49 protein-coding genes and 3 pseudogenes (2 of these 52 running past the window's edge) are annotated in these 56932 nt (G+C 60.2%); 13 read left to right on the top strand and 39 right to left on the bottom strand.

Annotation, left to right across the window (positions count from 1 at the left end; genetic code table 11):
• The 24 genes and pseudogenes from KBP52_RS19145 to KBP52_RS19030 all read right to left on the bottom strand — a co-directional run.
• A pseudogene (locus tag KBP52_RS19145) lies at positions 1-1887 on the bottom strand (type VI secretion system tip protein VgrG) (its annotated part extends 114 nt beyond the left edge of the window); the annotation flags it as partial.
• Positions 1888-1915: 28 nt separating this feature from the next.
• Positions 1916-2917, bottom strand: a complete 1002-nt coding sequence (locus KBP52_RS19140; RefSeq protein ID WP_212620769.1) for a serine/threonine-protein kinase — start codon at positions 2915-2917, stop codon at positions 1916-1918.
• Positions 2914-3642, bottom strand: coding sequence for a PP2C family serine/threonine-protein phosphatase (locus KBP52_RS19135; RefSeq protein ID WP_007920303.1), 729 nt, complete (start codon positions 3640-3642; stop codon positions 2914-2916). The genes KBP52_RS19140 and KBP52_RS19135 overlap by 4 nt, the downstream gene beginning before the upstream one ends.
• Entirely contained in the window at positions 3642-7181 is a 3540-nt protein-coding gene (gene tssM / locus KBP52_RS19130; protein WP_212620768.1) for a type VI secretion system membrane subunit TssM, read from the bottom strand. The genes KBP52_RS19135 and tssM overlap by 1 nt, the downstream gene beginning before the upstream one ends.
• 13 nt (positions 7182-7194) lie before the next feature.
• On the bottom strand, positions 7195-8070 hold the full coding sequence (icmH, locus tag KBP52_RS19125; protein WP_108224962.1) for a type IVB secretion system protein IcmH/DotU: 876 nt from the start codon (positions 8068-8070) through the stop codon (positions 7195-7197).
• Between the two features lie 5 nt (positions 8071-8075).
• A complete protein-coding gene (gene tssK, locus KBP52_RS19120; RefSeq protein WP_077575067.1) occupies positions 8076-9407 on the bottom strand; it encodes a type VI secretion system baseplate subunit TssK in 1332 nt (443 codons plus the stop codon).
• Positions 9408-9409: 2 nt separating this feature from the next.
• Positions 9410-9910, bottom strand: coding sequence for a type VI secretion system lipoprotein TssJ (gene tssJ / locus KBP52_RS19115; RefSeq protein WP_007920299.1), 501 nt, complete (start codon positions 9908-9910; stop codon positions 9410-9412).
• Positions 9911-9915: 5 nt separating this feature from the next.
• Positions 9916-11112: a type VI secretion system-associated FHA domain protein TagH gene (gene tagH / locus KBP52_RS19110; protein ID WP_034152083.1), complete on the bottom strand. Its 1197-nt coding sequence runs from the start codon at positions 11110-11112 to the stop codon at positions 9916-9918.
• Positions 11113-11130: 18 nt separating this feature from the next.
• The gene (locus KBP52_RS19105; protein WP_003229566.1) at positions 11131-11271 is read right to left on the bottom strand and encodes a hypothetical protein; all 141 of its coding nucleotides are present in this window, start codon (positions 11269-11271) and stop codon (positions 11131-11133) included.
• 93 nt (positions 11272-11364) lie between these two features.
• A complete protein-coding gene (locus KBP52_RS19100; protein WP_212620767.1) occupies positions 11365-12885 on the bottom strand; it encodes a sigma 54-interacting transcriptional regulator in 1521 nt (506 codons plus the stop codon).
• A 10-nt stretch (positions 12886-12895) separates the two neighbouring features.
• Positions 12896-15553, bottom strand: a complete 2658-nt coding sequence (tssH, locus tag KBP52_RS19095) for a type VI secretion system ATPase TssH (protein WP_212620766.1) — start codon at positions 15551-15553, stop codon at positions 12896-12898.
• 11 nt (positions 15554-15564) lie between these two features.
• A complete protein-coding gene (gene tssG / locus KBP52_RS19090) occupies positions 15565-16572 on the bottom strand; it encodes a type VI secretion system baseplate subunit TssG (RefSeq protein ID WP_034152087.1) in 1008 nt (335 codons plus the stop codon).
• Positions 16536-18323, bottom strand: a complete 1788-nt coding sequence (gene tssF / locus KBP52_RS19085; protein WP_007920286.1) for a type VI secretion system baseplate subunit TssF — start codon at positions 18321-18323, stop codon at positions 16536-16538. The genes tssG and tssF overlap by 37 nt, the downstream gene beginning before the upstream one ends.
• A 27-nt stretch (positions 18324-18350) precedes the next feature.
• On the bottom strand, positions 18351-18803 hold the full coding sequence (locus tag KBP52_RS19080) for a hypothetical protein (protein WP_077575071.1): 453 nt from the start codon (positions 18801-18803) through the stop codon (positions 18351-18353).
• Between the two features lie 40 nt (positions 18804-18843).
• On the bottom strand, positions 18844-19221 hold the full coding sequence (locus tag KBP52_RS19075) for a hypothetical protein (RefSeq protein ID WP_123593503.1): 378 nt from the start codon (positions 19219-19221) through the stop codon (positions 18844-18846).
• Positions 19222-19243: 22 nt separating this feature from the next.
• Positions 19244-19627 (bottom strand): hypothetical protein, encoded by a 384-nt coding sequence (locus KBP52_RS19070; RefSeq protein ID WP_249122196.1) that lies wholly within the window; start codon positions 19625-19627, stop codon positions 19244-19246.
• 1239 nt (positions 19628-20866) lie between these two features.
• Positions 20867-21160: pseudogene (locus KBP52_RS30765) on the bottom strand (PAAR domain-containing protein); the annotation flags it as partial.
• Between the two features lie 11 nt (positions 21161-21171).
• On the bottom strand, positions 21172-21579 hold the full coding sequence (gene tssE / locus KBP52_RS19060) for a type VI secretion system baseplate subunit TssE (RefSeq protein WP_007920274.1): 408 nt from the start codon (positions 21577-21579) through the stop codon (positions 21172-21174).
• A 9-nt stretch (positions 21580-21588) separates the two neighbouring features.
• Positions 21589-23064 carry a type VI secretion system contractile sheath large subunit gene (gene tssC, locus KBP52_RS19055; protein ID WP_007920272.1) on the bottom strand — a complete coding sequence of 492 codons (1476 nt, stop codon included), beginning with the start codon at positions 23062-23064 and terminating at the stop codon, positions 21589-21591.
• A 25-nt stretch (positions 23065-23089) separates the two neighbouring features.
• Complete coding sequence (tssB, locus tag KBP52_RS19050) at positions 23090-23593, bottom strand: type VI secretion system contractile sheath small subunit (RefSeq protein WP_003229587.1); 504 nt, start codon at positions 23591-23593, stop codon at positions 23090-23092.
• 32 nt (positions 23594-23625) lie between these two features.
• On the bottom strand, positions 23626-25188 hold the full coding sequence (gene tssA / locus KBP52_RS19045; RefSeq protein WP_137218270.1) for a type VI secretion system protein TssA: 1563 nt from the start codon (positions 25186-25188) through the stop codon (positions 23626-23628).
• A 639-nt stretch (positions 25189-25827) separates the two neighbouring features.
• The gene (locus KBP52_RS19040) at positions 25828-26103 is read right to left on the bottom strand and encodes an HU family DNA-binding protein (RefSeq protein ID WP_003213368.1); all 276 of its coding nucleotides are present in this window, start codon (positions 26101-26103) and stop codon (positions 25828-25830) included.
• Positions 26104-26293: 190 nt separating this feature from the next.
• Positions 26294-27442 (bottom strand): FAD-dependent oxidoreductase, encoded by a 1149-nt coding sequence (locus KBP52_RS19035; RefSeq protein WP_212620764.1) that lies wholly within the window; start codon positions 27440-27442, stop codon positions 26294-26296.
• Between the two features lie 20 nt (positions 27443-27462).
• Positions 27463-27630 (bottom strand): rubredoxin, encoded by a 168-nt coding sequence (locus KBP52_RS19030; protein WP_003437744.1) that lies wholly within the window; start codon positions 27628-27630, stop codon positions 27463-27465.
• A gap of 201 nt (positions 27631-27831) precedes the next feature.
• Here KBP52_RS19030 and KBP52_RS19025 point away from each other — a divergent pair, with 201 nt between their 5' ends.
• Entirely contained in the window at positions 27832-28392 is a 561-nt protein-coding gene (locus KBP52_RS19025) for a chorismate lyase (RefSeq protein WP_212620763.1), read from the top strand.
• Complete coding sequence (ubiA, locus tag KBP52_RS19020; protein ID WP_212620762.1) at positions 28392-29282, top strand: 4-hydroxybenzoate octaprenyltransferase; 891 nt, start codon at positions 28392-28394, stop codon at positions 29280-29282. The genes KBP52_RS19025 and ubiA overlap by 1 nt, the downstream gene beginning before the upstream one ends.
• A 5-nt stretch (positions 29283-29287) precedes the next feature.
• Here the strand turns inward: ubiA and KBP52_RS30575 are convergent.
• Together KBP52_RS30575 and KBP52_RS19015 are read right to left on the bottom strand one after the other, a co-directional pair.
• Positions 29288-29380, bottom strand: a pseudogene (locus KBP52_RS30575) (metal ABC transporter ATP-binding protein); the annotation flags it as partial.
• Between the two features lie 13 nt (positions 29381-29393).
• Complete coding sequence (locus tag KBP52_RS19015) at positions 29394-29777, bottom strand: hypothetical protein (RefSeq protein WP_212620761.1); 384 nt, start codon at positions 29775-29777, stop codon at positions 29394-29396.
• A 151-nt stretch (positions 29778-29928) separates the two neighbouring features.
• Here KBP52_RS19015 and phoB point away from each other — a divergent pair, with 151 nt between their 5' ends.
• The 3 genes from phoB to KBP52_RS19000 all read left to right on the top strand — a co-directional run bounded on the left by phoB (position 29929) and on the right by KBP52_RS19000 (position 33506).
• Positions 29929-30618, top strand: coding sequence for a phosphate regulon transcriptional regulator PhoB (phoB, locus tag KBP52_RS19010; RefSeq protein WP_007896474.1), 690 nt, complete (start codon positions 29929-29931; stop codon positions 30616-30618).
• Between the two features lie 138 nt (positions 30619-30756).
• Positions 30757-32043: a phosphate regulon sensor histidine kinase PhoR gene (gene phoR, locus KBP52_RS19005; protein WP_249122289.1), complete on the top strand. Its 1287-nt coding sequence runs from the start codon at positions 30757-30759 to the stop codon at positions 32041-32043.
• Between the two features lie 122 nt (positions 32044-32165).
• Positions 32166-33506 carry a hemolysin family protein gene (locus KBP52_RS19000; protein WP_116028549.1) on the top strand — a complete coding sequence of 447 codons (1341 nt, stop codon included), beginning with the start codon at positions 32166-32168 and terminating at the stop codon, positions 33504-33506.
• A gap of 128 nt (positions 33507-33634) precedes the next feature.
• Here the strand turns inward: KBP52_RS19000 and KBP52_RS18995 are convergent, their stop codons facing one another.
• The 7 genes from KBP52_RS18995 to KBP52_RS18965 form a co-directional block, all read right to left on the bottom strand.
• Complete coding sequence (locus KBP52_RS18995) at positions 33635-34531, bottom strand: M23 family metallopeptidase (RefSeq protein WP_077575087.1); 897 nt, start codon at positions 34529-34531, stop codon at positions 33635-33637.
• Positions 34532-34739: 208 nt separating this feature from the next.
• Positions 34740-35696: a response regulator gene (locus tag KBP52_RS18990; protein ID WP_077575088.1), complete on the bottom strand. Its 957-nt coding sequence runs from the start codon at positions 35694-35696 to the stop codon at positions 34740-34742.
• A gap of 176 nt (positions 35697-35872) precedes the next feature.
• Positions 35873-36634 (bottom strand): phosphate signaling complex protein PhoU, encoded by a 762-nt coding sequence (gene phoU, locus KBP52_RS18985; protein WP_016985766.1) that lies wholly within the window; start codon positions 36632-36634, stop codon positions 35873-35875.
• Positions 36635-36759: 125 nt separating this feature from the next.
• Positions 36760-37593: a phosphate ABC transporter ATP-binding protein PstB gene (gene pstB / locus KBP52_RS18980; RefSeq protein ID WP_034152104.1), complete on the bottom strand. Its 834-nt coding sequence runs from the start codon at positions 37591-37593 to the stop codon at positions 36760-36762.
• A gap of 170 nt (positions 37594-37763) precedes the next feature.
• The gene (gene pstA / locus KBP52_RS18975) at positions 37764-39434 is read right to left on the bottom strand and encodes a phosphate ABC transporter permease PstA (RefSeq protein ID WP_077575089.1); all 1671 of its coding nucleotides are present in this window, start codon (positions 39432-39434) and stop codon (positions 37764-37766) included.
• A gap of 16 nt (positions 39435-39450) precedes the next feature.
• Complete coding sequence (locus KBP52_RS18970; protein WP_175555629.1) at positions 39451-41484, bottom strand: ABC transporter permease subunit; 2034 nt, start codon at positions 41482-41484, stop codon at positions 39451-39453.
• 422 nt (positions 41485-41906) lie between these two features.
• Entirely contained in the window at positions 41907-42908 is a 1002-nt protein-coding gene (locus tag KBP52_RS18965; protein ID WP_034152107.1) for a phosphate ABC transporter substrate-binding protein PstS, read from the bottom strand.
• 188 nt (positions 42909-43096) lie between these two features.
• Between KBP52_RS18965 and KBP52_RS18960 the strand changes: the two genes are divergently transcribed.
• Complete coding sequence (locus KBP52_RS18960; RefSeq protein ID WP_212620760.1) at positions 43097-44155, top strand: XRE family transcriptional regulator; 1059 nt, start codon at positions 43097-43099, stop codon at positions 44153-44155.
• Positions 44152-44643 carry a type II toxin-antitoxin system VapC family toxin gene (locus KBP52_RS18955; RefSeq protein WP_077575092.1) on the top strand — a complete coding sequence of 164 codons (492 nt, stop codon included), beginning with the start codon at positions 44152-44154 and terminating at the stop codon, positions 44641-44643. The genes KBP52_RS18960 and KBP52_RS18955 overlap by 4 nt, the downstream gene beginning before the upstream one ends.
• A 16-nt stretch (positions 44644-44659) precedes the next feature.
• Here the strand turns inward: KBP52_RS18955 and KBP52_RS18950 are convergent, their stop codons facing one another.
• The gene (locus tag KBP52_RS18950) at positions 44660-45958 is read right to left on the bottom strand and encodes an MFS transporter (RefSeq protein ID WP_212620759.1); all 1299 of its coding nucleotides are present in this window, start codon (positions 45956-45958) and stop codon (positions 44660-44662) included.
• A gap of 500 nt (positions 45959-46458) precedes the next feature.
• Here KBP52_RS18950 and KBP52_RS18945 point away from each other — a divergent pair, with 500 nt between their 5' ends.
• Together KBP52_RS18945 and KBP52_RS18940 are read left to right on the top strand one after the other, a co-directional pair.
• The gene (locus KBP52_RS18945) at positions 46459-46863 is read left to right on the top strand and encodes an acyl-CoA thioesterase (RefSeq protein ID WP_003229628.1); all 405 of its coding nucleotides are present in this window, start codon (positions 46459-46461) and stop codon (positions 46861-46863) included.
• A gap of 58 nt (positions 46864-46921) precedes the next feature.
• A complete protein-coding gene (locus tag KBP52_RS18940) occupies positions 46922-47821 on the top strand; it encodes a D-hexose-6-phosphate mutarotase (RefSeq protein ID WP_077575093.1) in 900 nt (299 codons plus the stop codon).
• 124 nt (positions 47822-47945) lie between these two features.
• Here the strand turns inward: KBP52_RS18940 and KBP52_RS18935 are convergent, their stop codons facing one another.
• From KBP52_RS18935 to KBP52_RS18915, 5 genes are all read right to left on the bottom strand, one after another.
• Positions 47946-48482, bottom strand: coding sequence for a DUF3299 domain-containing protein (locus tag KBP52_RS18935; RefSeq protein WP_007920225.1), 537 nt, complete (start codon positions 48480-48482; stop codon positions 47946-47948).
• Between the two features lie 93 nt (positions 48483-48575).
• Positions 48576-48821, bottom strand: a complete 246-nt coding sequence (locus KBP52_RS18930) for a GlsB/YeaQ/YmgE family stress response membrane protein (protein WP_007920223.1) — start codon at positions 48819-48821, stop codon at positions 48576-48578.
• Between the two features lie 110 nt (positions 48822-48931).
• Entirely contained in the window at positions 48932-50014 is a 1083-nt protein-coding gene (locus tag KBP52_RS18925) for a 5-(carboxyamino)imidazole ribonucleotide synthase (protein ID WP_077575094.1), read from the bottom strand.
• Between the two features lie 10 nt (positions 50015-50024).
• Positions 50025-50516: a 5-(carboxyamino)imidazole ribonucleotide mutase gene (gene purE / locus KBP52_RS18920; RefSeq protein ID WP_007920220.1), complete on the bottom strand. Its 492-nt coding sequence runs from the start codon at positions 50514-50516 to the stop codon at positions 50025-50027.
• Between the two features lie 332 nt (positions 50517-50848).
• The gene (locus tag KBP52_RS18915) at positions 50849-51757 is read right to left on the bottom strand and encodes a LysR substrate-binding domain-containing protein (protein ID WP_007962273.1); all 909 of its coding nucleotides are present in this window, start codon (positions 51755-51757) and stop codon (positions 50849-50851) included.
• 180 nt (positions 51758-51937) lie between these two features.
• Between KBP52_RS18915 and aspA the strand changes: the two genes are divergently transcribed.
• From aspA to KBP52_RS18895, 4 genes are all read left to right on the top strand, one after another.
• On the top strand, positions 51938-53362 hold the full coding sequence (aspA, locus tag KBP52_RS18910; RefSeq protein WP_064389610.1) for an aspartate ammonia-lyase: 1425 nt from the start codon (positions 51938-51940) through the stop codon (positions 53360-53362).
• A gap of 531 nt (positions 53363-53893) precedes the next feature.
• Positions 53894-55342 carry an alanine/glycine:cation symporter family protein gene (locus KBP52_RS18905; RefSeq protein WP_123593489.1) on the top strand — a complete coding sequence of 483 codons (1449 nt, stop codon included), beginning with the start codon at positions 53894-53896 and terminating at the stop codon, positions 55340-55342.
• A 172-nt stretch (positions 55343-55514) separates the two neighbouring features.
• Positions 55515-56519, top strand: coding sequence for an asparaginase (locus tag KBP52_RS18900; RefSeq protein WP_212620758.1), 1005 nt, complete (start codon positions 55515-55517; stop codon positions 56517-56519).
• A 248-nt stretch (positions 56520-56767) separates the two neighbouring features.
• On the top strand, positions 56768-56932 hold the 5' portion of the coding sequence (locus KBP52_RS18895) for an AraC family transcriptional regulator (RefSeq protein WP_212620757.1). 831 nt of this gene lie beyond the right edge of the window; only the first 165 of its 996 coding nucleotides appear in the window; it begins with the start codon at positions 56768-56770; its stop codon lies off the right edge, out of view.

Raw genomic sequence — 56932 nt, 5'->3', positions numbered from 1 at the left:
ATTAATCTTCACCACCGGCCCAACCACCGTAACCCCACCGCCATCCAGCTTGATAAAGCTCCCACCCCCAAGAATGGTCAGCTCCGTCCCCGCCTCAATAACAATCTTGTCCCCAGCCTTGAGGTGAATCTCTTTCCCCACGCTCGTGAGCTGCGCCGTGCCGAGTTTGACGTGTTGGTTCTGCCCAACCGTGAGGTGATCATCCAGCTTCACTTCAACCTTGCGGTCGGAGATCGTGGTGCGGTGTTCTTCAGCCTTCAGCTCTGTGTAGGTGTTCTTCACCACCGTGTCGTGACGTTCATTGCCGACCCGAATCTTCTGGTCATGCTCAACGTTCTCATCCCAATCCCGCTGGGCATGAATATAGATCTGCTCCGCACCTTTCTTGTCTTCAATGCGCAGTTCGTTATACCCACCGCCACCCGGCGAGCTGAGCGTTTTGAACACACTGCGAGTCTTGTTCGCCGGCAGTGCATACGGCACCGGGTTTTCCTTGTGGTACAGGCAACCGGTCACCAGCGGTTGGTCGGGGTCGCCTTCGAGGAAGGTGACGAGGACTTCCATGCCGATGCGCGGGATGCTGATGGCGCCGTAGCGGTCGCCGGCCCAGGAGCTGGAGACGCGCAGCCAGCAGCTGGTTTTGTCGTCGGCGAGGCCTTCGCGATCCCAGTGGAACTGGACTTTGATGCGGCCGTATTGGTCGCAGTGGATTTCTTCGCCTTTGGGGCCGGTGACCATGGCGGTCTGGCTGCCGAGCACGCGTGGTTTCGGGTGTTCGAGGGCCGGGCGGTAGAACACGTCCCACGGGGTGGCGAGGAAGGTGTTGCGGTAGCCCTGGTGGAAATCATCCTTGTTGTCAGTGGTGTCGCTGGTCACGCCTTCTTCGAGGACTTGCGGCTGTTTGCCTTCGTGGAGGATTTCGGTGAGCAGCCACAGGTCGTTCCACTCGCTGCGCGGGTGGTCGGACATGGCCATGAAGTGGCCGCTGACCAGTTTGGTCTGGTCGCCGCGACCTTCGGCCTGGCGGTAGTCGGCGCGGTGGCGTTCGAGGGCGCGCTGGCTGAGGAACTTGCCACGGGCGCGGTCGATGAAGCGGCCGGGGTAGTCGTAGTCTTCGAGATCTGGTTCGGCGTCTTTGCTATCGAGAGCGCCTTCGGGTTTGTACGCCGCCTCCATTTGCAGGCGCGGTTTTTCGAAGTCGTAGTCACGGCGCGTGATGCGGCTGGTGCGGGTTTCCAGGCGCAGCTTGAAGCCTTTGATCACCGGTTCTTCGGCGACCATGCCGCTGCCTTGCACGTACGCGGTCGGCTGGCCGAGGTCGGGGAACACGGTCTGGTCGTCGCCGAATACCAGCAGGTGGCCTTTGTCGCTGTGCTGGAAGTGGTAGTGAATGCCTTCCTCTTCGCACAGGCGCTGGACGAAGTGCAGGTCGGTTTCGTCGTATTGCACGCAGTAGTCGCGATCCGGGCACGGTTGGCTGAGCTGGAAGCTGTAGGCGTTGCCCTTGATGCCGTGTTCTTCGAGGATCAGCGCGATGATTTTCGGCGCCGACATCTGCTGGTAGATGCGCTGGTTGGTGCGGTGATGCAGGTATTGCAGTTGCGGCACCATCGACACTTTGTAGCGGGTCAGGCGCTTGCCGGCATCGCCTTGGGCAACGCGGTAGATCTGGCCGTGGATGCCCGAGCCTTGTGGATCGAATGCGAGAAACGCCTGCTTGTGCAGCAGTTGTTCGAGGTCCAGATCAGGGTTTTCGCTGACCAGTTCGAGGTCGAAACGATACGGCTGGCTGATGCCTTCAGTGCCGGTGAACGACAGCACTTGCAGGTCGCCGACGTAGTCTTCGACCTTGAGGCTGAAGTGGGTTTCGTTAGCTGGGTTGAACATAAAGTGCTCCCTGTTCGAATGTCATCCGTTACGCCCGAAGTCGCAGACGTTGCAGCCAGGACGAAGTGGCGCCCAAGGCGTCACGCAATTGTTGGGCAGTGATGCTGCGTTCTGCCGGGTCGAAGCTCAGCGCGCTTCGCAGCGCTGGCCAGCCGTGTTTCGGTAAATTCGCCGGTGCTTGCAGTTCGCGCTCCAGGTGCTCGTCGCGCGCCTGAGTCGAGGGCAAGCGGCGGAACGGGTGTTTGCCGCCCGCCAGTTCGTAGATCACGCAGGCCACGCCGTACACGTCCGCGCTGGCCGACAATGGTTGGCCCTCAAGCAGTTCGGGGGCGGCGTAGCCCGGGGTCCAAGCGTTGAAGCGTTCGCGGCTTAGATGCGGCAGGCCGGGCAACACGCCCTCCTCTGCCTGACCGAGGCCGAAGTCAAAGAGACGCAAGCCGTCTTCGCTGAGCATGACGTTGCTCGGTTTCATGTCACCGTGCAGCACGCCGCGACCGTGGGCGTAGGCCAGCGTGTCGAGCAGCGGCAGGACGATGTCGCGCAGTTCTTGCCACGGCAGGCCGAGGGGCCGCTCGCAGAGCAATTTGTCCAAGGTCAGGCCACGCATGTATTCCATGGTGATGAAGGCCCGCTGGCAGTCGGTGTCGACTTCAAAGGTGTGCGCACGCACGACGTTGTCGTGGCGCAGGCGTCGGGTCAGGGCAAACTCGCTGTAGAGCAAGGCACTGGCGTCCGGCGATTCGGCAAATTCTTCGCTGAGGATTTTCAGCGCAATGTAAGGATCGGGATCACCGAACTGTTCGTGCAGCAGATCCCGCGCCCGGTAAACGGCGCCCATGCCACCGGCCCCGAGCAGACGCTCGAGGTGGTAGCGACCGGCGAGTACATCCGGCAGTGCACCGATGCTGGCCTTGGTCGGCGCCAGCAAAGGCTCTGCCTTGTTTTCCTTGGCGAAGGCGAAGTAGGTCAGGTTGTTGGCCTGCTCTTCGCTCATCAGCAAGTCATCGACTGAGGATTCGATTTCAGTCATTGGCGGATCACCACGGCCGTCAGGTTGTCGCGCGCGGCGCCACGCAGGGCGCCGTCGAACAAACGTTCCAGCGCCACGTGCGGCGCGCTGAGGCTGAGGGCGTTGCCGAGGGCATCGCTGCTCAGGCCCTGATACAAACCATCGCTGCAGAGCAAAAACGCATCGCCCGGATAGACCTCAAGTTCGAGGACATCCAGTGTCAGTGTTTCGGCGGCGCCGACGGCTCGGGTCAACGCCTGAGCCGCCGGGTGCGCCGCCGCTTGTTCGACGCTCATTTGTTGCTCGTCGATCAATTGCTGTTGCAGCGAATGATCCTTGGACAGCTGATACAGCCGCTGCCCACGCCACATGTAGCAACGGCTGTCGCCGGCCCAGATGCAGGCCGCGCGATTGCCTTCCACCAGCAGCGCCACGACGGTGCTGCCCATGATGCTGTCGTGACGTCCGGCGGTGACCGTCAACTCCTGCCCCAAACGCCGGTTCAACCAGTGCAGGCACTGGCGGATGGCTTTGAGGCGTTCGTCGAAGTCCTCGTGTTGCGGCAGTTCAGCCAGGCTGGCGACGATCAACTGGCTGGCGATGTCGCCACCCTGATGACCGCCCATGCCGTCCGCGACCACCCACAGCCCCTGCTGTGGCGAGTCGAGGAAAGCATCTTCGTTGCGCGCCCGCACCTTGCCCGGGTCGGTCCGCGCCGCGCTGCGCCAGGCACTGGCCACCAGCATCAGAGCTGCACCGGCATACGGAAGGTGCGCAGTACGCCCATGTCGAACGGGTTCGGCGTGCGCTGGCTGGTCAGCAGGTAGTTGGCGCGCAGGCCACCTACATCGGCTTTCAGCACCAGCACGTCGCGACCGCTCAGGTACTCGGTCTGCATCAGGTCGAACAGACGGAACAGCGACCATGGGCCGGAGTTCTTCTCGATGCCGATCGGGCGCCCGGCCATTTTGTCCATGACCAGACTGGTACGACCGTCTTCAGCATCGGTCGGCCATTTGAACGACATTGGCAGGATCGGACCGTGGCGGTATTCCATGGTCTTGTCGCCGAACTTGAACTCGGAACGGCTGACCGCCGGGTCGAGGGTGTACGGCTCCAGTTTGAACTGCACGGTCGGCTCGGCCGGGTTGATCGAGAAGAAGCTCTGACGAATCGTCAGCGCCGCCGCCATCTGGTCCAGATACATTTTCGACACCGGCAGGCTGTGGCCGTCGACGCTGCGCATGCGGTAGTTGCCCGGATCGCCGCTGACGAATGGACGCATGTAGCTGTCGAAGAAACGGTCGACGGTGCCTTGAGCGCGGAAGAACTCGCGGAAATCGCTGATCGCCACGTCACTGGTGCTGCTGGCGCTGAACGGATAACGCTTGCTGATGGTTTTGCCATACACGCTGTACAGCTCGTTCTGATAACGACCGTTCAGGTATTGGTAAGCATCGTTAAGCACCAGACGCCACGAGTCTTCAGCCAGCACGTTGAACCACACGCTGAGCGGACGCGGCAGACGGCTGGACGCATTGCGCAGGTTGGTCAGCGCATCACGCTGGCCGCTCATGCGGGTTTTCGCCATTTCGAACGCGGCTTGTTCCGGCGTGCTGGAACGGGCCAGACCGGCCAGTTGCAGTTGCAGGTCGTTGAGCGCGCTCAGTGCCGGGGTCAGGTCCGCCGCTGGGCCGTTGTTGTCATCGAGCAAACGATGCAGCGGTTCGAAGCGGCGTTGCAGCGATTTCTTCGCGGTGTCCGGCAGGGTCTTCGCCACGTTCAGGGCCGAAGCCTTGTCCGCTGCGGCGGCGGCAAGTTTGCCAACCTTACCCAGTTTGCCTTTCTGCCCGGCCAGCGCATCAGCAGCGTCGCCAGCTTCTTCGACAGGATCTGCAGCCGCCTGGAAGCGCGTGTTCTCGCGCACTTCGGTCAACAGCGCCAGCACCGGTGAGTTGGCCGAGGTCAGGCCCGCCAGTTGCTCAGCGCCTTCACCGGCATCGCTGATCGGCGGCAGGGCCACCTGGCCAACGGCTTCGCTCCAGTAGTTGGCGTAGTCGCGGAAGTACAGCTGCTCCAGCTCGACCATCAGGCGACGCAAGTCCATGTCGCTGATGCCCGCGCCTTCGCCCAGCACCCAGTTGTCACGCAGGATGTCGGTAACCAGCGCCGAACCCTGTACCGAGAAATACTGCTGATAACCGGTTTGCGTGTAGAAACCCGGGATCACGTATTCGGTGCCGATAAACAGCGAGCCTTGTGGGCCGAGGTGTTGGCTGAAACGGTAGTCCGGCAGGTTGCGCGCCTGCTCGCGGAGCATGCGGTAAACCACGGTGGCCAGCGATTCGCTGCGCAATACCTGACGCGCCTGAGTGACCAGCTGATCGTTCAGCGGGTAGATAAACGGCTGCTTCAGCAAGCGATCGAGGTGCGCACTCAAACCGTTCTGTACGGCGGTGTTGCCGGTGTAGCGTGTCGACCAGTCAGTGGCGACCCAGTCCTTGAGCCACGCGGCGTCGCGACGGTCTTTCATGTTCAGCATCAGGTACGCGCGCAGGCTGTTGAGCAGGCGATCGCGGTCCTTCATGTTGGCGCGGATCTGCCCTTCGAGCATCGTCGCAACCCGTGGCAGCAGCTGCTTTTCAAGCTCGCGCTCGTAAGCCTCTTTGACCACTGGATTGACGTCTTCACCCTGATACAGACCACCACGTTCGTGATACGAAACGTCGCCCTTCTTCGGGAACACCTGGGTCGCAGCGTAGCTGGTGTCGAGGGTTTTCAGCACGCCCATGGCGTCATCACGCGGCGACAATGCCGTGCGTTGCTGCGTCCAGTTCTGCGCCAGATTGCGCAGGTTTTCCAGACGCTCGTAGTTGGCCGAGAAACCGCCCGCCCAGAGCATGCCGAACAGTGCCAGTGCCGCCAGTGCGCCGACGTACAACGCACGTTGGCCCCAATGAATACGGCTGCGTTCGCGCTTGTCCAGACCGGCCAGGTCGGATTCCGGGAAAATCACCTGGCTGAACAAGTGATGGATAAACCGCGAACGACCGCTGCGCAGGGTCGGCAGCACACCGGCATTCAAGCCGAGGCTGGCACCGATGCCGGCGGTGGTCGAGTCCATCTCTTGAGTCAGGTGCGGTGCGCTGGTCAGGTAGAAACCGCGCAGCTGCGTGGCACGCTGATAACGGTTGCCGGTGAACGCCATGTCGACGAACAGGCACAGACGCTCGCCGATCTGCCCGAGTTGATGCGGGAAGTCGAGGATGCGGCCACGGCGCTGAGTGTCGCGCTCGGAGTGCATGCGCATGATCACTTGGCTGTTGAGGCGGCGCAGCAGTTCTTCGAACTCGTTGCGCAGCACGGCCACGTCGGTGCCGACCTGATCCTTGCGGAAACTGGTGCCGAGCACCTGATCGCTTTCTTCGCGGGTCAGTTGATCGAAGAACTCGTCGAAGCCGAGCAGCTTGTCAGCCTTGCTCAGGACCAGATAGACCGGCACGTCGACGTGCAGTTTCTGATGCACGTCTTGCAGACGGCCGCGAACCTGGCGCGCCAAAGTATCGATGTCCTGTTCACTCCCGCCGAGCAGGGTTTCCACCGGAATGGTCACCAGCACGCCGTTCAACGGACGCCCGCGACGGCGCTTGCGCAACAGCTCCAGCAACGTCGTCCAGGCACCGCCGTCGACTTCCACATCCGGTTGCGTGGTGTAACGCCCGGCGGTGTCGATCAGCACACCGTGGTCGGCGAAGTACCAGTCGCAATGACGGGTGCCGAGGGTGTCGCGGGTCAGCTTGCGGTCGATCTTGTTGATCGGGAATTCCAGACCGGAAAAGTCCAGCAGACTAGTCTTACCCGAGGCCTGTGGGCCGATCAACAGGTACCACGGCAAGTCACTACGCCAGCGCTCGCTGCGGCCGCGATACAGGCTGGAAGTTTTCAGGGTTTTCAGCGCGTCTTTGAAGCGCGCCTTCAACTCTTTCTGCTCTTCGTCGATCAGCTCTTCGCGGCGGATGCGATCCTGGCCGTCTTCGCTTTCTTCCTCGGCTTTCTTGCGGATACCCGAGCGCCAGCTGACGAAGACCATGGTCAGGCCCCAGATCAGGAACAGCACAGCGATGGTCAGCAAGCGCGCGGTTGCGCTCTCCCAGAACTTGTAGTCGTCAACCGCCAACAACGGGCCGACGAACCACACCAGCAGCGCCACGAACAGCACCAACAGCAAGGTCCAGACCCAGGTCTGGCGCAGGAAGGCGCCGACTTTCTTGAAAAACTTTTTCATCACACGTCCCTGTTTACGGCTGCGACTGCGGTTGCACCGCGGCCGGATCAAGCGGCTGATATGGTTGCAGAACGGTGTCGCGCTGCTCGCCCAAGACCCAGGCGAAGCCCGAATACATCACCACCAGGCAGACGAAAGTGAACAACACCACCATCCACGCCGGCACGATGCGTACCAGGTTACGACGCTGATCGTTCAAGCCTTCCCAGTGCGGCGACAACTCGCGCGGCACGTCGCCACGCAATTGACGAATCTGCCGATACAGAGCATCGCGGATGCCTTCAAGCTCAAGCATGCCGCGTGCCTGTACGCGGTACTTGCCTTCGAAACCGAGGGACAGGCACAGGTACATCAGCTCGAGCATCGGCAGGTGCTTGACCGGGTTCTTCGACAGTCGATCGAGCAACTGGAAGAACTTCTCGCCACCGAAGGTTTCGTTGTGGAAGCTGCTCAGCAGGCTCATCTGCGACCATTCGCTTTCGTTGCCCCACGGTGTGGTCACGACAGCTTCGTCGACCACGGTGCAGAGCACGTAACGCGCGGCCATCACCTGGCTGCTTTCGGCGCCGTTGTGCAGGGCGCGTACTTCAAACAATTTCAGCCCGGCAGTCAGGCGCTCGTTGAGTGCGTACAAGTCTTCGCGGGTTTCGCTGTGCTTGAGGCGCACCACTTCCGAAAGCAGCTCGGACGAGGCCGCGACCAGCGAATTGAGGCTGATGTTGAACGCTTCTGCCGGGCGCAGGCGCGCGGCGTAGATCATGCGTTCTTCCAGTTGCTCGAAACGCGGCGGCGCAGCGAAGTCGGTCAGCGGACTCGTTGCCGGTCCGTGGCCCTGACGATCGAGCAGGACGGTTTTGTCGTCCTGGTTGTAATCCGTTTCCTTGATCATGTCGGTCAGTTCCTGATGGCCCAGAATTTCAGTTCAAGCTCGGCAAATTCGCCGGACACATGGAACGCGAAACCGCCGGAGCGCTCGAGTTGTGCCAGGTCTTCGGAACTGAGTTCGAGGATGAAATAGGTTTTGTTCGAGTGGAACGCGATCTGCCGCGGGGCCACCGGCAACGGTTTGACCTTGATCCCCGGCAAGTGCAGGTTGACCAGTTGGCGGATGCGCTCCACCGGGCCGACCTTGAGGTGCGCCGGCAAGCGCTGGCGCAGTTCTTCGGAGTCGCAGTTGGCACTGGCTGCCAGCACGAACGACGCCGAGCCGAGCAGTTTGTGGTCGTGCAACGGCGAGACGATGATGCCGTACTGACGTGCTTGCAGGATCAGTTCGATGGCGTGCTGTTCGAGCACCATCGACAGCACCTGACGAATCGCTTCCATCAGTTTGCGGAAGCTGCCGCCCTGGTCAGCGTGGGAGTAGCGGCTGTCCAGACGCGGACGTTTGCTTTCGCCGGAGAAGGTCGCCAGATCGCCGAGCATGGTCAGCAGCGTGCGGTACAACTCTTCCGGGTGTACCTGCTCCAGGCCGAGGTAGTGGCGCAGCAGCAGTTCGGTGCGGTTGATCAGTTGCAGCATCATGAAGTCACCGACTTCGGCACCGCCAACCTTGCCGTTGGAGCGAATCCGCTCGGCAATCGTGTCGCCACGGTGGTTGAGCATACTGATGACTTCTTTCAGGCACGACAGCAGATAGCTGGAGGCGTGGGCCTGAATGTAGGTCGGCACGAAGTCCGGATCGAGGCTGATCACGCCATCCGGCGTGGTGTCGAGCACGTCGCAGATCTTCAGCTTCACGTAGGCCTGATCGCTCTGCTGCTCGCCGAGCAACAGTTTGAAGTCCGGGCGACCGCAGCTGACCTGGCTGGCGGAATCGTCGCCGGCGTTGGAGTCGGCCACTTCGGCGTCGTACGCGGTGTAACGCGCGAGCACGTCGGACTGCTCAGGACGGCGCGACTCGATGTGGTTACCGGTGACCAGCGGCAGCGCCAGATAAATCGGTGTGTTGCCAGTGTTCGGCGGTACGTCCAGCGCCAGCGGCTCGGTGTTGCCACCGAGTTCGAACAGGCTGCCGTCCGGCAGAATCCCCGAGGCTTCACTGATCACCAGTTTGCCCATGTTGAGGAACTGCAAGTCGATCTCCAGATTGAGGAAACCCCAGGTGTAGCCACCCAGCAACTGAGTGCGGGTTTTCATCTGGTGATCGTAATAACGATCGTTGTGCTGGAAGTGCTGCGGGCGCAGCAGCATGCCTTCCTGCCAAATGACTTTATGGGTATTCATGATCAGTCATCCGCCTTGGCGAGCACTTGATTGGTGTTGCGGATGCCGGTCTGGTCCAGAGTCAGATCGACTTCGGTGACTTCCAGCGGAGTGATCTGAACGGTGTGGCGCCATTGGGTGTCCGGCAAATCGCGGTAAGCGGCGAGAACGCCAACATAAAGGCTGCCCTCTTCCACCTTGAGCTTCATCTCCACGGTTTCGCCCGGGCGCAGTTCGAGTTCTTCGCTGGCCACCAGATCCGGATTGAGCGATTCCTTGGCGCGCTCGTAGAGGCTGAAGAAGTCAGCGTTCTCGAAAGTCACCGGGTGCTTGAGTTCGAACAGGCGCACGACGATCGGCGACGGCCGACCGTTGAGGTCCGGGTTGAGCTGATCGCTGCCGGTCAGCTTCAGGTTGATCTTGGTCACTTTCGAGTACGGCGACAGCGACGAGCAACCGGCGAGCAGCACCAGTACGGTGAGCGCAGTCAGCGTCTTGAAAAAAGCGGTCGAGCGGCGAGACATGCGCATCATCCTTGGTGGTCGGTGTGGAGGGTGGAGATCAGGCGGATCTGTTCTTCGTAAGCCTGGGCAAAGTCGCGGGCCAGCAGACGCTCGCTCCAGTCATCGTCCTGACGCAGCGCCTGGTGATAACGGCCGAACGCTCTCCAGCGTCCGCCCGAGGTCGCGATCAACGGCTTGTTGTCACGCTCGAAACGCAGGGTCAGTTGTTCCGGCGAGAAGTGCTCCAGCGTGCCGCGTACGGCGGCGCGGCTGGCGGTCAGCAGTGCGACTTGATGCGCCTGCAGATCGCGGAACGCACGGGAGATGGCTTGCTCGGCTGGCAGATGGCCAGGCTTGCTTGGCTGCAACAGAATCTGCAGTGCTTCGCTCGGATCGACGGCGAATTTCAGCGGGTTCTTGTTGGTGCCTTGCACGGTGGTCTGGGCCAGACGCAGTTCGTTTTTCAGCTCCGAACGGGTGCGCAGGCTCTGCTGCAAACCGCCGATGCTTTGGCGCAGCAAGCGCGCCGCGTTCAGCGCCAGGGCTTCGCGTTCGTCGTGGCTGAGGCCTTTGACGTCGACGCCCAGCGCAGCACCGAAATGATCCCAGAAACCTTCGCTTTGACGCTCAACGGCTTTCGGTGCCGGAGCGGGCTCAGGTTCGACGGGGGCTGCAATCAGCTCCGGCACCATCAGGCTTTCCATGTCGATGCGCGCGTAGTCGGCACGCTGACGGGAGTCTTCAGGTTTGGTGTTCGGCGCCAGCAGTTCGTCGATTTCCGAGTAAACACGCTCTTGCTGTTCAAGGGCATTGAGCGGGTCGAGATCGAGGAACGCGTCGTCCGGGATGATGCTGCCGGCAGCGCGTGGACGGCCGACTTCACCGTCGAAGGTCGCCGGGTCACGCACCAGGCGCGCGCGAATCTCGAAGTCACCCAGCACGTAGGTGCTGCCGTGTTCGATGCGCACCGGTTCGCCCTTGTGCAGGCGTGCGCCGCTCTCGCCGTCCTGGACACCGTTGCTGCTGGTGTCGGTGAGGAAGAACGTGCCCTCGCGGTAACTGACAATCGCGTGGTGATTGGACAGATGACGCTTGCGGTCAGGGATGATCCAGTCGCAGTCCTCGCCCCGCCCGATCACGCCGCCGGCCTGTTTAAAGGTCTTCTGGCACAACTCGGTGGGCACGAACTGCTTGGTGTTCAGCATTTCGAAAACCAATTCCATGTTTGATGCTCCTTGCGGTCACTTGCCGCGATTGACCGCTTGCGGATCACCCAACGGGCGATAGTCGTTGTCGTTGAATTTGTAGTTGCCGCTACAGCCGCCAAGGCCGCATAGAACGACGAGGGTCAGCAGGACAGCGTGCCAGTGACGAACAGACATCAGAGGGTCTCCAGGGGTAGACAAAGCACAAAGCGCCGACCCTTGCGGGCGGCGCTGAAATTGGTTTTTGCGAGGATTTCGATGACGTTTTGCCTACCCATCGAAATCTCCCAGATTGATGTTCAGACGGCCGAGCCGATATAGCAGCGTGCGTCGCGGCAGACCCAGTTCGCGGGCGGCGAGGGTCTGGTTGCCGTCGTTTTTGCGCAGGCAATCGAGCAACAAAGTGCGTTCGACCTGCTCCAGACGTTCGCGCAAATTCAGGTGGCTGTTGTCTTCCGGCATCGGCTCCATGCGCAGAGAGAAATGCTCGGCGAGCAACTCACCGCCCTCGCACAACAGCACCGCGCGCTCAACGAGTGCCTTGAGTTCACGCACGTTGCCGGGGAAGTTGTAGCCAGACAGGTGTTCCAGCGCCGCACTCGACCAGCGCACCGGATCGCGTTGCAAATACGTGCAGGTCTTCTCGGCGAAGTGCTGGGCCAGTTCGAGGATGTCGCCTTCGCGCTGACGCAGCGCCGGCAGCTCGATCGGGAATTGCGCGAGGCGGTAGTACAAGTCCTCGCGGAATTTGCCCTCGCTGACCAGCGTCGACAGATCGCGGTGGGTCGCGGCGATGATGCGTACGTCGATTTTGTGCGTGTCGTTGGAACCCAGCGGACGAATCTCGCCTTCCTGCAACACGCGCAGAATCTTCGCCTGCAACGACAGCGGCATGTCGCCGATTTCGTCGAGCAACAACGTGCCGCCATTGGCCGCATCGAACAGGCCGGCACGATCACGGTCGGCGCCGGTGAACGCACCTTTGCGATAGCCGAACAGTTCGCTTTCCAGCAGGTTTTCCGGGACCGCCGCGCAGTTCTGCACGATGAACGCCTGGGAACGGCGCGGGCCGCAATCGTGAATCGCCCGCGCCACGACTTCCTTGCCGGTGCCGGTTTCACCGCGCAACAACACGGTGTACGGACTGTGCAGGACTTTGCTGATCAGCGAATGGGTCTGGCGCATCGCCGCGCTTTTACCGATCAAGCCGTAGCCACTGATGCTCGGCACGCTGCGTGCCACTGTTGCCGATTCCGCCAGCGGCTGACGCAGGCGTTGCAGCAAATGCAATTGGCCAAGCACGAACGAGCCGAGCTGGCCGAGGGAATCGGCGAAGCCTTGCAGGCGGGTACGTCGGCGGCTGGCGCACAGCAGCAGACCTTCAACAGCTTTGTGCTGATTGACCAGTGGCACGCACAACAGCGACTGCCACGGCGAGGTCGCCGCTGGCAGAAAACTGGTTTCGTGCAGGCTGCCGCTCAAGTCGTCGAGGCACACCACGCGGTTCTGGCACAGGGCAAATTGCAGCAGTTGTTCACCGTTGTAATCCGCCGGCAGGCTCGCCGCTTCACGCGGTTGCAGGGCGCCGTCGAGGCATTCGGCGTTCATCCCCAGGCACGTGTGGGTGGCGTCGAGCAGATACAGCTGTGTCAATTCGCAACCGCTCAGCTCGGCCAGACCGCGCACGAAGTCACCCAGCAACGCAGCACCGTCCGCCGCCCGCGACAGACTGGCGAACTGCGCCAGCAACGCTTCGGCATAGACCAATGGCTGCGGCACCTGAGTGAACATCACACCCACCTCAGGCGAACTCGCACGTCACGCTGGACTCGCCGTCGAGCGTGGCATGCACACGCTTGAGGCTTTCGCCGGTGGCCATGGCGTCGAGCAAACGATCCGCCACCAACGGCAGCACGTGCTGATCGAGCAGATGATCGATCAGGCGCGCGCCGCTGTCGCTTTGCGTGCAGCGCTCGGACAGGTGATCGACGAGGTTCTGGCACCAGCTGAAATCCAGCTGACGGCGATTCAGGCGCTCGCCGAGACGACCGAGTTTGATCTCGATCAGCTCGCGCAATACCGGGCCGCCGACCGGGTAGTACGGCACCACTTTCATCCGCGCCAGCAGCGCCGGTTTGAAGTGTTTGCTGAGTACCGGGCGGATGGTTTCTTCGAGGACTTCGGCGGTCGGGCGTGCGCCGTTCTCGCAAAGGTCGCTGATCTTGTCGCTGCCGAGGTTCGAGGTCATCAGGATCAACGTGTTGCGGAAGTCGATCTCGCGACCCTCGCCGTCGTTGGCCACGCCTTTGTCGAAGATTTGGTAGAACAGGTTGAGCACGTCCGGGTCAGCCTTTTCGACTTCATCGAGCAACACCACCGAGTACGGTTTCTGCCGCACGGCTTCGGTGAGCATGCCGCCCTCGCCGTAACCGACGTAGCCCGGTGGCGCGCCGATCAGGCGGGAAACGGTGTGCTTCTCTTGGAATTCGGACATGTTGATGGTGGTGATGAAACGATCACCGCCGTACAGCAAGTCAGCCAGGGCCAGCGCGGTTTCGGTTTTACCAACACCGCTCGGGCCGACCAGCAGGAACACGCCGACCGGTGCGTCAGGCTTGTTCAGGCCGGCAGCGGTGGCGCGCATCGAGCGATCCAGTGCGTGCACGGCTTGTTCCTGACCACGGATCCGCGTGCGCAAGTCGGTGGCGAAACTGGCGACTTTGGCGTTGTGCTCGCGGGCCAGTTGCGCCAGCGGCACACCGGTCCAGGCGCTGATCACTTCGGCGACCAGACGCGGGCACACTTCGAAGCTGACCAGACGCTCTTTGACTTGAGCGGCAGTCAGGGCGCTGTGGGTTTCGTTGAGTTGGGCTTCCAGCGCCTCGACGCTTTGGCCTTCTTCGACTTCGGCGGCAACGGTTTCGATCACGGTGCCTTCGGCGTCTTCTTCAACGGTGACCACGGGTTCGACCGCTGCAGCTTCGCGGGCCTTGGCCAGTTGCTGACGCAATTCCAACAGGCGCTCGGCCAGTTGCTTCTGTTCAGTCCACAGGGTTTCCAGCGCGACCATTTCGTCTTCGGCTTCGTCGAGACGAGCTTCCAGAGCATCCAGCGCTTCGTGGTCGATCAGCAGACCGGCTTCGGCATCGCGGCGCAGGGCCTGACGCTGGCGGCCACCTTCAGCCAGTTCGCCACGCAGGCGCTCAAGACTTTCCGGGGCGGCGGCGAGGCTGATGCGTACGCGGGCGCAAGCGGTGTCGAGCACATCGACGGCTTTGTCCGGCAGTTGCCGACCGGCCAGATAACGTGCGGACAATTCCGCCGCCGAGACCACCGCGTCATCACGCAGATAGATGCCGTGGCTCTTCTCGTAAACCTGGGCCAGACCACGGAGGATGGTCACCGCTTCACTGACGGTCGGTTCGTGCAGTTGCACCGGTTGGAAACGACGGGCCAGCGCCGGGTCTTTCTCGAAGTATTTCTTGTACTCGGCCCAGGTGGTTGCGGCGATGGTGCGCAGTTCGCCACGGGCCAGCGCCGGCTTCAGCAGGTTGGCCGCGTCGGAACCGCCCGCGTTGCCGCCCGCGCCGATCAGGGTGTGGGCTTCGTCGATGAACAGAATGATCGGTTTCGGCGAGGCTTTGACTTCGTCGATCACGCCTTTGAGACGACGTTCGAATTCACCTTTGACGCTGGCGCCGGCCTGCAAAAGCCCCATGTCCAGCGACAGCAGTTCAACGCCTTTGAGCACTTGCGGTACTTCACCGGCAGCAATGCGCGAAGCCAGGCCTTCGACGATGGCGGTCTTGCCGACACCGGCCTCACCGACGACGATCGGGTTGTTCTTGCGACGACGGGCGAGGATGTCGACCATCTGGCGAATCGCGCCGTCACGGCACAGCACCGGGTCGAGTTTGCCGTCACGGGCCTGTTGGGTCAGGTTGTGGGTGAAGCGCTGCAACAGCGATTCGCCCTGCGCCGCCGGTTTACCATTGGCCGCCGGTTGCTCTTTTTGCGACAGAGCAAATTCCTTCAGGCGATCGATGTTCAGCTTGGCGAGCAGCGGCTGATAACGGCTGCCGGCGTAGCGCATCGGGTTGCGCAGCAGGGCGAGAATCAGCGCCGCATCTTCAACTTGGGTCTGGCCCAGTTCGAGGTTAGCCACCAGCAGCGCATCTTGCAGCCACTGCACCAGTTCCGGGGCGAACACCGGGTTGCGCGAAGCGCTGTGTTCAACCCGCGATTGCAGCGCGGCGCTGAGTTCACCGGCGTCGACATCGGCATCTTGCAACGCGCGTGCGAGCAGGCCGTTCGGGCGCTCGAGCAGGCCGAGCATCAAATCTTCGACGAGGATCTTGCTGCCGCCACGGGCCACGCAACGCTCGGCCGAACGTTCCAGATCACGACGGGTTTCGGCGTCCAGCGCCTGGATGAGTTGTTGCAGGTCTACGTTGATCATGGCTCACGTCCTTAATGAATTTTGCTGCCCAGGGTCACCACGCCGTCCGCTTTTTCGCGGCCCAGCCAACTGGTCCAACCAAGGCGACAGGCGTTCTGCTCACCGATGCGCAGTTCGCGGATTTCTTCCTGGCGCAAGACCAGGCGGATGTCGTAATCGAGCGGGTCACGCAAGGTGAACCGCACCAGCGCGCAGAGCGGCTGGTAACCGAAACCGATCGGCAGGAATTCATGGAATCGCTGCCAGTCGAGTTCGGTGATGTGAATGCGGAATTTGCCGCTGCGGTCGCGCACGTGTTCGCCGAGCACCAGGTCTTCGCCGAGCAGGCTGTTGGCACGGCCCAAACGATTGCGCTGCTCTTCGAGAATTTCTACGCGGCGCTCGATGCACTGCTCGATGACCAGGTCTTCGTGCTTGAAGTAGTAACGCAGCACGGCTTCGATCAGCGCCGCCGAGTGCGCCCGCAAGCTGAGCAGGCCGAGGTACGGCAGCAGACGTTTCCAGTTGAGTTCCTTGGCCTTGCGGATCTCTTCGCCGCCCAAGCCGATCAGGGCGAACAGCTGCGATGAGAACGGGTCAATCGCGCCACTCTGGAAGCTTGCGCGATAGCGATATTTGCGCCAGATCGGCAGCATCAGCCGTTGCAGGCGATGGTGGAACAGGTCGAGGAAGTTGCGCGTCGGGTTGCCGTCTTCGCTATCGCCCAAGGCTTGTTCGCCGTAGAACGCCGGCAGCGGCGAACCCGAGCCGACCAGGCCGATCAGGTTGAAACGCATGCGCGCGCGCATCTGCCCGTGTTCTTCGAAAAACTCGACGCGATCGACGTCGCTGCGCGGAAAACCGAGGCTCGGGTTGGCCTGGAACTCCACGTGGTCGTACAGATCGTCTTCGCTCAGGTACGGGTGTGCCTCGCGCAGCCGGTCGATCACCAGCAGCACGGCCTGAAACAGCGAGTACTCGCGTATTACCTTGGTCAGCCCGCTTAAAGCAGGGGCTGCAGGCCCATACGTGGTGTCCATTGGTACACCTCTCCCTGTGTGCTTTTTACGCGCAGCTCATGGAATGAATTGAGACTGGCGTAGAGCGCGAAAAACTCGTTAAGAACCGAAGCGAAAACGAACAGGTCGCCTTCGCCGATGTACCCTTCCGGGTCGATGGTCAGTTCGGTGCGCAAACCGCGCACCGGCAACCCACGGTGCAAGCGGTCGACGTGGTGATGCTTGATGTGCTTGAGGCCGCCGAGCAGGCGTTTGCTGACCTTCTCCGCGTGCTGGTCGTAGTAGCGCGGCAGGTCGTAGGTTTCGAGAATCACCTTCAACGCATTGACGTCGGCCAGCGACAGATAGTTAAGCGACATGTTGCTGATCAGCTTCCACAGGAAGTCACGGTTCAGCGGTGGCGCGAAGCTCGACGTGGCCGGGGTGATGTTGCGGAAACTCAAAAACTCCGGCGTCTCTTCGCAGGCCATGCAGATGTCGCCGAGCTTGAGCTTGCGCGGCAGATTCTGGTTGGTGCAGATCAGCTCGATCGACAGGGTTTCGTGGGCTTCGGTGTGACGGATGCCGAAGCTCAGGTAGGTGTCGAGGCCGTCGTGCAGCAAGGACGAACGCTGGCGAATGCTGTAATGCGGACGGCTATTGGGTACGTCGAAACTCGGGTCGTGCTCGAAGGATTCGAACGGCACGTATTCCTGATAACCGAGGCCACCGGGCTTCCAGCCGGTCACGGTTTCCACCGAAAACACACCGCAGTTTTCCAGATCGTATTCCGCTGGCAGCAGCAGGTATTCGTCCTGCTTGCCGTCAAGGCGAATCGGCAGTGCGTCGTGCGCAAACAGGTTGGCAATCGGCGTGCAGAACAGCTTGACGTTATCCAGGGTCGGACGCATGCGCATGATGCCGCTCTTGCGAATATCGAAGCGCAATTCCAGACCACGCATCTGCTTGAGGGTGTCTTCCGGCAGCGCGTTGATGATGTCCAGACCGTTGACGTCGACGAACAGGAACTTGTCCTGGAAGGCGAAGTATTCCTGCAGGTAGCGATAGCCACGGAAGGTGTTCAGCGGATACGGGATCAACGCTTCTTCTTCGGCAAAGCCCACCGGTTTGACCCGATCACCCGGGATCTTGAAGGCCATCGGCTTGCCGCTGACGCCATCGATGGGCTTGCCGGCGCCGTCGAGCGGGATCAGTTCGATGCCTTCAAGGTTGCGCAGCAGGCTCAGGTAGAGCATCTGGCTGATGTAGCGCTCACCGGCAAAGTGCAGGCGCAGTTTGCTCAGTTCCAGCTCACCGAGGTGACCGTCAGCGCTCATTTCCAGACGCAGGCTGAGCAGCGAGCCGTCGCCCTTCACCGAGTAATTCAGCGCAGCCAGATCCAGCGGCAACACGTCGGTCGGGTAGCAGGTGCGGAAGCGGCAACGCACGTCTTCGATCGGCTTGCTTTCGATCGGCGTATCGCGCTCGACACGCAACGCCGGCCCGGAACGCTTGAGCGGATCGAACTGCAAAATGCTGAACGCCGGCAGCGGGCGCATGTAGTTCGGCCACAGCAGTTGCATCAGCGAATGGCTGAGCTCCGGCAACTCGTCATCGAGCTTCTGGCGCAGCCGCCCGGTGAGAAACGCAAAGCCCTCGAGCAACCGCTCCACGTCCGGATCCCGCCCGGCCTGGCCCAGATACGGTGCCAGCGCCGGACTACGCTCGGCGAAACGGCGACCGAGTTGGCGCAGTGCGGTGAGTTCGCTTTGGTAGTAGTGGTTAAACGACACGGGTTACCTGCCTGGTAGTGAAACGCATCAAAAAAATATCCTGTAGACCGCGACCGTCACGCCGGCACAGACGTAACCGCCAATCAGGAGAAACGGCACAATCGAGATCCAGCCGTACGCCATGTAGGCATCACTGAGCTGGCCGACGACCAGACTGAGCAAGCCATACAGCATCCATGGCACGGCGTAGAACGGGATGAACTTCACCGGCGCCCACCAAACCATCCGCAGCGCCTGCTGCTCGTTGCGGCTCTGCGCCGATCGGGACATCCATAGCGAAAAACCCAAAAGCCCGGGAATTCCCCACCACAACAGGTACTGCCAATAAATCCCGGACGACTCGGGTGTTGAATACTCGCCATTCCACAGGTCATAGGAACTGATCGCCAACACCGCCAGCAATGGCCACCACAGGGCCGCCATGAAGAAGCTGAGTTGCGCACGACTGAGCATGAGCATCTCGCTTGATGAGTCGGTCATGCGTCCGTCTCCTGCCCCGGGGTCGCTGGCACGTATTTATTCATCGCTGCGCAACTCCCTGTTTTTGCGCCGTGATCGCGACACCCGTATAGACATAGAGCTCTTCACCACCGTAGCCACCTATTGCCGCAGCGCTGAGTGGATGGCTGTCCCTGGTGCCATATCGAACCCAGCCTTCAGTCCACATCCCACCATTTTCGTGACGAATTTCCACGTAATAGTCCGGCGCTTCGTGCTTAGTAATCTCGACGAATACCCCCCCATCCTCGGCGCCAATCCACAACGCGTGGGGATGAGCGAACAGCTTTGGTTCGGTCGAGCTTTCCATCCGCAGCAGCAGCGTCAAGCCGACCAGAATCGCCAGCAAACCGACCGAGCTGAGAAAAGCGATGAGACATTGCCAGGCTCTGAGTTTCATCAAGCCAACCCGAACAAATGCTTCATGGGCAGAAAGCCCCGGTATCGACCGTCCACGAACGGACAGCTTTGTCTTCAGTTTTTTTGATGCTCGCTACTGCATTTCGCAAGGTCTGCGCGTCGATGGACTTAGTCGCGTTCTGGCTTTTGATCGACAGGCTGTACTGGTCGCTGATCTGACCCGATACGTCTTCACCGAATGACTGGTAGTTGCCGATGGAACTGCGCTGGTTCGGGTTTAACGTGAAACTGCGTGGCTGATCGTCATAGTTGGAGTCATTCGCCAGCGCCAGTTCCAGTGGTACTCCACAAGTGTTCAACAGGTAAACATCATTGCGATAGACCTGCTGCGCAGCGCATGCGGTCAGCGAAACGAAGCACGCGAAGAAGCTTACCCATCTCATCATCAAAATCGTTCTTGGCAGTTTCATGGACAAACCGATGCCTCGCTGATTGTCCACTCGCGCTGGTACACCTGCTGAGCAGCACAGCCATAAAGGGAAACGAACGGCAAGATGAGACCGGTCAACCTAGTCATCGAACTCGACCCTTGCCAGCCAAAGCAGGCTTTTGACGTCCTGTTCAGACGCCGCCACTCTCTTTTGCAGATCAGCGGAGGACTGCGTGTAACTGCTGAAGTAATGCATGACATCCACCTCGCCGACGTTCGGCGTCGGGTGGTTGTCCTTAGGGTTTTGCATCAATGTCGATGTTTCTTTGTGAGTCCAGGAGTAACCGGGGATGATTCCCCCGCCGTACTCATTGAGAATCAAATGACCAAACTCATGAGCCGACGTTTCTTTGAACTCTTCTCTGGCAATTTCTTTGGCGAACTCTGGAGTTCGACGTCGTTGAACAACGTAGCTTTCATAGGCATAGCCGGCGTTGTGATAAACCTTTCTGGCGATCGCCAGACTGGTGGAACGACCGAAGTCCTTCGACAAGGAGTCAATCAACGGGAAATTCCCGGCTTTGGGCTCGACGTTGATCTCGGTTTTGACCGTGACTTTGTAAAGGCCTTTGCTGGTCGTGATGCCCTCGGCGATACCGCCGCCGCGTGAGCCATTACGCGACCAGTACAACTCGATACCTTCCTTGGCCCAGCCAAGCAACGTGCTGAAAGGCGTGGGTACCAGTCCGGGGGTGGAACCACTGCTGCCGCCATCCGAAAAGCTCGGGCGCAACGTCACTTCAACGGTCTTGGCGTTGCGGTCAACACGCACATCGACCCATTTCACCTTTTTAGCCGAGCAATCAAGCTTCACTTCAGTCACTTGCTGCTGACCCGCCCCGGTCGCGGTGAGGCGCACTTTCAGGTTCGGGCTTTTCAGGACTTTGGTATCGAGGATGCCGGCCGTGTCGTAGCCGTCCCATTGCCATGGATACTTGCCTGGTGGCAGGAACGGCGCGGTATTGGCTTCGGCGTATACCAGCTTCTCGCCGTCCAGCACTTCCAGCTTCACACTGTCAGCTGCGTCCATGCGGTTCTCGACAACGAAATCGACCAACTCACGGTTTTTCGATGTTCCTGATTTCAGTTCGTCGAAGTCTGGAATTTCCAGCGGCGTCAGTACCGAGTTGCCACCGGACTTCAAACCCAGTCGGTAATCCAGCGCCGCGACAACCGCTATAGCGGCAAGCCCCGAAAAGGGTGCTGGCGAATGCGAATTCCCGATGATCACCGTCCCGGAACCTGCCGTAACCTTGTTGCCGTGAGAGCCAACAGAGCCAACCGTGGCGGCCGGTTTGCCATTGATCAAAACCGTGGTCGCCAGATCGCCGACCATCGCACCACCACACGCCGAGGCATCGCCTTGGCGGGCGGCCGCGAGGCCGTCGAAGAATACGTCGCCGGAACCGGCGGCGATCGGGTTGGTACCGTGGCCTGGAAGTGGGCAAGCGGTGGGGTCGGATACGCGTGCTGCGGGTTTGCCAGACATCGGGGATCTCCTTAGGTGACCTTCACTTGTCCGCTGCCATCCAGGCGCGCGGAAAAACTGACCTGACGCTTGAACCCTTCAACTTCCAGCAGGCCTTCGATGCTGAAGGCCAGGCGCAGTTGATCGTGGTCACGCGGCAGGGAAATGACACGCACGTTGCTCAGGCGCGGCTCGTAGGCTTCGATGAAGTTTTCGATGGCCAGACGGGCCTGACTCAGAGAGTCGTGCAGGCTCAGACGCATGTCATTGAGATCGGGCAACCCGTAGTCGGCCAGCGTTTGCACGCTGCCGGCCCGGGTGCTGAGCATTTTGGCCAGATGGGCAGCCACTGACGCCATGGCACAAGCCTCAAGGCTGTTGCCCTTGCGTAGTTGCGCGTCGCCGTTGAGGCGTTCGAACAGGCTGCCGTATCCGTCCATGAGTCGCTCTTACTCTTTGTCCAGCTTGCCAACCAGCGACAGGGTGAAATCGGCACCCATGTACTTGAAGTGCGGACGCACGTTCAAGCTCACGCGGTACCAGCCCGGCTCGCCTTCAACGTCGCTGACGATCACTTGCGCAGCGCGCAGCGGACGACGGCCACGCACTTCGGCGCTCGGGTTTTCCTGGTCGGCAACGTACTGACGGATCCACTTGTTCAGTTCCAGCTCGAGGTCGGTACGCTCTTTCCACGAACCGAGTTGCTCGCGCTGCAGCACTTTCAAGTAGTGAGCCAGGCGGTTGACGATCATCATGTACGGCAGTTGGGTGCCGAGCTTGTAGTTCAGCTCTGCGGCCTTGCCTTCTGCGCTGATGCCGAAGAACTTCGGCTTCTGCACCGAACTCGCGGAGAAGAACGCCGCGTTGTCGGAGCCTTTACGCATGGTCAGGGAAATGAAGCCTTCCTCGGCCAGTTCGTATTCACGACGGTCGGAAACCAGAACTTCAGTAGGAATCTTGGTTTCGATTTCGCCCATGCTTTCGAAATGGTGCAACGGCAGGTCTTCAACCGCGCCACCGCTCTGCGGGCCGATGATGTTCGGGCACCAGCGGAATTTGGCGAAGCTGTCGGTCAGCTTGGTGCCGAACGCGTAAGCAGTGTTGCCCCACAGGTAGTGCTCGTGGCTGTTGGCAACGGTTTCCTTGTACACGAACGATTTGACCGGGTTTTCTTCCGGATCGTACGGGTTACGCAGCAGGAAACGCGGCACGGTCAGACCAACGTAGCGGGAGTCTTCCGAGGTACGGAAGCTCTGCCATTTGGCGAATTGCGGGCCTTCGAAGTGGTCTTTCAGATCTTTCAGATCCGGCAGGCCGGTGAAGCTTTCCAGGCCGAAGAATTTCGGGCCGGCAGCAGCGATGAACGGTGCGTGCGACATGCACGAAACGCTGGCCACGTACTGCATCAGCTTGACGTCTGGCGAGCTTGGCGACATGTAGTAGTTAGCGATGATCGCGCCCACAGGCTGACCACCGAACTGGCCGTATTCAGCGGTGTAGATGTGCTTGTACAGGCCCGACTGCATGACTTCCGGCGAATCTTCGAAATCGTCCAGCAGGTCTTCTTTCGAGACGTTGAGGATTTCGATCTTGATGTTTTCGCGGAAGTTGGTGCGGTCGACCAGCAACTGCAGACCACGCCACGACGATTCCAGAGCCTGGAAGTCCGGGTGGTGCAGGATTTCGTCCATCTGACGGCTGAGCTTGGCATCGATCTCGGCGATCATGCGGTCAACCATGGCCTTTTTGACCGGCTCACCGTTGTTCTGCGGTTTGAGCAGTTCTTCGATGAACGCCGACACACCGCGCTTGGCGATGTCGTAGGCTTCGTCGTCCGGAGTCAGACGGGTTTCGGCGATGATGCTGTCGAGAATGCTGTACTCGCCGTTGCCGGCGCTCTTCTCTTGTGCTGCGCTAGTGCTCATTGTGTTGGCTTCCTTGGCTGGAGTCTCAGGCGTCCGGGGCTGCGGCGTTCAGGCCCAGCTCACCGAGTACGCGACCGCGGGATTCGTCGTCGGCGAGCACGCCTTCGATCGCTTTACGGAACGCAGGTGCGTTACCCAGCGGGCCTTTGAGGGCCACCAGCGCATCGCGCAGTTCCATCAGTTTTTTCAGCTCAGGCACTTGCTCGACCAGGCTGGCCGGGTTGAAGTCCTTCATCGAATTGACGCGCAGTTGCACAGCCAGCTCGTCGGCCTCGCCATCTTCCTGCAGACGGTTCGGCACGCTCAGCGTCAGACCCAGTTCTTGCTTGGCCAACACTTCGTCGAAGGTCATCTTGTCGATGCTGATCGGCTTGCGATCTTCGATTTTGCGATCGTCCTTGCGGTGGGTGTAGTCACCGATTGCCAGCAGCTTCAGCGGCAGTTCAATCTCTTCCTGAGCACCGCCGGTGGCGGGTTTGAAGGTGACGTTGATGCGTTCCTTGGGGGCTACCGAGCCTTCTTTGGCCATGGCTTTTCTCCTTGCGGTTGTGGCCCTGGGGCCTATTCGAGTACCACTTCGAGATCGAGGTGGCACAGCCTGCGATAAATCTCTTCCTTGCGTTCACGTACGGCATGGTTCTGCGGCAACAACTCGCAGCAACTGTGCAGTAGATGCAGCACTTCCAATGCAAGATCGGGCTCCCAGGCGTGCAGGCCTGAGTCCTGTAATGTCTGATCGAGGGTTTCCAACTGGTTCTTGGCCAGTTCGTATTTCTTGGCCATGAAGCACAGCCGCGCGAGGGCGAACTGCCAGAAGAAGCGTTCGCGGCCACCGTGAGCGGATTGCAAACCCTGCTTTAGGGTCTGCACCGCTGGCTTCAGGCCTTCCTTGCGCAGCAGCGGCAGGACTTCTTCGAGGGCCTTTTCCCAGGCCGGCTGGGTTTCGACGTTTTCGCTTTCGACCTTGCGCGGCGCACTGGCACTTTGCAGGTGCGGCATGACGTTGGCGGCGATCCACGCCCGGGTGGACGGATCGGCAAACGGCGCGCCGTCATGGAAACGCAACTCGACAATGCCGGGCAGCCGTTGAACCAAAAGCGCGAAGTGGATTTCCACTTCGCGCATTGCCAACTCGGCGTTGAGGTTCTGGAGACATTCCCAGACCATCCTCTGGCCATCGAACCAGAACGGCGCCTTCGCCAGGCTCGCCTCCAGTTCCACCAGCAAGTCGGCGTATTTGCCCTGATCGTAACGGTCCTGATAGAGCTTGAGTTTTTCCAGCGGCAGGCCGCGCAACACGGTGATCTGCTCGGCGTTGCGTTCGGGCACTGCGTCGATGGTCATCCACAGCAGCGTGCGATTCAGGCGCAGGGCGCGCAGGTCGGTGGCTTTCTGCTTGAGCCACCAGGCGCACAACGGACGGGCGCTTTCCTGTTGGGCGCGCAGCGCTTTATGGGCGTCTCGTTCGTTGTCGATCGGTGCGCCGGGGGTGAGCAACTGGCTCGCCGCCTGCTTGACCTGCGCCACAGCCGCACCGACCACACCGGGAGCCGGCTGGTTGTCGGCCGCGCGCTGGATCATGGTTTTCAGGCGACGGGAAATCGGCAGCAACAGCGGCGAATCATCGCCCAGATGCTCAGCACACGCCGCTTCGAGACCGGACAGGTGCTCGGAGAGCTGCCGGAACATCGGCAACTGCTCTTTGATCGCAATGTTTTCGGTGATGACCTGCTCGAGACGCGGCACCAGCCAGCCGATGGCGGCGGCTCGGGTGCGGGGTTTGAGCGGGTGAACGTCGGCCCAGTTGTTTTCCGACAGATGGTGCAGCAACCCGAGCCCGGCCAGCAGCCCGGGGAAGGATTCGCGCTGGTACAGCGACCAGGTCAGCCAGGCGCCGACACGCAAATCCTTGGATTGGGTACGCAGCAGGTTTTCGCTGTTTTCGCGAATTTTCAGCCAGTCGATCTGCCCGCTTTCGTGCATCGACGAGGCTTTGGCCAGCTCGCTTTCCAGCGCCTCGAATTCGCTCGAAAAACGAACGTCTTCGCCCGCGAAATTCTCTTTGGAAACAGAGACTTTAGCGAGTTCGAGGTAATGGGCGGAAAGTTTGCTTGAGTAGGACATCCATGGCCTTTATTAAGGATTACAGTCAGGCGCCTATTGGAGTAACCGCGGCGCGGGACAGTATCGAAGAGCGGTGGTGCGACTCATCCAATTGAGATGTGCTCTTTCAAGTGGGCGCATCGTAATCACTATGATGGCCACTAGCAAGCATCTGATTAAACAACAAGACGAACTGTTCTTTGTTTGTTGTAGGAGGTTTCCCTATATTCAGCCAGGGAATCCCCGATGCCGTCTTCATATATACGCAGCTGCACGAAACACCTGAAAACCCTGATTTAGAGCGATCGTTCCAATCTGCCGCGATCACCAAAAACCGGGGCCGACGACAATGGCGCGGAGCATGACGGGTTTTGAAAAAAACGGATGTAGGATGATTCCGAAAGATTTCAGTGTTGTTTCAACAATCCACAGCGAGACAACCAACAATGGCAAAAGTGCCATCAATATGATGGCTTTTATATATAGGTTATTGATTTAAGTGTGAGGCAGATCGATAGCCAACCAATGCAATTGATTACGTGGCTTTATTATTGCTGCAGGCCATAACAAATAGGCAGGCATAAAAAATGGGCACCCGACCGCAATCGGTGTGCCCATTTTTTCAGCGGTTCTCCCCGTTATTCGAGGAGTTCGCCGCAATTAAGGATTAACGCTGTCTTTCAACGATTTGCCTGGCTTGAACGCAACGGTGTTGCTGGCCTTGATTTTAACCGGTTCGCCGGTCTGCGGGTTTTTGCCGGTGCGGGCGCCGCGGTGACGTTGCAGGAAGGTGCCGAAGCCGACCAGCGTCACGCTGTCCTTGCGGTGCAGAGCGCCGGTGATTTCTTCGAGGACGGCGTTGAGTACGCGGTTGGCCTGTTCTTTGGTCAGATCTGCTTTTTCAGCGATTGCAGCGGCGAGTTCTGGTTTACGCATTAGTGAAGCCCCTTTGACGGTTTTTTGTTGTTATGTCCGTGCTGCTCTCGTTGGAACAGCGCCCAAGGCGCCGCAGGCTCTACTCTGCGGCAGACGGGAGTGAGAATGGCACGCGGACAAGGCCTGCGCCAGTCTCACTACAACCTTTGTGGGGGCAAAAGCGGGGTGATTCCGACAGAACGACCGGTATTTACGCCAGCAGGGCCGGAAGCTGTTTGTTCAGGGCCAGTTTTTCCATGACCGCCGCACCGGTCAGCGCGTAACCGAGCAACTGGCCGTCGGCACCGTGGCACAGCGCCTTGATGTCGGCGCCCTGCCCTTCAACGGTCCAAACGCCTTCGCTACCGCGTGGCGGCGGCGAAACCACCAACGGGCAAACCGGGGTTTTCACGGTGATCGGCATCGGGCCGTAGCTGACCGCCTTAGGGTTTCCTGCCAGTGTTTGTGCCAGTGCTCGCGCACAGCTCATGAGGGGCATCACGTACAGCAGATTCAGCCCGTCGACCTCGGCGCAGTCACCCAGCGCATAGATATTGGCGTGGGAAGTCTTCAGGTGCCGATCTACTACAACGCCGCGATTGACCTGCACGCCCGCGGCGGCCGCCAGATCGATACGCGGTCGCAGGCCGATGGCCGAGACCACAACGTCGCACGGGATGACCTGGCCGTCGGACAGATGCGCTTCGAGGCCGTCAGCGACTTTTTGCAGGCGGGTCAGCACCGGGCCGAGGTGGAATTTCGCACCAAGGCTTTCCAGCCCGGCCTGCACCGCTGCCGCAGCGGCGGGGTGCAGCAACATCGGCATGACTTGTTCGCACGGCGCAACCAGTTGCACCTCGTAGCCGCCAAGGATCAGGTCATTGGCGAATTCGCAGCCGATCAGGCCGGCGCCGAGCAACAGCACCCGGCGCTTGCCAGCCGCAGCGGCGCGGAAGCGTGCGTAGTCTTCGAGATCATTGATCGGGAAGACCAGCTCCGCGCCATCGCCTTCGATTGGCACGCGCACGGTTTCTGCGCCCCAGGCGAGGATCAGATCGCGGTAATAAACCGCTTCTTCGCCGATCCACAGGCGCTTGTGGCCGGCGTCGATGCCACTGATGCGCGTATGGGTGCGCACCTCGGCTTTCAACTGCTCGGCCATGGCGCCCGGTTCGGCCATGCTCAGGCCATCGGCGTCCTTGTTCTTGCCGAAACCGGTGGAGAGCATCGGTTTGGAGTAAGAGCGGCCGTCATCAGCCGTGATCAGCAGCAGCGGGGTTTCGCTGTCGAGTTTGCGAAATTCCCGGGCCAGGTTGTAGCCCGCAAGGCCAGTGCCAATGATGACGACAGGTGCGCTCATGCCTTACTCCTTGATTGTGCTTAGTTGATTTCGATCATTTCGAAGTCCATTTTGCCGACGCCGCAGTCCGGGCACAGCCAGTCTTCCGGTACGTCCTGCCACAGGGTGCCCGGCGCAATGCCGTCATCCGGCCAACCGTCGGCTTCGTTGTAGATCAGGCCACAGACGATGCATTGCCACTTTTTCATTCAGGTACTTCCTCAGGGTTCAGGCTGGGTGCCGGCGCGGACGGTCGATGGGTGTTGCGCTGCCATCCGGCTCAGGGCGTTTTGTACTGATGGAGCCGGGCAGATGCAAGCCTGTTCGGCGCAATGGTGCCCCGGATCAATCAATCTCGCAGCTCGCCATGGTAAGCTCGCCGCCTCATTTGCGGCCAATAATGACTCATTGTGCAACATTCAAATGCCTGCCCGACCCCGCTCTGGCTGACCCAAAGCCGACTGACGCCCCTCCCCGATTCGTTGACCCTCGACTGGTTGTTCGACGAAGGCTCCCTCACCCGCCGACTGACCCGGCTGTCCAATGACGGCTTCAGCGTCACGCCACTGTTTGAAGGCTGGGACACCCTGCGCGCTGACGAATGCGCTGCACTGGATCTGGCCGAGGGCAGCGAAGGCTGGGTGCGCGAGGTGTATTTGCGCGGTCATGGCGAGGCTTGGGTGTTTGCCCGCAGCGTCGCTTCGCGCGCCGCTTTGCAGGGTGACGGCTTGCACATGGACGAACTGGGCAGCCGCTCGCTGGGCGAACTGCTGTTTTGCGATCAGGCGTTCCAGCGCCGCGCCCTCGAAGTTTGCCACTACCCTGAGGAATGGCTACCGCCAGCCGCGAAAGCGCCCGAGCTGTGGGGCCGTCGTTCGCGTTTTGATCGGGGCGCGCTGAGCGTATTGGTCGCGGAAATCTTCCTGCCGAGCCTGTGGAGCGCCGCCCGCGCCCATCCGGAGAACTGCTGATGTATCAGAGCCTGCTCAAGTCCCTGAACCGCTTGAACCCGCGTGCTTGGGATTTCATTCAGTTGACCCGGATGGACAAGCCGATCGGCATTTACCTGCTGCTGTGGCCGACGCTGTGGGCGCTGTGGATTGCCGGCAAGGGCTCGCCGTCGCTGGCCAACGTGGTGATTTTCGTCCTCGGCGTGGTGCTGACCCGCGCCGGCGGTTGCGTGATCAACGACTGGGCTGATCGCAAGGTCGACGGCCACGTTAAACGCACCGCGCAAAGGCCTTTAGCTGCGGGCAGAATAAGCTCGAAAGAAGCGCTGGTGTTCTTTGCGCTATTGATGGGCGTAAGTTTTCTGCTGGTGCTGTGCACCAATGCGCCGACCATCTGGCTGTCGCTCGGTGGTCTGGCGTTGGCCTTCACTTATCCGTTCATGAAGCGCTACACCTATTACCCGCAAGTGGTGCTGGGCGCAGCGTTCTCGTGGGGCATGCCGATGGCGTTCACCGCCGAGACCGGTGAGCTGCCGGCGGCAGCGTGGCTGCTGTGGATCGCCAATCTGCTGTGGACGGTGGGTTACGACACCTATTACGCGATGACCGATCGCGATGACGATTTGAAGATTGGCGTGAAATCCACAGCGATTCTGTTTGGCGAGGCGGATCGGTTGATCATCCTGAGTTTGCAGGCGTTGTCGCTGGGCTGTCTGTTGCTGGCGGGTTCCAAATTCGAGTTGGGGATCTGGTTCCATCTCGGTTTGCTGGTGGCTGCTGGCTGCTATGCGTGGGAGTTCTGGTACACCCGCGATCGTGACCGCATGCGTTGTTTCAAGGCGTTCTTGCACAACCACTGGGCCGGGTTGGCGATTTTCGTCGGGATCGTGCTGGATTACGCATTGCGCTAAACACATACCTGTAGGAGTGAGCCTGCTCGCGATAGCGGTGCATCAGTCAACGATGATGTCGGCTGACATGACGCCTTCGCGAGCAGGCTCGCTCCCACAGGTGATTTGCGTTTACTTGTGCTCGTGCACCACGTGCCACACTTCCTTCATGCCATCACCTTTCATTTCTCCAGGTTTCTCGTCCTTCATGAAGGTGTACAGCGGTTTGCCGTTGTAGGCGTACTGCATCATGCCGTCATCACGCTTGATGACCGTCCATTTGCCCTCAGCCTTGGCCCCCGCCGGCGCCATCATCGGCGGCCAGTTCTTCGCGCAATCGCCGTTGCACATCGACTTGCCGCCAGCGTCCTTGTCGAACGTATAAACGGTCATGCCTTTGTGATCGACCATCATGCCGTCTTTCATCATGGCCGGCTCCGCGGCCATGGCAAATCCAGGCAGAGTCAGGGCGGCAGCCATCAGCAGTGCTTTAAAAGAAACAGTCATTTGAGTCATGGAAACCTTCTTTTGTGGTTGTCAGGATTCGGACTTAGAGCTTAGTTCAGGATTTGCACAATCGCCGCCGGGCGAAAATACTGTCACACGACTGCAATAATTCCGTTATCTAATGCGGCGCAAGACAGTTAAATGACAAGAGGATTAAGGCATGGTTGGCAGGAGCATTCTGATCGTCGACGACGAAGCGCCCATTCGCGAAATGATCGCCGTTGCGTTGGAAATGGCCGGCTATGACTGCCTCGAGGCAGAGAACTCGCAGCAGGCACACGCCATCATCGTCGACCGCAAGCCGGACCTGATCCTGCTCGACTGGATGCTGCCGGGCACCTCCGGTATCGAACTGGCCCGTCGTCTGAAGCGTGATGAGCTGACCGGAGACATCCCGATCATCATGCTCACTGCCAAGGGCGAAGAGGACAACAAGATCCAGGGTCTGGAAGTCGGCGCCGACGACTACATCACCAAACCGTTTTCCCCGCGCGAACTGGTCGCCCGCCTCAAGGCTGTGCTGCGTCGTGCCGGCCCGACCGACGGCGAAGCGCCGATCGAAGTCGGTGGCTTGCTGCTCGACCCGATCAGCCACCGCGTGACCATCGACGGCAAACCCGCCGAGATGGGCCCGACCGAATACCGTCTGCTGCAATTCTTCATGACCCACCAGGAACGCGCCTACACCCGTGGCCAGTTGCTGGATCAGGTCTGGGGCGGCAACGTCTATGTGGAAGAGCGCACCGTCGACGTGCACATCCGCCGCCTGCGCAAGGCCCTCGGCGACGCTTACGAAAATCTGGTACAAACCGTGCGCGGCACCGGCTACCGGTTTTCCACCAAGGCATAAAAAAGCAGCGGCAAGCTTCTAGCTACAAGCGGCAAGTAAAAGCCGATCCGCTTTAACTTGAAGCTTGTGGCTTGAAACTCGAAGCTGCGTTAAGGACGCTCCGTGAATCAAAACTGGCATGGCACCCTGATTCGCCACATGCTGTTGCTGGTCACAGCGTGTCTGGTGATCGGCCTGATCACCGGCTATTACGGCTGGAGCCTCGCGGCGGGCCTGGGGATTTATCTGGGCTGGACGCTCAAACAATTGCTTCGGCTGCACGAGTGGCTGCGCCAGCATCAACCCGACGAAGCGCCGCCCGATGGCTATGGCCTGTGGGGTGAGGTGTTCGACAGCATCTACCACCTGCAACGCCGCGACCAACGCGTGCGCGGGCGCCTGCAAGCGGTGATCGACCGGGTGCAGGAATCCACCGCCGCGCTGAAAGACGCGGTGATCATGCTCGACAGCGACGGCAACCTGGAATGGTGGAACCGTGCCGCCGAAACCCTGCTCGGTCTCAAGACCCCGCAAGACAGTGGCCAACCAGTGACCAACCTGGTGCGCCATCCGCGCTTCAAGGAATATTTCGAGCAGGACAGCTATGCCGAGCCGCTGGAAATCCCTTCGCCGACCAATGATCGCGTGCGCATTCAGCTGTACCTGACCCGCTATGGCAACAACGAACACTTGATGCTGGTGCGCGACGTCACGCGTATTCATCAGCTGGAACAAATGCGCAAAGACTTCATAGCCAACGTCTCCCACGAGTTGCGCACGCCGCTGACGGTGATCTGCGGTTATCTGGAAACCCTGCTCGACAACGTCGAAGAAGTGAACCCGCGCTGGAGCCGTGCCCTGCAGCAAATGCAACAACAGGGCGGACGCATGCAGACGCTGCTCAACGATTTGTTGCTGCTGGCGAAACTGGAAGCCACCGACTACCCGTCGGACAACCAGCCGGTGCAGGTCGATACGCTGCTGCAATCGATCAAGAGCGACGCACAGCAATTGTCCGGCGCGAAAAACCAGCGCATAACGCTGGAAGCCGATGCCAGCCTATTGCTCAAGGGCAGCGAAGCGGAGTTGCGCAGCGCGTTTTCCAATCTGGTGTTCAACGCGGTGAAGTACACCCCGGCCGAGGGCAACATCCGCATTCGCTGGTGGGGTGACGATCAGGGCGCGCACCTGAGCGTGCAGGATTCCGGGATCGGCATCGACAGCAAACACTTGCCGCGCCTGACCGAACGCTTCTACCGCGTCGACTCCAGCCGCAACTCCAACACTGGCGGCACTGGCCTGGGCCTGGCCATCGTCAAGCACGTGTTGCTGCGCCACCGCGCACGCATGGAGATCAGCAGCGTGCCCGGTCACGGCAGCACGTTCACCTGCCATTTCGCCCCGGCTCAGGTCGCCCAGGCACGGGCCATCAGCGCCGCTGAGTGATACCGGCCAGCACGCGCCACTAGGCAATCGCCAGGTCAGCCGCTACATTGGCTGACTTGTGCCTGCCTTTCAGGCGCGACTTTTCTCTCTCTTGAATCACACGGAACCCGCAAAACTCCATCATGGACCCTTCCCCTGGCTTGTCCCTCGCAACAATATTCGCCGATTTCGGCATGATCCTTTTTGCTCTGATCCTGGTTTTGCTCAACGGCTTTTTCGTTGCGGCGGAATTCGCCATGGTCAAACTGCGCTCGACCCGGGTCGAGGCCATCGCTGAACAGAACGGCTGGCGCGGGCATATCCTGCGCACCGTGCACAGTCAGCTCGATGCGTACCTCTCGGCGTGTCAGCTCGGTATCACCCTCGCCTCCCTCGGTCTGGGCTGGGTCGGTGAGCCGGCGTTCGCGCATATTCTTGAGCCATTGCTGGAAAGCGTTGGCGTGCAGTCGCCGGAAGTGATCAAAGGCGTGTCGTTCTTCGCCGCGTTCTTCGTCATTTCGTACCTGCACATCGTGGTTGGTGAGCTGGCCCCGAAATCCTGGGCGATCCGTAAACCCGAGCTGCTGTCGCTGTGGACGGCGGTGCCGCTGTACCTGTTCTACTGGGCGATGTACCCGGCGATCTACCTGCTCAACGCCAGCGCCAACGCGATCCTGCGTATTGCCGGCCAAGGCGAACCCGGCCCGCACCACGAACACCATTACAGCCGCGAAGAACTGAAACTGATCCTGCACTCCAGCCGTGGCCAGGATCCGAGCGATCAGGGCATGCGCGTTTTGGCCTCGGCGGTGGAAATGGGCGAGCTGGAAGTGGTCGACTGGGCCAACTCCCGCGAAGACCTGATCACGCTGGAATTCAACGCGCCGCTGAAAGAAATCCTGGCGATGTTCCGTCGCCACAAGTTCAGCCGTTATCCGGTGTACGACAGCGAGCGCCAGGAGTTCGTCGGCCTGCTGCACATCAAGGACCTGCTGCTGGAACTGGCGGCGCTGGACCACATTCCCGAGTCGTTCAACCTGGCTGAACTGACCCGCCCGCTGGAGCGCGTGTCACGACACATGCCGCTGTCGCAGTTGCTGGAGCAGTTCCGCAAGGGCGGCTCGCACTTCGCCGTGGTCGAGGAGGCTGACGGCAATATCATCGGCTACCTGACCATGGAAGACGTGCTGGAAGTGCTGGTCGGCGACATTCAGGACGAACACCGCAAGGCTGAGCGCGGGATCCTCGCCTATCAGCCGGGCAAGCTCTTGGTGCGTGGTGACACGCCGCTGTTCAAGGTGGAACGCCTGCTGGGCATCGACCTTGATCACATCGAAGCGGAAACTCTCGCCGGGCTGGTCTACGAAACCCTGAAACGGGTGCCGGAAGAGGAAGAAGTGCTGGAAGTCGAAGGCCTGCGGATCATCATCAAGAAGATGAAAGGGCCGAAGATTGTGCTGGCCAAGGTGTTGATGCTGGATTGATGGGCTGATCCAGCACCGCGCCGCTTCCTTCGCGAGCAGGCTCGCTCCCACAGTTGAAATGCATTCCAGGGTGGGAGCGAGCCGGCTCCGGGCGGCGTTCCGACGAAGAGGTCCGCAGATGCAGCACATCATTGCTTGCCCAACGCAAAGTTGGGCAACGCCCCCAGCGGCTGGTTGAACTGATACGGAATCGACACCAACCCTTCCCCGGTATTGCGCTGCACCACAAAGTGCAAATGCGGGCCGCTGCTGTTGCCAGTGTTGCCTGACAGCGCCAACGGACTGCCCACCGTCACCCTTTGCCCCTCGCGCACGCTCACCGAACCTTGTTTGAGGTGCAGGTACACGCCCATGGTGCCGTCGTCGTGTAGCACCCGCACGAAATTGCCCGATGCATCCGAGCCGCGACCGCTCTGTGAATTCTCGGTCTTCACCACCACCCCTGCCCGCGCGGCAATGATCGGCGTGCCGACCGGCATCGCGATGTCCATCGCATAGCGATTCTTCGGTCCGTAGTGGCTGTACTGGCCGTTGGCACCCTGGCTCAGACGAAACGGTCCGCCGCGCCATGGCAGTGGATAGCGATAGCCCTGCGCGGTGCCTGTGGGGTCGCCGAGGGAGTAATGGAACTGCGGCGTATACACCAACGGCTTGCCGCCGGTAATCGCCGTGAGCAGAGCCAAGCGCGTGTTGCTGCGCGCTGGCAGCACCCGGCGGATGGTTTGTGCCGGCGCGCCACGCACATTGCTCATCCCGGTAAACGCCAGCGCCACCTCGACCGGCGCATACAGATCATTGCGCACGAACACCACGTCAGTGCCTTTCTGTTTTTTGATGTCGAGATAGACCTGCCGCTCCAGGCGCTCGACCATGCGGTCCTGAAAGACGAACACCTGCGCGCCTTTGCTTGGCCGGTCGCTGTAGGAGACCACGCCGTTGGCATCGGTGGATTTGTAAATGGTCATGGCCACAGCCGAGGTGGAGGCCATGAAGAGACCACAGAAAAACAGCAGGCGCGCGAGCATGGGCAAGAGTCTGTCGAAGTAAGGCCTGGGAATGAGCCTAGCAGGTGAAGCAGACCAGGCTAGTCGACAGATGTTTCAAATTGGCCAGTCTGGGAGATTGGTGGTGCAAGTGATGGCCCCTTCGCGAGCAGGCTCGCTCCCACATTTGAAACGCATTTCAAGGTGGGAGCGAGCCTGCTCGCGAAGGCGGACTGTCAGACGACGAAGATCACGCGCCCGGAACGAAGTGCTTCTGCGCCGTGCCGCGGGCGATCAGGCGGGAGATGTAGTCGAGCTTCTGCGCATCCTGATCGACGAAACGGAAGGTCAGTTGCAGCCAGTCGCTGTCCGGTTTCGGCTCAAACGCGACAACCGCGTGCAGATAGCCGTTGAGGCGGGCGATCTCAGCGTTGTCGCCCTGCTCCAGATCGAGCACGGCGCTGTCGAGGATCTGCGGCAGGGTATCGGTGCGTTTCACCACCAACAATGCTTCCTTGATGCTCAGAGCCTTGATCACGCATTGCTGAGTACCGCTTGGCAGGCGCAATTGGCCCTGACCGCGACCACTGGCCGGCGCCGACGCGGCGGCTGATGCCTTGACCGGTGGGCTGTTGAGTAAGCCACGCGATGGCGCAGCGGCGGGCGCTGGTGCGGCAGCTGCCGGTTTGGCAAATGGATTGACCGCAGCGGCGGCCGGAGCACCGCCGACCACGGCGGGCTTGCCACCGGTCAAGGCGCTCAGGGAATCGTTGCCGAACGCCGAGTTCATTTTGGTCGGCGCGCTGTTCATCAGGGTGTCGAGCTTGCCGACCTTGTTCAGCGCCTGCTTGACCTTGGTCAGCAGTTGCTCGTTGGTGAACGGCTTGCTGACGTAGCCGGAAACGCCAGCCTGAATCGCCTGCACGACGTTTTCCTTGTCGCCACGGCTGGTGACCATGACGAATGGCATGGTCTTGAGGTTGTCTTGCTCGCGGCACCAGGTCAGCAGTTCGAGACCGGACATTTCCGGCATTTCCCAGTCGCACAGGACCAGGTCGAAGGCTTCTCTGGCCAGCATGGCCTGAGCCTTTTTACCGTTGACGGCGTCCTCGGTGCGGATCCCCGGGAAGTAATTACGCAGGCACTTTTTCACCAGGTCACGAATGAACGAAGCATCGTCCACGACCAACACACTGATCTTGCTCATCCAACACCCCTATTAAAATCCCGGCAAGCATAACGCTGGCTGATGGCACATTGCCAAAACTCTTCAGTCACGCCGGGACTTTTCGTTCGCGGGTGCTGCTTTTTAATCGAATCTGCCCATGAAAAGCACAAACAAAAACGCCCGGCCAAAGGGCCGGGCGCTTTTCTCAGGCAATCTTACTTATCGTCAGCATTGCCCGGAACATTAGCGGTTTCGCCGCTTGTGCCTTCAACTTCTTCTTTCATGCGCTTGAGGCCCATGTGGCGCACGTCGGTGCCGCGCACCAGGTAAATGACCAATTCAGAGATATTGCGCGCGTGGTCGCCGATGCGTTCCAGCGAACGCAGGACCCAGATAATGCTCAAGACCCGCGAGATAGAGCGCGGATCTTCCATCATGTAGGTCGCCAGCTCACGCAGCGCGGTCTTGTATTCGCGGTCGATGATCTTGTCGTACTGCGCCACCGACAACGCCAGGTCGGCGTCGAAACGGGCAAACGCGTCCAGCGCATCGCGAACCATGTTGCGCACCTGATCGCCGATGTGGCGAACCTCGACGTAACCGCGCGGCGCTTCGCCTTCTTCGCACAGCTGAATCGCGCGCCGGGCGATCTTGGTCGCTTCGTCACCGATGCGCTCCAGGTCGATCACCGACTTGGAGATGCTGATGATCAAACGCAGGTCGGACGCCGCCGGCTGACGACGGGCGAGAATGCGCAGGCATTCTTCGTCGATGTTGCGTTCCATCTGGTTGATCTGGTCGTCGATCTCGCGCACCTGCTGAGCCAGACCGGAATCGGCCTCGATCAGCGCGGTCACCGCGTCGTTGACCTGCTTCTCGACCAGCCCGCCCATGGCCAGGAGGTGGCTGCGCACTTCCTCAAGCTCAGCGTTGAACTGCGCGGAGATGTGGTGGGTAAGACCTTCTTTGGAAATCATGCATTCGCTCCGAAAAAGCGTTTAACCAAGAGCTGCTAGCTACAAGCTGCAAGCTGTTATGTGGTGATCCATGCCGCTTCGCTTCTAACTTGCCGCTTGAAGCTTGCCGCTCGCAGCCGCTTCAATCAGCCATATCGACCGGTGATGTAGTCTTCGGTCTGCTTCTTCGCCGGATTGGTGAACAGGGTATCGGTGTCGCCGAATTCGACCAGTTTGCCCATGTACATGAACGCCGTGTAGTCGGATACCCGCGCGGCCTGTTGCATGTTGTGGGTCACGATGACGATGGTGAACTTGGACTTCAGCTCGTAGATCAGCTCTTCGACTTTCAGCGTCGAGATCGGGTCGAGGGCCGAGCACGGTTCGTCGAGCAGCAGCACTTCCGGCTCAACCGCGATGGTCCGGGCGATGACCAGACGCTGTTGCTGACCACCGGACAGACCGAGTGCCGATTCATGCAGACGGTCTTTGACTTCGTCCCACAGTGCCGCGCCTTTCAATGCCCACTCGACCGCTTCGTCGAGGACGCGCTTCTTGTTGATGCCCTGGATGCGCAAGCCGTAGACCACGTTTTCATAGATGGTTTTCGGGAACGGGTTGGGCTTCTGGAACACCATGCCGACACGACGACGCAGCTCCGCAACGTCTTCGCCTTTGCGATAGATGTTGTTGCCGTAGAGGTTGATCGCGCCTTCTACGCGGCAGCCGTCAACCAGATCGTTCATGCGGTTGAAGGTGCGCAACAGCGTGGATTTACCGCAGCCGGACGGGCCGATGAACGCGGTCACACGCTGTTTCGGGATGTTCATGCTGACGTCGAACAGCGCTTGTTTCTCGCCGTAGTACAGGCTCAGGCCCGGCACTTCGATGGCAACGGTTTCCTGCTCGAGACTGAGGCTTTGCTTGTCGCGGCCCAGGGCAGACATGTTGATGCCGTGGGTGTGTGTTTCGTGCTGCATGGGAGGCTCCCTGTGCTAACAAAATTCGGTTCGGAACACTGCTTGTTGCAGCTTCCATCAATATTCCAGTGGACGCGGTTCAATGTGGGAGCGAGCCTGCTCGCGAAGGGGCCCTTGAGGCCGCCAAAAGCTTCGCGAGCAGGCTCGCTCCCACAGGGTTCGCGTCGTCCTTAGCTATCCAGTGCTTTGTATTTTTCGCGCAGGTGGTTGCGGATATACACCGCCGACAGGTTCAACGTCGCGATTACCAGCACCAGCAACAGCGCCGTGGCGTACACCAGCGGGCGGGCCGCTTCGACGTTCGGGCTCTGGAAGCCGACGTCATAGATGTGGAAGCCCAAGTGCATGATCTTCTGATCCAGGTGCAGGTACGGGTAGTTGCCGTCCACCGGCAGTGACGGCGCCAGTTTCACCACACCCACCAGCATCAGCGGCGCCACTTCACCGGCGGCACGGGCCACGGCGAGAATCATGCCGGTCATCATTGCCGGGCTGGCCATCGGGATCACAATCTTCCACAAGGTTTCAGCCTTGGTCGCGCCCAGTGCCAGCGAACCTTCACGCACGGTGCGCGGAATACGTGCCAGACCTTCTTCAGTCGCGACGATCACCACTGGCACCGCCAGCAGCGCCAAAGTCAGCGAGGCCCAGAGCAGACCCGGCGTACCGAAGGTCGGTGCCGGCAAAGCTTCGGGGAAGAACAAGCGGTCGACCGAACCACCGAGCACGTAGACGAAGAAGCCCAGACCGAACACGCCGTAAACGATCGCCGGTACGCCGGCGAGGTTGTTCACCGCGATACGGATGATCCGCGTCAGGGTGTTCTGCTTGGCGTATTCGCGCAGGTACACCGCCGCCAGCACGCCGAACGGGGTGACGATCATCGCCATGATCAGGGTCATCATCACGGTGCCGAAGATCGCCGGGAAAATCCCGCCTTCGGTGTTCGCTTCACGCGGGTCGTCCGAGAGGAATTCCCAGATCTTGCTGAAGTAGAAGCCGACCTTGGTAAAGGTGCTCATCGCGTTCGGCTGGTAGGCGTGAACCACTTTGCCCAGACCGATTTCGATCTCTTTGCCATTGGCATCACGAGCGGTCAGAGCATCGCGGTTGAACTGCGCATGCAGATCGGCCAGACGCGCTTCGATGTCCTGATAACGCGCATTCAACTCGGCACGCTCGGATTCCATGTCCGCTTGTGCGGTGGCGTCGAGCTTGCCTTCCAGTTCCAATTTGCGACCGTGCAGACGGATGCGTTCCAGCCCTGCGTTGATCGCACCGATGTCGGTTTTTTCCAGCGACTTCAGTTGTGCCGCCAGACCGTTCACACGGTTGATCCGCGCTTGCAGTTCAGGCCACGCAGCCTCGCCTTCGGCGATGACTTTGCCATCCTGTTTGACGTTGACCAGGTAGCCGTAGAAGTTGCCCCACTCGCGACGCTCGATCGCCATCAACTCTGGCGGCGTGGTCTGGTTGGTCAGCCACTCGCCGACGATCCAGGTGAAGTCGTTGCCGTTCAGGTCTCGGTTGCCGACCTTGATCAGCTCACGGGTCATGAATTCCGGACCTGCGTCAGGCACCGGCAAACCGGCACTCTTCAGACGGGCACGGGGCACTTCTTCTTTCTGTACCACTTCGCCGATGACCAGGTGATTGGCCTGGCCCGGTACGTCGTAGTTGGCGTGGACCAGGTCCGCCGGCCAGAAGTGACCCAGACCGCGCACGGCAATCACCGCCAGCAGGCCAATGGTCATGATGACCGCGATGGACACCGCGCCACCGCTGATCCAGACGCCTGGGGCGCCGCTCTTGAACCATCCTTTCAGGGAGTTCTGTTTCACAGACTTCTACCTTTGCTTAAAGCGACGAGTATTTCTTGCGCAGACGCTGACGAATCAGTTCTGCCAGGGTGTTCATGACGAAGGTGAACAACAGCAGCACCAGCGCCGAGAGGAACAGCACGCGGTAGTGGCTGCCGCCGACTTCCGACTCGGGCATTTCCACCGCGACGTTGGCGGCCAGGGTGCGCAGGCCTTCGAACAGGTTCATTTCCATGACCGGGGTGTTGCCGGTGGCCATCAGCACGATCATGGTTTCGCCGACCGCACGGCCCATGCCGATCATCAGCGCCGAGAAGATCCCCGGGCTAGCGGTCAGGATCACTACGCGAGTCATGGTCTGCCACGGCGTGGCACCCAGAGCCAGCGAACCGAGGGTCAGGCCGCGCGGCACACTGAACACGGCGTCTTCAGCGATCGAGTAGATGTTCGGGATCACCGCAAAACCCATGGCCAGACCGACCACCAGAGCGTTGCGCTGGTCGTAGGTGATGCCCAGGTCGTGGGAGATCCACATGCGCATGTCACCGCCGAAGAACCAGTTCTCCATGAACGGACTCATGTACAGCGACAACCAGCCCACAAACAGGATCACCGGAATCAGCAGCGCACTTTCCCAGCCGTCCGGGACTTTCAGGCGGATCGATTCAGGCAGACGGCTGAAGGTGAAACCGGCGACCAGGATGCCGATCGGCAACAGCATCAGCAGGCTGAAGATGCCCGGCAGATGCCCTTCTACATACGGTGCGAGGAACAGACCGGCGAAGAAGCCGAGGATCACCGTCGGCATCGCTTCCATCAGCTCGATCACCGGTTTGACCTTGCGGCGCATGCCCGGGGCCATGAAGTAGGCGGTGTAGATCGCAGCGGCAACCGCCAGTGGCGCGGCCAGCAGCATCGCGTAGAACGCGGCTTTCAGGGTGCCGAAGGTCAGTGGCGAGAGGCTCAGTTTCGGTTCGAAATCAGTGTTGGCCGCAGTCGATTGCCAGACGTATTTAGGCTCGTCGTAGTTCTCGTACCAGACCTTGCTCCACAGCGCGCTCCACGACACTTCCGGATGCGGGTTGTCGAGCAGCAAGGGTTGCAGCTTGCCGCCGGCTTCAACGATCACGCGGTTGGCGCGCGGTGACAGGCCGAATACGCCTTGACCATCGACCACCTGATCAACCAGCAGCGTGCGATGTGCGGTGCTGTGGAACACGCCGAGCTTGCCGCTGGCATCCAGCGCGAGGAAGCCTTTGCGCCGCTCTTCGGCGGTGATTTCAACGATCGGCGTGGTGCCCATCTGGAAGGTGCGGATCTGTTTCAGGCGTAGCTCGCCATCGGTGTCGCGGGCCATGAACCATTGGGCCAGACCACCCTTGGAGTCGCCGACGATCAGCGAGATACCACCGACCAGTTGTGTGGTCGCGGTGACTTCAGCGTCGGCGTTTTCCAGCAGTTTGTAGCGACCGTTGAGGCTCTTGTCGCGCAGGCTGAACACATCGGCCTGAGCGCGACCGTTGACCACGTACAGCCATTGCTGGCGCGGGTCGACGAAGATGTTTTTCACCGGCTCAGTCATCTGCGGCAGATCGATACGCTTCTGCTCGTTGGTGACTTCGCCAGTCATCATGTTTTCTTCGCTGGTCAGCGACAGCACATTGAGTTGCGAACCGGTCGAACCGACCAGCATCAGGGTCGTGTCGGTGGCGTTGAGGCTGACATGCTCCAGCGCACCGCCGGCTTCGTTCAGCGCGATCGGCGTCTCGCCATACGGATATTCGATGGCCGGGCTGATGGTTTTCTTGCCATCGGGGTAGCTGACTTTATAGGTGTGACGGAACACCAGCGCCTGACCGTTGGACAGGCCCACGGCCACCAGCGGATGGCCCGGCTGGTCTTCACCAATGGAAGTCACGGTGGCACCGGCAGGAACCGGCAGATCGACGCGCTTCAGTTCAGCGCCACTGTCGATATCAAAGAACAGCGCCTGGCCCTTGTCGGAAACGCGCATGGCCACCTGATTCTGCTCTTCGAGCGAAATCATCAGCGGCTTGCCGGCGTCCTGCATCCAGGCCGGGGTGATCGAGTCTTTCGCGGTCAGGTCGGCACCCTGGAACAGCGGCGCAACCACGTAGGCGAGGAAGAAGAAGATCAGGGTGATGGCTGCCAGCACCGCGAGACCGCCAACGAGGACGTACCAGCGGGTGAAGCGATCCTTGAGCGCGCGAATGCGGCGCTTGCGTTGCAGCTCAGGCGTATTGAAATCAATGCGCTTGGGAGGATTAGTAGTCATGTGGGAATTGGCCAGATCATTCATGCGCTCACCCTAGCGATCCTGTATGACAGAAAGATGACAATGCAGTGACGCAGCAAATCCACCGCCAGCGGGACTGGCAGAGGATCAAAAATTTGAGGTGTGGAAAAGACCGGCCTGCAAGCAGATCCGGCCTTTTACCTGAGTCCGGTGGGGTTCACCCCGGACTCAATTTGTTACTTTTTTGCGACTTCAGCGCCGCCTTCCTGCAGACCCAGGTCAGCCAGTGCTTTTGCAGCAACCTTGGCTGGCAGTGGGATGTAGCCGTCTTTCACTACCACTTCCTGGCCCTGTTTCGACAGCACCAGTTTCACGAACTCGGCTTCCAGCGGAGCCAGAGGCTTGTTCGGGGCTTTGTTGACGTACACGTAGAGGAAACGCGACAGCGGATATTTGCCGTTCAGGGCGTTTTCTTCGGTGTCTTCGATGAAGTCAGTGCTGCCCTTCTTCGACAGAGCAACGGTTTTCACGCTGGCAGTCTTGTAGCCGATGCCCGAGTAACCGATGCCGTTCAGCGAGGAGCTGATCGACTGCACCACCGACGCCGAACCTGGTTGTTCGTTGACGTTTGGTTTGTAGTCGCCTTTGCACAGGGCTTCTTCTTTGAAGTAGCCGTAGGTGCCGGATACCGAGTTACGACCGAACAGTTGTACTGGCTTGTTGGCCAGGTCGCCGGTCACGCCCAGGTCGCCCCAGGTTTTCACGTCGGCTTTGGCGCCGCACAGACGGGTCGACGAGAAGATCGCATCAACCTGTTCCATGGTCAGGTGCTGGATCGGGTTGTCCTTGTGTACGAAAACGGCCAAGGCATCCACGGCAACCGGGATAGCGGTTGGCTTGTAGCCGTACTTCTGCTCGAAGGCCGCCAGTTCGGTGTCCTTCATCTTGCGGCTCATCGGGCCCAGGTTGGAGGTGCCTTCAGTCAGCGCAGGTGGCGCAGTGGCGGAGCCGGCGGCCTGAATCTGGATGTTGACGTTCGGGTATTCTTTTTTGTAGTTCTCAGCCCAGAGGGTCATGAGGTTGGCCAGGGTATCGGAGCCGACGCTGGACAGGTTGCCCGACACACCAGTGGTCTTGGTGTAGCTCGGGATAGCAGGGTCAACAGCGGCGAACGCGTTGGCAGTCGCAACGCCAGCAGCGACAAAAGTCATTGCCGCCATCAAACGCTTCAGTTTCATGCCTTACTCCTAGCAGATAGGGTGTGTTAAGTCGGGGCCAAGTATCAGCAGGCCGTGTGAACACTCTATGGCTGAAATATGACAATTGGATGAAAGGCCAGCATGGGAGCCGTGTTAAAAAAGTGAAACTCTTCCCGGGTTGACAAATCACTATCAAAAGATAGTCTTGTCAACCACGAGAGGGCCCCATGATAAACGACCGAATTCGCCGCGCGCGCCTGCAAAAAGGCCTCAGTCTAGAGGCTTTGGCGATGGAGCTTGGCGACATAACCAAACAAGCCTTGAGCAAATATGAGAAGGGGTTGAGCACTCCCAATTCAACTCGTCTGCTACAACTGGCCAAAGCGCTTCAGGTCAGCCCTGAGTACTTCTTCCGCGCGGATGCAATTGCGCTGGCGCCTCTGGAGTTTCGAAAACTGGCCCGAATGCCGAAATATCGCCAGGCACAGGTGGAAGAAAAAATTCGCGAACACCTTGAGCGCTACATCGCGCTTGAGGAATGTTTCGATCCTGCCGACATCCACACTCCCGTCACCCCGTCACAAATGATCCCGGTTTCCTGTCTCGATGACGCCGAGCGCGCAGCAGAGCAACTTCGTCAGTTCTGGGGAATTGGTAGCGACCCTATCGCCAATCTGACCGAACAATTGGAAGAACACAGCATAAAAGTCGCCATGCTAAACGGCCCGGACGACTTCGACGGCGCTTGCGCTGCCACCGGTAACGGCGAACACGTGTTGATTGCACTGAATGCCGATCGCCCAGGTGAACGAATCAGGTTCACCGCCGCGCATGAACTCGGCCACTGGGTCATGGCATTACCAGAGGATATGCCGGAGAGGGACCAGGAAAATTGTTGCCATCGATTCGCTGGCGCGTTTCTTTATCCGGCGAAAAGTGTCACCGGCGACTTCGGTAGCCATCCTCGCTCCAGAGTTCATCCACGAGAACTGCTGATTGCAAAGCGTCAATACGGGATCTCAATGCATGCCGCGTTAAGACGCCTGAAAGATCTGAAGCTTCTTAGCGAAAGTGGCTATAAATCCCTCACTATCCAATTCAGCGCCAACGGCTGGCGCAAATCAGAACCTGAGCCGCTACCTTGCAATCCGCCGCAAAGATTTGAGTCGCTAGCATTCTGGGCGTTGGCAGAAGGGCTGATCACCAAGTCTCGGGCTGCCGAACTCCTGCGCAAACCAGTTAGCGCACTGGACCCCAATTTCCTGGGTTCACTGGAGAATGCATGAGTTTGATCTTCATCAGTGATACGAATATCTGGATTGACTTCAGAAACGCCGGATTGCTGGAGCAGATGTTTCGATTGCCATTCACACTTTGCTGCACCGACTTTGTCATGCATGAGCTTGCAGACTTTCCCCACCAGGAACTGCTTGATCGAGGACTGAGTGTCGAATCGTTCGATGAATCTGGCGTGATCAGACTCTTTGAGCTGAAAGTCGAGCACAACAACAGCTCACTGGCGGACGTGTCTTGTTACCTGCTCGCACAGGAAACAGGACGTCCGTTGCTGACCGGAGATGGCAAGTTAAGGCGCCAGGCACAACGAGATGGACTGGAGGTGCACGGCGCTCTCTGGTTACTTGATCTGATGGTTGAGCATCAAGTAATTGAAAAGTCGGATGCCGCAAACGCCTTGGCCCACATGCTTGAGCATGGCGCTCGACTCCCGACAGCAGAATGTGAATCAAGGCTCTCACGCTGGCGAGAGCCCTAGAAGCAGAATCTTGGGATCAGCGCCCCTTCTTCCACAGCCACGCCCCCACCAGAATCCCCATGGTGCACAGCACCGCCACATAGTAGGCAGGCCCCATCGCGCTTTCTTTCAACAGCAGACTCACCACCATCGGCGTCAACCCACCAAAAATCGCATAAGCCACGTTGTACGAGAACGACAACCCGCTGAAGCGCACCACCGGTGGGAACGCCTTGACCATCACGTATGGAACCGCCCCAATTGTGCCAACCAGAAAACCGGTCAGCGCATAGAGCGGGAACAGCCAGTTCGGGTGATCGGCGAGGCTGTGATAGAAGGTCCAGGAGCTGATCAGCAAGCCCAGGCAACCGAACACGAATACGCGACCGGCGCCAAAGCGATCTGCCAACGCGCCGGAGATGACGCAGCCGATGCTCAGGAACACGATCGCCAGACTGTTCGATTGCAGCGACTCGGTCGGCGTGAAGTGATAGACCGTTTGCAGCACAGTCGGGGTCATCAGAATGACTACGACGATGCCGGCGGAGAGCAACCAGGTCAGCAACATCGAGATCGCAATCGCGCCGCGATGGTCACGCAGCACCGCGCGCAGCGGTACTTCCTCAGCCAGCGCCTTGCGCAGTTGCAACTCGGCGAATACCGGGGTTTCGTGCAGCCAGCGGCGCAAGTAAACCGAGAACAGGCCGAACACACCGCCCAGCAGGAATGGAATACGCCAAGCGTAATCGGATACTTCCGCCGGCGTATAAATGCTGTTGATCGCCGTAGCGACCAGCGAGCCGAGCAGAATGCCGGCGGTCAGGCCGCTGGTGAGCGTGCCGCAGGCATAGCCCATGTGCTTTTGCGGCACGTGTTCGGAAACGAAGACCCAGGCGCCCGGCACTTCACCGCCGATGGCCGCACCTTGAATTACGCGCATCAATAGCAGAAGAATCGGCGCCCACATGCCGATCTGCGCATAGGTTGGCAGCAGACCCATGATCAGGGTCGGCACGGCCATCATGAAAATGCTCAAGGTGAACATCTTCTTGCGCCCCAGCAGGTCGCCGAAGTGCGCCATGACGATGCCGCCCAGCGGCCGCGCGAGGTAGCCGGCGGCGAAGATGCCGAAGGTCTGCATCAGGCGCAGCCACTCGGGCATGTCGGCCGGGAAGAACAGCTTGCCGACCACGGTGGCGAAGAACACGAAGATGATGAAATCGTAAAACTCCAGCGCGCCACCGAGGGCCGATAGCGACAGAGTCTTGTAGTCGTTGCGGGTCAACGGTCGTGCGGGTTGCTCGGGCTGCGCGAGGCTCGAAGGCGCTGTGGTCATGGCAAGGGCTTCTCTTATAGTCGGAACTGCCGCCACAACAACGCTGGCGGTGGCTTGGGCAGGTTCGGCACCATAGCAAATTGTTCGAAAAAGCACATAGAGCCGCGTAATTGACGGTCGAAATGAGAACCGGATGGTCGTCGTGGAGTCTACCGACCGATATACTCGCAACCTGCTCCGGTTTGTAGGGGGTTGCTGTGCGAAAACGATGCTGTCATCCGGCGCTGTGAGAACGTAGCGAGCGAAAGCAAGACAAGGAAAAAACAGGCGAGGACGCGGAGTTTACGGGTTGTAAATGAGCAGTCCGAGCCTGTTTTTGACGCAGTATTGCTGAGCGCAGTAGTTCTCACAGTGTCGGCAGCCGGTTTCGCAGAGTTTCTCCTTAGGCGCCTGATGGAAAACGTGACGAACGTAGTAGGTTCGGTGCTGAATCGTTTTTCCCGAAGACGGCTACCACCAGCAATACCAACGAAGAGTCACGGGTCAGAGGCACCCCCGGCATGATAGAGCTCGAACAAGAAGATCCGATCCCGCAAGGCGACCTGGCCCTGCAAATCACCGCACTTCCACGCGAAACCAATGGCTTTGGCGATATTTTCGGCGGCTGGCTGGTAGCGCAGATGGATTTGGCCGGCACCGCAATGGCCAGCCGTGTCGCTGGCGGTCGCGTCGCCACGGTTGCCATCGATCGCATGGCGTTCCTCGTGCCAGTGGCTGTCGGCGCACAATTGTCCTTCTATACCCAGACCCTGGAAATCGGCCGCAGCTCGATCCAGATGATGGTCGAAGTGTGGAGCGACGACCCGCTGTCCAGCGAGTGGCGTAAAGTGACCGAAGCGGTCTTCGTCTTCGTCGCCATCGACGGCAGCGGCCGCACTCGCTCGGTTCCACCACGCGCGCGTTAAACCTCGCGGCCGTTTTACGGTCGATAATCGTCCCAAGTGTCTGATCGAGAGCTGTCCCATGAACACGCCCAACGTTGAAGCGGTGAAACTGGATGAACTGAACTGCTGGCGCATCCGCCACGGTCAGGCCGAAGTGCTGGTGGCCCAGCAAGGCGCGCACATCCTCAGTTATCAGATCGATGGGCAACCGCCGATCATCTGGCTCAACGACAAGGCCGACTTCAAGACGGGCAAAAGCATTCGCGCCGGCGTGCCGGTGTGCTGGCCGTGGTTCGGCAAGTTCGAGCGCAACCCGCAGAGCGTGCAGGCCATGTACACCGGTGAGCAACCGGCACCCGCGCACGGTCTGGTGCGGGCGATGGATTGGGAGTTGGGCGGCATCGAATCAGAGGCTGACGGTGTCAAGGTCGAGTTCAAGCTGCCCTACCCTGACGGTGGCCTGCCGGGCTGGCCGCACGAAGTCGATCTGACCCTGACCCTGCATTTGTCCGAGCAACTGAGCTTCAGCCTGACCAGCCACAACCGTGGCAGTGACAGCGTCAGCCTGAGTCAGGCGCTGCACACGTATTTCGCGGTCAGTGATGTGCGCAATGTGCAGGTCGACGGTGTCGATGGTTTGAATTACATCGAGACGCTGGATGACTGGAAAACCAACAGTCAGCAAGGCGATCTGCATTTTGCCGGCGAAACCGACCGCATCTACCTCGACGCTCCGCCGCAGTTGAGCATTGTCGACCCGACCTGGGAAAGACGCATTGTGCTGACGGCTACCGGTTCACGCACGGCGGTGATCTGGAACCCGTGGATTGACCGAGCTGCAGCGCTGGCCGACATGGATAACGATGGTTGGCAGCGCATGTTGTGCATCGAGACGGCGAATGTGATGGATGACGTGGTTACGCTGGCGGCGGGTGCGAGCCATACCATGGGCGTGAGTGTCGTCAGCAAGCCGCTCTAACAGCACCGCAAAACCAAATGTAGGAGTGAGCCTGCTCGCGATAGCGGTTTGTCAGATCCATTAAATTGGCTGACACGACGCTATCGCGAGCAGGCTCACTCCTACAGTAGTTTTGTGGTGACTGTTAGAGATCGGACTCCTGCACCACCCGCACCTTGTCCGCTTCCAGCGCATACGCCGCGTCAGCCAGATCATTGCTGACCTTTTCGACCTTCAGCGTGCCGGTCACCCACAGCGGCGTGTAGATATCGTCCAGTTTCAAACCTTTCGGATACCGCACCAGCACCAGTTGATTCGGCGGCGGTGGCGGCACGTGGATGCAAGCGCCCGGGTACGGCACGAGGAAGAACAGCGTGCTGCGGCCCTTGGCGTCGGACTCCAGCGGCACCGGATAACCACCGATGCGGATGTGCTTGTCGTTCATCGACGCCACGGTTTTGGTCGAATACATCACCGCCGGCAGACCTTTGGCCTGCTTCATCCCGCCCTTCTCGGTGAAGGTGCCGGTGGCTTCCGGGGAGTTGTGGTCGATTTCAGGCATGGCCTCGAGGGCCTTTTGATCCGACTTGGGCATCAGTTCGAGCCAGTCGGTTTCCGGCAGTTCGCCGGCGTGGGCCAAACCGCTGCCCAGGAAAAGGAGAGTCAACAGAAGACGGCGCATGAAGGTGCTCGGTATAGAAAGGAAGGAACATTGAATCGCCGAGCATTCTAGCCCTCCCGGCCACGTTGGCAGAGAGGGCTTTGTCGCTTTGGATCAGTTCTTTTTGATCAGGCCGTAGATCACCAGCAACACGATCGCGCCGACCAGTGCGCCGATGAAGCCTGCGCCCTCGCCCGCGTGATAGATGCCCAGGGCCTGGCCGCCGTAAGTGGCTGCCAGCGAACCGCCGATACCGAGCAGGATGGTCATGATCCAGCCCATGCTGTCATCGCCCGGTTTCAGGAACCGCGCCAGCAGGCCGACGATCAAGCCGATAAAGATGGTTCCGATAATTCCCATGGCAATTCCCTCTCAGTAGTAGATATGCGAAGCCTAGTCAGACTTTGGCATCCTGCCATGAGAGAACGGCGGCCCCTGAATGGTTCCGCCGCTGCCACATGAAACTGTCGTTACTCGCCGATCAGCGCTTCGACCTTGACGATCTGCGCCTGCAGCGTGGCCATGTCGGCGCAACGCAGGTTGGCGTGGCCGACCTTGCGCCCGGCCTTGAAGGCTTTGCCGTAGTGATGCAGATGGCAATCTTCGATGGCGATGACTTTCTCAACCGGTGGAACAACGCCGATGAAGTTGAGCATCGCACTCTCGCCGACCTTGGCCGTCGAACCCAGCGGCAGGCCGGCAACGGCGCGCAGGTGGTTTTCGAACTGGCTGCACTCGGCACCTTCGGTAGTCCAATGCCCGGAGTTGTGCACGCGCGGGGCGATTTCGTTGGCCTTGAGGCCACCGTCGACTTCAAAGAACTCGAACGCCATCACACCCACATAGTCGAGCTGCTTGAGCACACGGCTCGAGTAATCTTCGGCCAACGCCTGCAACGGGTGATCGGTGCTGGCGACCGACAGTTTGAGGATGCCGCTGTCGTGGGTGTTGTGTACCAGCGGATAGAACTTGGTTTCGCCATCGCGAGCACGCACGGCGATCAGCGAGACTTCGCCGGTGAACGGCACAAAGCCTTCCAGCAGACAGGACACACTGCCCAGTTCGGCGAAGGTGCCGACCACGTCTTCCGGCTTGCGCAGGACTTTCTGACCTTTGCCGTCATAACCCAGGGTGCGGGTTTTCAGTACGGCCGGCAGACCGATCGAAGCGACGGCGGCATCCAGATCGGCTTGCGATTGAATGTCGGCGAAGGCCGGGGTCGGAATGCCCAGGTCCTTGAACATGCTCTTTTCGAACCAGCGGTCGCGAGCGATGCGCAGGGCTTCGGCGCTCGGATAAACCGGTACAAACTGCGAGAGGAATGCCACGGTTTCAGCCGGGACGCTTTCGAACTCGAAGGTCACCAGATCGACTTCATCGGCCAGTTGGCGCAGATGATCCTGATCGCCGTAATCGGCCCGCAGGTGTTCGCCCAGCGCCGCGGCACAAGCGTCCGGCGCAGGGTCGAGGAAAGCGAAGTTCATGCCCAGCGGGGTGCCCGCCAGGGCCAACATGCGACCCAACTGGCCGCCACCGATTACACCGATCTTCATCTCAACAACCTCAGGCAATACGTGGGTCTGGATTGTCCAGGACGCTGTCTGTCTGCTCAGCACGGAAGGTTTTCAGTACCGCGTGGAACTGTGGATGCTTGGCGCCGAGGATGCTCGCCGAGAGCAGCGCGGCGTTGATCGCGCCAGCCTTGCCGATAGCGAGGGTGGCGACCGGAATGCCCGCTGGCATCTGCACGATCGACAGCAGCGAGTCGACGCCCGAGAGCATGGCCGACTGCACTGGCACGCCCAGCACCGGCAGGTGGGTCTTGGCCGCACACATGCCTGGCAAGTGGGCTGCGCCACCGGCACCGGCGATAATCACCTCGATGCCGCGGCTTTCAGCCTCTTCGGCGTACTGGAACAGCAAATCCGGGGTGCGGTGGGCAGAGACCACTTTGACCTCGTACGGGATGCCGAGCTTTTCCAGCATATCGGCGGTGTGGCTAAGGGTGGACCAATCGGACTTGGAGCCCATGATCACGCCAACCAGTGCACTCATCGTCGCGCCTCTTCTCTCTGGAGCGCCCGCAGGCGCGTCATAAAACAACAAGCCACGCAGGTTGCGTGGCTTGATTGTACGAAAAATGGCCGGACGTGCCGGCCGAAGGCCGCGCAGTATACCGCAAAGAAAGCAATAAACAGCCCCCCGCACGACCATCTGTCATCTGCCGCAAATGCCCGGTTTTATTGACCTGAAGGTCAGCGACAGAACACCGCGAATCCCCTGTAGGAGTGAGCCTGCTCGCGATGGCGGTGTATCAGTCACATCGTCGCTGAATGTGCTGACGCTATCGCGAGCAGGCTCACTCCTACATTGGATCTCTGTTCAGGTCAGGAAGCTTGTGCAGCGCCGCCCTCGAGCTTGCGCCACAGCAGGCGCACGTTGGCTTTACGCACCAAGGCGCAGCGATACAGGCGAATCTCCAGTGGCACGTGCCATTGCGGGCCGCCGCAGACCACCAGTTCGCCACGCGCCAGTTCAGCACGCACGCTCAGTTGCGGCACCCACGCAATTCCAAGCCCTTCCAGCGCCATGCTCTTCAGGCTGTCAGCCATCGCGGTTTCGTAGATAGTGGTGAAGCGCAGCTGCCGCTGACGCAACAAACCATTCACCGAGCGACCAAGAAACGCCCCGGCGCTATAGGCCAGCAACGGCACGCTCGCCTCCCCTTCCAGATCGAACAACGGCTTGCCATCAGCATCCGCCGCGCACACCGGCAGCATCTCGGTCTGGCCCAAATGCAACGAGGGGAAAATCTCCGGATCCATCTGCATCGCCGCGTCCGGGTCATAGAACGCCAGCATCAAGTCGCAGCCACCTTCACGCAATGCATGCACCGCGTCGCCGACGTTGGTCGCGACCAAGCGCGTGGCGATGTTCAAGCCTTCATTACGCAGTTGTGCAATCCAGCGCGGGAAGAAACCCAGCGCCAGCGAGTGAGCCGCGGCAACCTGCATCACTTCGCCCTGCCCGCCCTCCAGATGATGCAGATGGCGCAGCACTTCACCGAGCTGTTCAACCACCGTGCGCGCGGTCACCAGAAACAATTGCCCCGCTGCCGTCAGTTCGATCGGTGTGCGCGAGCGATTGACCAGGGTCAGCCCCAGCGCCGCCTCGAGACTGCGGATCCGCCGACTGAACGCCGGCTGGGTCACGAAGCGCCGTTCGGCCGCTTGCGAGAAGCTGCGGGTGGCGGCCAGAGCACTGAAGTCCTCGAGCCATTTGCTTTCCAGATTCATCACGTCCTCCCGGACACGCACCAAAACAGGTCACACGTCTGCCGCGCACGCGGCGTCACACGGGCATTATGCCGAATGTGCATAGGGCAGTGCTGAACAGCATTGGCCCAAAATTTCCTACAAGCCTAGCATTCGCAGCGTTCCGGCACAGACCGGGTCCATATCGAGATGATTTCTATCATGTCCTCCGCTGCATCTTTCCGCACAGAAAACGACCTGCTTGGCGCCCTCGAAGTACCGGCTCAAGCGTATTACGGCATCCAGACCCTGCGAGCGGTGAACAACTTCCGTCTCTCCGGCGTTCCGATTTCGCATTACCCGAAACTGGTTGTCGGCCTGGCAATGGTCAAACAGGCCGCTGCTGACGCCAACCGCGAGTTGGGTCACCTGAGCGAAGCCAAGCACGCTGCCATCAGCGAAGCCTGTGCCCGATTGATCCGCGGTGATTTCCACGAAGAATTCGTGGTCGACATGATTCAAGGTGGCGCCGGTACTTCCACCAACATGAACGCCAACGAAGTGATCGCCAACATTGCGCTCGAAGCAATGGGTCACCAGAAAGGCGAGTACCAGTACCTGCACCCGAACGACGACGTCAACATGGCGCAGTCGACCAACGACGCTTACCCAACAGCGATCCGTCTGGGTCTGCTACTCGGTCACGACACCCTGCTGGCCAGCCTCGACAGCCTGATTCAGGCGTTCGCGGCCAAGGGCAAAGAATTCGATCACGTCCTGAAAATGGGCCGTACCCAACTGCAAGACGCCGTGCCGATGACCCTCGGCCAGGAATTCCGTGCCTTCGCCACCACCATGGGCGAGGACCTGGCCCGTCTGAAGACGCTGGCCCCGGAACTGCTGACTGAAGTGAACCTGGGCGGCACCGCGATCGGTACCGGCATCAACGCCGACCCGCGTTATCAAGCGCTGGCGGTACAGCGTCTGGCCCTGATCAGCGGTCAACCGCTGGTTCCGGCGGCCGACCTGATCGAAGCGACTTCCGACATGGGCGCCTTCGTGCTGTTCTCCGGCATGCTCAAGCGCACCGCGGTGAAGCTGTCGAAGATCTGCAACGACCTGCGCCTGCTGTCCAGCGGCCCACGCACCGGCATCAACGAAATCAACCTGCCAGCGCGTCAGCCAGGCAGCTCGATCATGCCCGGCAAGGTCAACCCGGTGATTCCGGAAGCTGTGAACCAGGTTGCATTCCAGGTCATCGGTAACGATCTGGCGCTGACCATGGCAGCCGAAGGCGGCCAACTGCAGTTGAACGTGATGGAGCCGCTGATCGCTTTCAAGATCTTCGACTCGATCCGCCTGCTGCAACGGGCCATGGACATGCTGCGTGAGCACTGCATCGTCGGCATCACCGCCAACGAAGCGCGCTGCCGCGAACTGGTCGAACACTCGATCGGTCTGGTCACCGCACTGAACCCGTACATCGGCTACAAAAACGCCACCCGTATCGCCGGCCTCGCCCTTGAAAGCGGCCGCGGCGTGCTGGAACTGGTGCGCGAAGAAGGTCTGCTCGACGAAGCCATGCTCGCCGACATCCTGCGCCCGGAAAACATGATTGCTCCACGTCTGGTTCCGCTGAAAGGCTGAACCGACGCGTTACTTGCAGCACCGCTCACCAGGTCGAGGGACTAGACACCTCTCACCTTTTGAGGGCTTGGGGATTTAGTCCCCAAGCCCTTTTTTTTAACTTTCTGACCCTGAGACCCGTATGTCTGGGGACTGAACAATGTGGGAGCGAGCCTGCTCGCGAAGACGGCGGCACATTCAAAAACGATGTGTCTGCAATGCCGCTTTCGCGAGCAGGCTCGCTCCCACACAGAGCAGTTCCTGCACAAGCCCGGCGCCGGTAACGCCGGGTGTTTCAAAGCCTCGTTTCGTCGCTTGCACCACTACCGTGCAGACGGGCGCGTCACTGATCGGTATAGTGCCGCCCCTCTTCGCGTGAGCGGTCGTCGGTAACGAGGCCATAACCCATGCGAAACCCGAACTAATAACAAACCCGCGAAATGGAACCGGACGAAACCTTCGCCTCACCCGTCGTGCCGCGCGCACACCGGTGTAACACGATGTTTCTTCCATCCAGTATTTGCTTACACAATAAACAGCGAGGAAAAATCCATGCTCGAAGTCATTAACGACTTCCTCTCAGGGAAAGTACTGATCGTGCTCATTGTCGGGCTCGGTAGCTACTTCACGATTCGCTCGCGTTTCGTTCAATTGCGTCACTTCTTCCACATGTTCGCGGTGTTCCGCGACAGCCTCAAGGGCAGCGCCGGGCAACTCAGCTCGTTCCAGGCCCTGATGCTCAGCCTTGCCGGCCGTGTCGGTGCAGGCAACATCGCCGGTGTCGGCATTGCTGTGACCCTGGGTGGTCCAGGTGCGGTGTTCTGGATGTGGGTAACCGCACTGGTCGGCATGTCCAGCAGCTTCTTTGAATGTACCCTGGCCCAAGTCTACAAGCGCGCCGATGGCGACGGCTTGTACCGTGGCGGCCCGGCCTACTACATCCAGCACGGCCTTAAGCTCAAAGGTATGGCTGTGGTGTTCTCGGTCCTGCTGCTGGTCACCTACGGCTTCGCCTTCATTGGCCTGCAGTCCTACACCGTGACCCACTCGCTGCAGAACGCCTTTGAATTCAACCCACAACACACCGGTATCGTCCTAGCAGTGCTGCTAGCCATCACCTTCCTCGGCGGCATCAAGCGCATCGCCTCGGTGTCCGACCTGCTGGTGCCGATCAAGACCCTGGCCTATATCGGCGTGACCCTGTACGTGATCGGTACTCAGATCGAACACGTGCCAGCCATGCTGGAAACCATCTTCAAGAGCGCCTTCGGCCTCGACCCGGCCTTTGGCGGCCTGCTCGGCAGCGCCATCGTCATGGGCGTGAAGCGTGGCGTGTTCGCCAACGAAGCGGGCCTCGGCAGTGCGCCGAACGTCGCCGCCGTGGCCGCCGTGAAGCACCCGGGCGCTCAGGGCGTGGTTCAGGCTTTCAGCGTGTTCCTCGACACTTTCGTGATCTGCACCTGCACCGCGCTGCTGATCCTGCTGTCGGGCTTCTACACCCCGGGCTTCGAAGGTGACGGCATCGTCCTGACCCAGAACTCGCTGGCCGCTGTGGTCGGTGACTGGGGTCGCATGTTCGTCAGCGTCGCGCTGTCACTGTTCGTCTTCACCTGCATCCTCTACAACTACTACCTGGGCGAAAACAGCCTGCAGTTCCTCACCCGCAACCGCGCCGCGCTGATGATTTTCCGCGGCCTGGTGCTGGCGCTGGTGGTCTGGGGTTCGATGCAGGACCTGTCGACCGTGTTCGCCTTCGCCGACATCACCATGACCTGCCTGGCCTTCGTCAACCTGGTGGCCCTGGCCATGCTGTTCAAGGTCGGCATGCGTGTGATGCGCGACTACGACGGGCAGCGCCGCGCCGGCGTCAAGCAGCCAGTGTTCGACTCGAGCAAATTTGCCGATCTGGACCTCGACCTGAAAGCCTGGCCGACCAATCCGTCTGTCGCTGCCGGCAAGACCGAAGCCGAGCCGCAAGGCGTACCTGCAGCGCAACGCTGACAGGTGAATGACGGGCGCATCCCCTGCGCCCGTCAGTTATTGTGGTGCAATAACTTGTAGGAGCGAGCCTGCTCGCGGTAGCGGTCTTTCAACCAACATCAATGTTGAATGATGAACCGCCATCGCGAGCAGGCTCACTCCTACAAGGACCTCATCCTTTCGGAGAATCCCCATGAATTCGTCGACCTACCCCGCCGCCCAGCACGTCATGGTGCTCTACACCGGTGGCACCATCGGTATGCAGGCCAGCGCCAATGGCCTGGCCCCGGCGTCCGGTTTCGAAGCGCGGATGCGCGACTACCTGCACAGCCAGCCTGAACTCGTCGTGCCGCAGTGGCAGTTCCGGGAAATGTCGCCTCTGATCGACAGCGCCAACATGACCCCGGCCTACTGGCAGCAACTGCGTGAAGCGGTGGTCGATGCCGTGGATGTGCAGGGTTGCGACAGCGTGCTGATCCTGCACGGCACCGACACGCTGGCCTATAGCGCGGCGGCGATGAGTTTCCAGTTGCTCGGCCTGCATGCGCGGGTTTGCTTCACCGGTTCGATGCTGCCGGCCGGTGTTACCGACAGCGATGCCTGGGAAAACCTCGGCGGCGCACTGGTTGCCCTCGGCCAAGGTCTGGCGCCGGGCGTGCATCTGTACTTCCACGGCGAACTGCTGGCGCCGACCCGTTGCGCGAAAGTGCGCAGTTTTGGCCGTCATCCGTTCAAGCGTCTGGAGCGTCAGGGCGGCGGTGTCAAAGCTCCTTCGATTCCAGTGTCGTTGAACTACAACCAGCCGAAGCAACTGGCCAAGGTTGCGGTGTTGCCACTGTTCCCGGGCATCAGCGCTGAAGTGCTCGACGGCCTCCTCGACAGCGGCATTCAAGGTCTGGTGCTGGAGTGCTACGGCAGCGGTACAGGGCCGAGCGACAACCCTGAGTTTCTGGCAAGCCTTGGCCGTGCGCGGGACAACGGCGTAGTCGTGGTTGCTGTGACGCAATGCCATGAGGGTGGCGTTGAGCTGGATGTTTACGAGGCTGGCAGCCGACTGCGCGGCGTTGGCGTGCTGTCCGGCGGAGGCATGACTCGCGAGGCGGCATTCGGCAAGTTGCACGGGTTGCTCGGTGCGGGGCTGGAAACCGCGGAAGTGCGTCGGCTGATCGAACTGGATTTGTGTGGTGAGTTGCTCTGAGTATGGCTCTGGATCGGCCCTCACCCTAGCCCTCTCCCGGAGGGAGAGGGGACTGACCTTAGTGTCTCGCGCTTTACGCCGACCTGAAAAAAACAGTCGATTATGGATTCGGCAGCGTTTTTTCAGGTCGGCGGATCTGGCCAATCTCCCCCAATCGGCCCCCTCTCCCTTTGGGAGAGGGCTGGGGTGAGGGGCTGCTGCGGCATGCAACTTGCTGTATTCCAGCCACCTCAAGGCTGGAAGATCCCATGCTCCACTCCCACCTCACCACCCTCAACGCCGTCTCGCTGATCCTCAACACCTTCAAAGCCGAAGGCCTGTCGAGCGAGGCGCTGCTGGCTGGAAGCGGCATCAGTGCGGCGGATCTCAGCCGGGCCGACACGCGCATCACCACCAATCAGGAGATGCAGGTC

The organism is Pseudomonas sp. SCA2728.1_7 (genome assembly GCF_018138145.1).
Lineage (GTDB): Bacteria > Pseudomonadota > Gammaproteobacteria > Pseudomonadales > Pseudomonadaceae > Aquipseudomonas > Aquipseudomonas koreensis_A.
Note: the sequence above shows the minus strand (reverse complement) of the source record. Positions and strands in the feature narration are given on the sequence as shown.

What these genes read in the sequence shown, in the direction of transcription:
- KBP52_RS19140 (WP_212620769.1), bottom strand. Translation starts at nt 2,917, where the DNA reads ATGACTGAAATCGAATCCTCAGTCGATGACTTGCTGATGAGCGAAGAG.
- KBP52_RS19135 (WP_007920303.1), bottom strand. Translation starts at nt 3,642, where the DNA reads ATGCTGGTGGCCAGTGCCTGGCGCAGCGCGGCGCGGACCGACCCGGGC.
- tssM (WP_212620768.1), bottom strand. Translation starts at nt 7,181, where the DNA reads ATGAAAAAGTTTTTCAAGAAAGTCGGCGCCTTCCTGCGCCAGACCTGG.
- icmH (WP_108224962.1), bottom strand. Translation starts at nt 8,070, where the DNA reads ATGATCAAGGAAACGGATTACAACCAGGACGACAAAACCGTCCTGCTC.
- tssK (WP_077575067.1), bottom strand. Translation starts at nt 9,407, where the DNA reads ATGAATACCCATAAAGTCATTTGGCAGGAAGGCATGCTGCTGCGCCCG.
- tssJ (WP_007920299.1), bottom strand. Translation starts at nt 9,910, where the DNA reads ATGTCTCGCCGCTCGACCGCTTTTTTCAAGACGCTGACTGCGCTCACC.
- tagH (WP_034152083.1), bottom strand. Translation starts at nt 11,112, where the DNA reads ATGGAATTGGTTTTCGAAATGCTGAACACCAAGCAGTTCGTGCCCACC.
- KBP52_RS19105 (WP_003229566.1), bottom strand. Translation starts at nt 11,271, where the DNA reads ATGTCTGTTCGTCACTGGCACGCTGTCCTGCTGACCCTCGTCGTTCTA.
- KBP52_RS19100 (WP_212620767.1), bottom strand. Translation starts at nt 12,885, where the DNA reads ATGTTCACTCAGGTGCCGCAGCCATTGGTCTATGCCGAAGCGTTGCTG.
- tssH (WP_212620766.1), bottom strand. Translation starts at nt 15,553, where the DNA reads ATGATCAACGTAGACCTGCAACAACTCATCCAGGCGCTGGACGCCGAA.
- tssG (WP_034152087.1), bottom strand. Translation starts at nt 16,572, where the DNA reads ATGGACACCACGTATGGGCCTGCAGCCCCTGCTTTAAGCGGGCTGACC.
- KBP52_RS19080 (WP_077575071.1), bottom strand. Translation starts at nt 18,803, where the DNA reads ATGACCGACTCATCAAGCGAGATGCTCATGCTCAGTCGTGCGCAACTC.
- KBP52_RS19075 (WP_123593503.1), bottom strand. Translation starts at nt 19,221, where the DNA reads ATGAAACTCAGAGCCTGGCAATGTCTCATCGCTTTTCTCAGCTCGGTC.
- KBP52_RS19070 (WP_249122196.1), bottom strand. Translation starts at nt 19,627, where the DNA reads ATGATGAGATGGGTAAGCTTCTTCGCGTGCTTCGTTTCGCTGACCGCA.
- tssE (WP_007920274.1), bottom strand. Translation starts at nt 21,579, where the DNA reads ATGGACGGATACGGCAGCCTGTTCGAACGCCTCAACGGCGACGCGCAA.
- tssC (WP_007920272.1), bottom strand. Translation starts at nt 23,064, where the DNA reads ATGAGCACTAGCGCAGCACAAGAGAAGAGCGCCGGCAACGGCGAGTAC.
- tssB (WP_003229587.1), bottom strand. Translation starts at nt 23,593, where the DNA reads ATGGCCAAAGAAGGCTCGGTAGCCCCCAAGGAACGCATCAACGTCACC.
- tssA (WP_137218270.1), bottom strand. Translation starts at nt 25,188, where the DNA reads ATGTCCTACTCAAGCAAACTTTCCGCCCATTACCTCGAACTCGCTAAA.
- KBP52_RS19040 (WP_003213368.1), bottom strand. Translation starts at nt 26,103, where the DNA reads ATGCGTAAACCAGAACTCGCCGCTGCAATCGCTGAAAAAGCAGATCTG.
- KBP52_RS19035 (WP_212620764.1), bottom strand. Translation starts at nt 27,442, where the DNA reads ATGAGCGCACCTGTCGTCATCATTGGCACTGGCCTTGCGGGCTACAAC.
- KBP52_RS19030 (WP_003437744.1), bottom strand. Translation starts at nt 27,630, where the DNA reads ATGAAAAAGTGGCAATGCATCGTCTGTGGCCTGATCTACAACGAAGCC.
- ubiA (WP_212620762.1), top strand. Translation starts at nt 28,392, where the DNA reads ATGTATCAGAGCCTGCTCAAGTCCCTGAACCGCTTGAACCCGCGTGCT.
- KBP52_RS19015 (WP_212620761.1), bottom strand. Translation starts at nt 29,777, where the DNA reads ATGACTCAAATGACTGTTTCTTTTAAAGCACTGCTGATGGCTGCCGCC.
- phoB (WP_007896474.1), top strand. Translation starts at nt 29,929, where the DNA reads ATGGTTGGCAGGAGCATTCTGATCGTCGACGACGAAGCGCCCATTCGC.
- phoR (WP_249122289.1), top strand. Translation starts at nt 30,757, where the DNA reads ATGCTGTTGCTGGTCACAGCGTGTCTGGTGATCGGCCTGATCACCGGC.
- KBP52_RS19000 (WP_116028549.1), top strand. Translation starts at nt 32,166, where the DNA reads ATGGACCCTTCCCCTGGCTTGTCCCTCGCAACAATATTCGCCGATTTC.
- KBP52_RS18995 (WP_077575087.1), bottom strand. Translation starts at nt 34,531, where the DNA reads ATGCTCGCGCGCCTGCTGTTTTTCTGTGGTCTCTTCATGGCCTCCACC.
- KBP52_RS18990 (WP_077575088.1), bottom strand. Translation starts at nt 35,696, where the DNA reads ATGAGCAAGATCAGTGTGTTGGTCGTGGACGATGCTTCGTTCATTCGT.
- phoU (WP_016985766.1), bottom strand. Translation starts at nt 36,634, where the DNA reads ATGATTTCCAAAGAAGGTCTTACCCACCACATCTCCGCGCAGTTCAAC.
- pstB (WP_034152104.1), bottom strand. Translation starts at nt 37,593, where the DNA reads ATGCAGCACGAAACACACACCCACGGCATCAACATGTCTGCCCTGGGC.
- KBP52_RS18970 (WP_175555629.1), bottom strand. Translation starts at nt 41,484, where the DNA reads ATGCAGGACGCCGGCAAGCCGCTGATGATTTCGCTCGAAGAGCAGAAT.
- KBP52_RS18965 (WP_034152107.1), bottom strand. Translation starts at nt 42,908, where the DNA reads ATGAAACTGAAGCGTTTGATGGCGGCAATGACTTTTGTCGCTGCTGGC.
- KBP52_RS18960 (WP_212620760.1), top strand. Translation starts at nt 43,097, where the DNA reads ATGATAAACGACCGAATTCGCCGCGCGCGCCTGCAAAAAGGCCTCAGT.
- KBP52_RS18955 (WP_077575092.1), top strand. Translation starts at nt 44,152, where the DNA reads ATGAGTTTGATCTTCATCAGTGATACGAATATCTGGATTGACTTCAGA.
- KBP52_RS18950 (WP_212620759.1), bottom strand. Translation starts at nt 45,958, where the DNA reads ATGACCACAGCGCCTTCGAGCCTCGCGCAGCCCGAGCAACCCGCACGA.
- KBP52_RS18945 (WP_003229628.1), top strand. Translation starts at nt 46,459, where the DNA reads ATGATAGAGCTCGAACAAGAAGATCCGATCCCGCAAGGCGACCTGGCC.
- KBP52_RS18940 (WP_077575093.1), top strand. Translation starts at nt 46,922, where the DNA reads ATGAACACGCCCAACGTTGAAGCGGTGAAACTGGATGAACTGAACTGC.
- KBP52_RS18935 (WP_007920225.1), bottom strand. Translation starts at nt 48,482, where the DNA reads ATGCGCCGTCTTCTGTTGACTCTCCTTTTCCTGGGCAGCGGTTTGGCC.
- KBP52_RS18930 (WP_007920223.1), bottom strand. Translation starts at nt 48,821, where the DNA reads ATGGGAATTATCGGAACCATCTTTATCGGCTTGATCGTCGGCCTGCTG.
- KBP52_RS18925 (WP_077575094.1), bottom strand. Translation starts at nt 50,014, where the DNA reads ATGAAGATCGGTGTAATCGGTGGCGGCCAGTTGGGTCGCATGTTGGCC.
- purE (WP_007920220.1), bottom strand. Translation starts at nt 50,516, where the DNA reads ATGAGTGCACTGGTTGGCGTGATCATGGGCTCCAAGTCCGATTGGTCC.
- KBP52_RS18915 (WP_007962273.1), bottom strand. Translation starts at nt 51,757, where the DNA reads ATGAATCTGGAAAGCAAATGGCTCGAGGACTTCAGTGCTCTGGCCGCC.
- aspA (WP_064389610.1), top strand. Translation starts at nt 51,938, where the DNA reads ATGTCCTCCGCTGCATCTTTCCGCACAGAAAACGACCTGCTTGGCGCC.
- KBP52_RS18905 (WP_123593489.1), top strand. Translation starts at nt 53,894, where the DNA reads ATGCTCGAAGTCATTAACGACTTCCTCTCAGGGAAAGTACTGATCGTG.
- KBP52_RS18900 (WP_212620758.1), top strand. Translation starts at nt 55,515, where the DNA reads ATGAATTCGTCGACCTACCCCGCCGCCCAGCACGTCATGGTGCTCTAC.